The sequence below is a fragment of the Pseudoalteromonas sp. AWH4_217 genome, assembly GCF_056161105.1.
On sequence record NZ_JBSWYM010000009.1, the window covers coordinates 57672 to 115342 of the forward strand.

Genomic DNA, 57671 nt, shown 5'->3' on the forward strand with positions numbered 1-57671 from the left:
CCAATGCCATGATTGCACAAGGTAACACACTTCAGGATCCTATCTGGCAGTTGCCGTTGTTTGATCAGTATAAAGCACTGTTTAAGAGCGATGTGGCCGATATGGCGAACTGTGGATCAACCCCGTTTGGTGGCTCTATTACCGCAGCTCTGTATCTGAAAGAGTTTGTTGAACCAGAGCAGACTCCCTGGGTACATTTTGATGTGATGGCGTGGAATTTACGCTCGCTTCCGGGCAGACCTGTTGGCGGAGAAGGACTTGGTTTAAGAGCCACTTTTGCCTACCTTGAACAACGTTATGCATCATAATTAGCCTGTCTGAACGACAACATCAAAAAAGGGCCAAAGTGGCCCTTTTTTAATGTTTCTAAATAAGGAAAACCTGGGAGGTCAGGTTGCTAAAATTTTTAAAAGTTTTAGAGTATCACAGGCTTGACCCTTATTTTGAGTTTCATTTTGTCTATATTTACGCCTCATCAATCTGAACTGGCACCGCTTGAACCTGAGTCCTCTGCGTTACCGCATTTGTCTAAGCAGTTCTGGAGCTTGCAAATCGCGGGTTGGTTGGGCTACGCGGCCGTTGTGTTTCTGGCAATCATTCAGCCTCAGTTTGACTCACCCGGTTTTAATTTGCCCGGACAGGTGCTCAACCTGGGGGTCGAAAGCCTCAGTGGTTTTTTGCTGTCTTATCTTCAGTGGCTGTTTATTCGTAAAATCATCCATCAGCCGCTGCAGCGCACACTCTTTATCAGTTTTCTGTCTGCGGCTTTACTGGGCCTGATTTATAACATTATCAAGCTCGCCAGCTACAAGGTCATAGTACATGACCAGCGCTGGGATCAGGCCTGGACCATGCTGGAATTCGGCGGCTGGTTGTTGTTTTCACTAACCACTATGTTTGTCTGGACATCGATATTTTTTATCATGTTATATAACAGCAGATTGCAAAAAGAGCATGAACGTTTGCTCAGAGCGCAGACCCAGGCAAAAGATGCTCAGCTACAAATGCTGCGTTATCAGCTCAATCCGCATTTTATGTTTAATACCATGAACGCCATTTCAACTTTGATCCTCAAAGAGGATAACGACGCGGCATCAGAAATGCTCGATAAGCTCTGTGATTTCTTTCGTCACTCACTTGAGGCTAAACAGGGTAGTAGGATCACTTTGCAAGAAGAAGTTCAGCTCATCGAACTGTATCTGGCGATAGAAAAAGTGCGCTTTGGTGCGCGCTTGTCAGTCCGCTATGCGATTGAACCCAATGCGCTGAAGGCACTGGTGCCGAATATGCTATGTCAGCCTGTGGTAGAAAATGCCATCAAGTATGCCATTGAGCCAAGCAAGCAAGGAGGGGAAGTGAGCATATCGGCGATACGGCGGGCGGAGCAACTCGTGATCGAAATTTCAGACAGCGGAACAGGTGATAACACCATGACCGAAAAAGGGTTTGGAATAGGACTTAACAACGCCAAATCGAGATTGGATGTGATGTATAGCGGTAATTTCACCGTCTCTTTGAATAAGAATGAAGCCGGGGGTAATACTGTAACCTTAGTGCTGCCATATGAGGTTGACTGACCATGACAAAACCACTCACAGCTCTTATCGTAGACGATGAGCCTCTGGCGCTGGAAGGGCTGAGTCTGAGATTGGCGAAGATCCCTGAAATTGAGGTGATAGGCCAGGCTGAAAACGGGGATGATGCAATCCGTTTATGCCAAGAGTTGTGTCCCGATGTGTTATTTTTGGACTTGCAGTTGCCCGGTCTCAATGGCATCGAAGTAGTACAGGCAATACAGGCGGATGTATTACCTATGGTGGTTTTTGTCAGTGCATATAGCGATTATGCGTTGGAAGCCTTTGAGCTTAACGCGATTGACTATGTACTGAAACCAGCTAACCTTGGACGTTTACAAAAAACGGTGAACCGGATCCTGGAGCGTCGACAGCCACGTCAGGCCGAGCAGGAGAAGTACCGCTTGCTACAGGCACTCACTGAAACCTCGGGGTTGGCAGTGACAGAGTTAGAGTCCTGGCTGGAAACCGATCATCCGTTACCTACCGCTCAGGACAAAGAATTAGTTATTAAAAATAGTGACAATGAGCAAGTATTTGTGCCCATGGATACGATCCGCTGGATTGACGCAGCCGGAGATTACATGTGCGTACATACGGATTCAGACACTCACGTCCTGCGTATTACCATGAAAAAGCTGCAGACTTTACTGGATGAAACCCGGTTTGCCCGGATCCATAAATCTACCATAGTCAATTTAAGCCATGTGACCGCCATTAAACCTTTGCGAAATAACGAGAGCCTGGTCACACTCAAAGAGCAGGTAGAGCTGAAAGTCAGCCGCAATTATAGCCAGGCATTACAGCAATTTGTTGCTAAAAAGAAAACACTCAGTTAGTTGGCGAGTGGTAAAGCGACTCGTGAATACTAATCACAAGCTGTGTATTTTACCTTTCTTGGTGCAACAAGAGCACGATATAGTGCAGCCTGTTTTTACTCCACATGACTTAAAGTCTAGCCAAAACAAATAGCTAACCTTTCATCTTATTTTTGTATCGCTTTGTCGTGCACTATTGTGGCCCATGAGCATGTGTCGCACCAGTTGCTCATGATGGCGCGTTTCCATTGTAACATTCTGGTTAATTGAACAGGATAGCCTCAGGAGCAGACTGAGTTGGCTATCTGATTCACTGCTTATTCTTTGTAGTACGACCTGTGTACAGGCCTTTGTATAAGTGGCCTGTTGCAAATAACAACCACAGCGGGCCTGTGCCAGACTGTAAAAAGAATATGTTCGTACTGCACAACAATCGGCTCGATTAGTTGGAACACACATTATGATAAAAGTTGCAAAATCCCTCTCCAGTCTTGGCGTCTTGCTTGCGTTAGCGGGTGTAACCGGCTGTGGTGGCGACGCTAAAACACACACTGATCTAAGTAAAACTGACCCACAGGCACCGGTTTCTGATTGGCAGCTGGTCTGGCAAGACGAGTTTGATGACAGCCAAATCAATGCTCAGAACTGGACGCACGAAGTGGACTGCCTCGGCGGTGGAAACGAAGAGCGTCAGTGCTATACCGATGATAAGGCCAATTCTTATGTCAGCGATGGGACATTAAAAATTGTCGCACTGGGTGCGGCCGATAATGCAGAAAAACCCTATACATCTGCACGCCTAATCACCAGGCACAAAGCTGATTTTAAATATGGCCGATTTGAAATACGCGCAAAGTTACCCAGCGGCCAGGGCAGCTGGCCGGCATTTTGGATGTTGCCAACGGATGAAGTCTATGGCGGCTGGCCCAACTCCGGCGAAATAGACATAGTCGAAGCGGTCAATCTGAAAGCACAAGGTGCCGATGGCGCACCTGAGGCTCAGGTATACGGCACTTTACACTATGGTAAGGATTGGCCGGACAATGTACATTCTGGGAAAGCGTACACTCTGCCAGGTGGTGCTAACCCTGCCGATGACTTTCATACCTATGCAGTAGAATGGCAGGAGGGAGAGATACGCTGGTATGTTGATGACTACTTATACGCCACGCAGCGACAGTCGGAGCCTTTGTATGATAGTAACGGCGATGTTTTTAGTTTGAAACACCGGGGCTGGTTTGCCGAGTATCATGAGCAGGGCAGCGGCGAGCTGACCACACACTGGGATAGCGCGCCGTTTGACCAAAATTTTTATCTTATCTTAAACCTGGCCGTTGGCGGTAATTGGCCAGAAGCTGTCAATGAAACAGGTGTGAATGCCGACGCGTTTGCAAATGGACAAATCTTTGAAGTGGATTACGTCCGAGTCTATCAGTGCCAGCAAAACCCGACAACGGGTAAAGGATGCGAAACGATTCGTGCCGGATGGGACTCGCCCCAGGACGCATTGGTTGAGGGCAAGGCGCCTACTCCACCTCCCCCGGCAACAGCAGGTGATAGCCTGCAAATTTTTGACGGTGAGCTTAACAAAGACTGGCCTGCCTGGGATTGCTGTGGTGGCAGTGTGCCAGCCTTGGTGGACGACGACACTGCGGGAACGGTCATCGAGTTTAGCGTGGGTAGCGAACCGACGGTGAATGGTTTTATTTCTCGCGACCCGATGGCGTCTGATGCGGGCGGCACACCCAGCCCATTCGATGCGTCTTCCCTGATAGACTCTGGCACGGTGCGTTTCGATTTGAAAGTGACCTCAGCGCCTGTGGATGCACAAACGCCCTGGATGCTAAAAGCAGAAAGTGCGAACGGCGATAAGGTGATTGAAATTCCTTTGTCTGAGAGCACTGAGGGCCTACAACCAGTGGCCGGGCAGTGGCAAACCTTTACTTTTCCTTTACAGATGCTCGCTGAGCGAGGCCTGGATATCAGCAGCATTGACGCAGTCCTGATATTCCCGGCATGGGGCAGTGGCGAAGGCGCCGTCTATCGTGTTGCTGAAGTGGCCATTGCCGCACCACAAAGTGCATCAGCGTTGGTGGTGTTCGAAGACAGTGAAAACCCTGCCTGGCCAATGTGGGATTGCTGCGGCGGGTCAGTACCTACGGTTGAGTTAGACGACGATGCACACGGCAATGTCGCGGAATTTAAAATCGGTGACACAGCGACGGTGATGGGCTTTATTTCCCGCCAAGACTTTATCACAGCTGAAGGGGTCAGCGCGGCGCCGTTTGACGCTTCTTCTATTCTGTCTAATGGTGTTGTTGAGTTCGATATGAAAGTGGTGAGCGCGCCACAAGATACGGCCGCGACCTGGTCTTTTAAGGCTGAATCGGTCAATGCTGAAAGTGTCGCCGAAGTTGCTTTAGATAGTAGTGTTCAGCAAGCAGCGCCTGAAGTTGGCCAGTGGCAAACGTATACATTCAAATTAACTGATTTGGTTGCTAAAGGTTTAGACATCAGCGCGATTGACGTCTTAATGGTTTTCCCTACCTGGGGCCAGGGTTCAGGTACGGTATATCGCATAGACAACGTCAAGATTTACGACCCGAATCAGGCCGATGACTTTGTGGGTGAAATTTTGTTTGCCGATGATGTTAAAGACAAATGGTCGCTGTGGGACTGCTGCGGCGGTTCCACCCCTACGCTCGAAAATGATGATATGACTCAGGGTATGGTTGCTGAATTTAAAGTTGGTGCTGAGCCAACTGTGATGGGGTTGTTTGCAGAAGATGGCCATTTCATTGATGCGTCAGCTTACCTGAAGTCTGGGTCAGTTCAGTTTGATCTCAAAGTAGTGACTGCGCCGAGCGATAGCAGCGCTCCCTGGAAGTTTAAGATCGAAGCGCTGGATGCTGATTCCGTCTTAGAGCTAAATCTAACGGAGAGTCTGGAGGCCACGGCCCCTCAGGTTGGCCAGTGGCAAACCTATACTTTCCCTCTTCAGGTACTGAGTGATGGTGGGGTCAATATCAGTGGTATTGACATTATCATGGTCTACCCGGCCTGGGGGCAGGGTGAAGGAGCTGTATACCGGCTCGACAATGTGATGATCACAGCCAAATAAACCTAAACCGATGGCGTGGCATAGCCACGCCCAGACAGCGAAAATTATTCAAGCAGGTCATTATGAATACAGTAAATTATAAACTCTCACATGTCGCGATTCTGATCGGTGCGGTACTTGGCACTTCTATGGCACAGGCAGAGCAAGTCGCAGCGCAGGCCGGCGAAGAAACCCCGGAAGTGATTGAAGTGCGCGGTATTAAGGGCAGTTTGATCCGCTCCATGAACGTTAAACGAGACATGTCGGGCGTAGTGGACGCGATTTCCGCAGAAGAAATGGGTAAGTTTCCCGACACCAACCTGGCGGAATCTTTACAACGAATTACCGGCGTGGCTGTTAGCCGCAGCAACGGAGAAGGGAGCCAGATCACGGTGCGAGGCTTTGGCCCGGACTTTAACCTGGTAACGCTCAATGGCAGGCAAATGCCGGGCACCGGGAATAGTCGCTCCTATAACTTTGAGAATCTGTCGTCCGACGGAGTTTCAGCATTGGAGGTGTACAAGACGGCTCGTGCGGATAATCCAACCGGTGGATTGGGCGCGACGGTGAATATTGTCACTGCACGCCCGCTCGACAGTGGTGCGGAAAAAATGTCTTTTTCAGCTAAAGCGATTCATGACTCTTCTAATGTGGCAGGCGACGACATTACGCCAGAGGTCTCAGCCCTTTACTCGAATGCGTTCTTTGATGAAACGGTCGGGTTTGGCTTTACCGTCAATCATCATCGGCGCGACTTTCAACAGCAAAGCGCCAATATTCAGGGCTGGCAGGCGAATGTAGACTTGCCTACCAATCTGGACGCTGACAGTGTTGTTGATAATCGTCCGCTGAATAAGGACGGGGTGCCAGCAGGAGACTACTTCTTCCCCCGGGATATGAACTATCAGATAAGCGACTTGCAGCGTGAGCGAACCAATGGTCAGCTTGTTTTTCAGTATGCGCCTAATGACGACATTGTGATGACACTCGATTACACCGGCACGAAATCCATAACCGGCAAGAACGCGATTTCATGGGGCATGTGGAATGACTATGGTGGCAACATCAACGGTTACGAGCTGGATGAAAATGGCACAGTTGTGTATGCCGACATCAGCGGCAACGACGGCTCATTCAGCGCCTCGCGCTCAACGACTGAGGTGAAAGAGCGCTCGGTTGGTTTTAATGTCCAATGGCAGGCGAGTGATGCACTGAGCCTCACTTTGGATTATCACGATTCCCAAAGCGAAACCGACAATGGCGCAGACTCAGGCCTTGGTAGTGAGGGCACATTGGTATTGGGTTCAGATCAGCTAACGACCAAGCGCTACGATTTTCGCAGCGGTGAGATCCCACATGCAGAAATCCTGTGGCGAAATGGTACCAATGAGCTGGCAGCCAGCGAAATCGACTCTCACTTTAGTCAGTTTGTACACTCCCCAGGCAAAGCCACGGTTGAGCAATTACAGCTTGATGGCGTCTGGGAAAACCTTAGCGATCGCTGGGGATTAGTGAATGTCAAATTTGGTGTGGCGCGTACTGAACAGGAGATGAGTGGCTCGAATGCCTGGAGTGGCTTAATTGGAGGCTTTTTATTTAACCCTGCCTGGCCGGAACTATTCCCCGATGGCATGTTTACCCAGCATGACACGAGTGACTTCCTAAATGCATTTGACGGTGGCGGCAGTGGGTTACAGCCTCACTATTACTACACCTTTGACTTCGATGAAGTTGCTGCTCGCTCTGAAGCCTTTTTGACCAATGACTTACTCGGTGGCAGTGACTATTTCGCGACGACGGCATATCACGATATGGGAACTGTATCGCGTGAAAGCGTGACAGAAGAAACCAACAGTATCTACCTGTCCAGCTTCTGGGAGTTTGAAGTTGCCAGCTATCCGGTACAGATAAACGCAGGTGTACGCTATGAGCAAACCGATGTGACCAGCAGCACTTTCCAGCCAACGCCAACGGCCGTGTGGTGGAAAGGCGGCAGTGAATGGCATACCCAGTTTTTACCTGATGGCGATGCCTTCTTTACCCTTGAAGGTGAGCACGATGTGGTTCTGCCTATGGTGGACTTGCGAGTGGATGTGACGGATGAACTGGTTGCCCGACTGTCCTGGGGTAAAACCATTTCCCGTGCGCCGCTTGGCGACCTGGTCGGTGGCCGAAGTCTAACCAACAGCCCTAAAATCGGTTCGCGCAATGCCAGTGAAGGCAATACCAACTTGCAACCATTTGAGTCTACTAACTTTGACCTCAGTTTGGAGTATTACTACAACGAAGGCAGTTACGCGGCCATTGGGTATTTCGATAAGTCAGTGAAAAACTTTATTGGTAGCCAGGTTAACTCGACGACTGTAGAGGGGTTTCACGATATTTATCAGGGTCCCAGATGGTTGCAAGCCGTTGCAGACATCGAAAGTCGTGGCGAGCAGGCCACCAATGACGCCATTTTTGCTCAGATGCAGGCCAATGGCGCAACGCTGAATGAGCAGGGCTACATCACCCCCAACGCTGATGACCCGTTGATCGTGTGGGATTTTACACGACCATTTAATGCGCCCGATACTAAGTCAGTTGACGGTTTTGAAGTGGCAGTACAACACCTGTTCGGCGAAACCGGTTTTGGCGTCGGGGTTAATGCGACATTTGTTAATGGCGATGTGGAGTTCGATGTTGCCAGTCTTAAGCAGCAAACCCCGCTTACAGGACTTAGCGACTCTGCCAACTTTCAGGTGTTTTATGAGCTCGACGGCCTGTCGGTGAAACTGACTTACGCCTGGCGAGACGAGTATTTGATAGGGGTTGGGCAGGATCAGGGGTCTTCCGACAACCCGCCGCAATTTGCCAAGGCCTTTGGTCAATGGGATATGAGTGTTAATTACGACATGACGGAGCAGTTGACTGTATTCTTCGAGGGCGTGAACCTCAATGATGAAACCGAGCAGGGCTTCGGCCGATATGAACGTCAATTTTTGTTCGCCCGCCAATACGGTCCCAGATATGCGCTGGGCTTCCGATATAAGTTCAATTAATTCCGGGTACGCTCTGGCGGTTGCTTAACGCGGTGCCAGAGCACGCTTTCTTTATTTTTTTGGAAATTCATTATGGCTAGTTCATCTGTGATGCTGGATACCCAGCATGAGGCACAGCCGGGTAACGGGCATAGATTTGCCTTATTCACGCTGACCACGTTGTTTTTTATGTGGGGTTTTATTACCTGCTTAAATGACATCTTAATCCCCTATCTGAAAGGGGCATTTTCCTTAACTTATACCCAGGCCATGCTGGTGCAGTTTTGCTTCTTTGGCGCCTATTTTATCGTCTCCATCCCGGCTGGCATATTGGTGGGCAGGATTGGATTTAAAAAGGGCATTATCACAGGTCTGAGTATTGCGAGCATTGGGTGTTTATTGTTCTACCCGGCAGCCGAGCTGGGAGTCTATGGGGTGTTTTTGGGGGCGCTGTTTGTATTGGCTTCTGGTATTACTGTATTACAGGTCTCTGCAAACCCTTTTGTGAGTGCCCTGGGGCCTGCTAAAACGGCTTCGTCACGTCTGACGATGACCCAGGCATTTAACTCACTGGGTACAACGGTTGCGCCCTTTTTTGGAGCCTGGCTTATTTTTTCTGGCAGCAGCGAGGCGGCACATGCAGACGCTTCCGCGGTGCAATTTCCTTATCTGATGATTGCAGGCGCACTGGCCGTGTTGGCCATCGTCTTTGCCTTTATCAGGCTGCCGTCATTGGGGGCAGAGCCGCAGGGTGCGCCTTCGTTGAAAAAAGCCCTGCAATACAGACACCTCAAACTGGGTGCTGTGGCTATTTTCCTATACGTCGGTGCTGAGGTTGCCATTGGTAGCTTCCTGGTGAACTTTTTACATGATCCACGCATTGCCGGGTTGAACGAAGCGCAAGCGGCTCAGCTAATCGCTTATTACTGGGGCGGGGCGATGATCGGGCGTTTCATCGGTGCGCTGGTGATGCAAAAAATTGCGGCGGGAAAAGTGCTGGCATTTAACGCGCTTATGGTCATTGTACTGCTGTGCATTGCTGTTATGACTGAAGGCAGTGTGGCGATGTGGTCCGTGCTGGCGGTCGGTCTGTTCAATTCCATTATGTTTCCAACCATTTTTAGCCTTGCGATTGAGAAGCTGGGCGACAGCGCCAGCCATGGTGCTGGTGTATTGTGCCTGGCCATTGTGGGTGGCGCCATAGTGCCGCTGCTTCAGGGGATGGTGGCGGATATCTCTGGTGTGCAACTGTCTTTCCTGCTTCCAGCAGTGTGTTACGTGTTTATCGGTTACTTTGGCCTCAAGGGACACCGACCTGTTTTTCTATCCACGGAGAAGTAAAGTGAAGAAAACAACCATCAAGATTTCACTCAGTGTGCTGGCTGCTAGTATCCTAACGGCGTGCGGCTCAGCGCAGCCATCGGCAGAAGTTAAGAAAGGGCTTGATATCTGGCCCAAAATACACTCAGAGGTGGGCAAAGATCCCGAAATAGAGCGCCAGGTTGCGGCACTACTGAGTAAGATGACGTTAGAGCAGAAAGTGGCTCAGATGATCCAGCCTGAGATCCGTGACATCACAGTCGAAGACATGCGGCGCTACGGTTTTGGTTCTTACCTCAACGGCGGCGGCGCATTTCCCGGCAACAACAAACATGCCAGTGTCAAAGACTGGGTCGACCTCGCCGAAGCCATGTATCAGGCGTCTGTGGATGACTCGCTGGATGGCATTAATATTCCCACCATGTGGGGGACTGATGCGGTGCATGGCCACAACAATGTGATTGGCGCGACGTTATTTCCTCATAACATCGGCCTCGGGGCTGCAAATAACCCCGAGCTGATTGAAAGAATTGCTCAGGCAACAGCGAAAGAAGTCATGGCAACAGGCATAGATTGGGTATTTGCACCCACAGTTGCAACTGTGCGTGATGACCGCTGGGGTCGCACCTATGAAGGTTATTCTGAAGACCCCGAGATAGTTAAAGCCTATGCGGCAGCCATAGTACATGGCTTGCAAGGCCATGCGGATGGAGACTTTTTGGGTGATGATCGGGTGATCAGTACCGTGAAGCACTTTCTGGGCGATGGCGGCACGGTCAAAGGAGACGACCAGGGCAATAATATCGACTCTGAACAAGTACTGTTTGATATTCATGCTCAGGGGTACGTGGGTGGTCTGACTGCGGGTGCACAATCTGTGATGGCGTCATTTAACAGCTGGCAGGGCGAGAAAATCCATGGTCATCACTATCTGCTGACCGAGGTACTGAAGAACAAGATGGGGTTTGATGGCTTTGTGGTGGGTGACTGGAATGGTCATGGTCAGATCCCTGGCTGTCGCAATGACGATTGTCCACAGGCTGTCAATGCCGGTCTGGATGTGTATATGGTGCCGACCGATGCATGGAAGCCTTTGCTTGAAAATACCATTGCACAAGTCAAAGCGGGCTTTATTCCACAGTCTCGTATCGATGATGCCGTAACGCGTATTTTACGGGTGAAATTCCGTGCGGGATTGTTTGATAAACCCAGCCCGGCAAAGCGACCGCATGCAAACAATATGCAATTGATTGGCCACGAAGCGCACCGCGAAATCGCACGCCAGGCCGTTCGAGAATCTCTGGTGTTGCTCAAAAACAATCATCAGTTGTTGCCGCTGGCACCCAATCAACGGATTTTGGTAGCTGGTGATGCGGCTGATAACATAGGTAAGCAATCGGGTGGCTGGACCATAACCTGGCAGGGTACCAATAATCAGAATAGCGATTTTCCGGGCGGCCAGTCTATTTATGATGGCATTGCACACCAGGTTCAGCTGGCAGGGGGGGAAGTTGAACTGAGTGAGAATGGCCAGTTTAAAACCAAACCTGACGTAGCCATTGTTGTATTCGGTGAAGAGCCATATGCCGAAGGGCACGGTGATCGGGAAACGCTGATTTATCAGCATGGCAATAAACGCGACCTGGCGTTACTTAAATCGCTCAAGGCACAGGGCATTCCTGTGGTCTCTGTTTTTATCAGTGGCAGAGCGATGTGGGTCAACCCGGAGCTCAATGCCAGTGATGCCTTTGTGGCGGCCTGGTTGCCTGGTTCTCAGGGCGAAGCTGTTGCAGATGTTTTGCTGAGAAACGCCAGGGGTGAGATACAACATGACTTCAGTGGTCGCCTGTCATTTTCCTGGCCTGCACACCCCAGCAAACCGGTCAATCGCTACGATAAAGATTATGCACCTTTATTGCCTTACGGGTTTGGCCTGAGTTACGGAGACCCCTCAGTGCTGACTAACACTTTATCAGAAAAGGCAGAGACCGCACTTAGCTCATCAGATGTGTATCCGCTATTCAATGGTAAAACATCCCAGCCATGGCAGATGAGATTGTTCTCAGGGGAACAAAATCTGGCTGTAACCGCGAGCAGTATGGCCCTGGAGGGGCTGAGCTACCGAACGATAGACAAGGACATTCAGGAAGATGCGTTCAGGGTCGACTGGCAAGGCCCCAAAGCGGGTGTTCAGTTTGTCAGTGGTAATGGCTTCAGAGAAGATTTAGCTCGATATCAGGCTGCCGGTGGTGTGCTTAGCATGACAGTCAAACGCGGTGATGCGGTTGCAAACAATGCGTTCATTGGCATGCATTGCGAAAGTGAAGGCGATGCGCCGGGAAGTTGTCGGGCTCAGGTTGATATTAGTGCTGAGTTACAGGGGTTGCCAGCAAAGCAATGGCAGATGCTGAGTATTGATTTACAGTGTTTTGCCAGCCAGGGAGTAAAATTTGGGCAAATGGTGATGCCATTTGAATTACTCGCAACCGGCAGCATGAGCCTGTCGTTTAGTGACATCAGTATAATGCCTTCGGGGGATAAGCGAGCCACGGTTCACTGTCAGGATTAACATCAGAGGTAATATAAATCAGGCACCTTTCGGTGCCTGATTTACTCACTAAGCGGGATTAGTCACGCTCAGGAATATTTTGCAGTAATGCCTGCATTTGTTGCCAATACAGGCCAACTGATTCAATGTGCACTTTCTCGTCAGGAGAGTGCGGGAATTTGATCGTCGGACCGAATGAGATCATATCCATATTCGGGTAAGGTTCTTTAAACAGACCACACTCCAGCCCTGCGTGGATCACCATGATATCTGGCTTGTTACCATAGATACCTTCATACATATCACGGAAAATATGCACCAAATCAGAGTTAGGGTCTGGTTTCCAGCCAGGGTAAGCACCTGAAAACTCGATGTTAGCACCAGCCAACGTTGCAAGTGAACTCAGTGTGCCTTCGACATCTGTACGGCCTGAGTCGATCAAAGAGCGGATCAGGCAAAGCACTTCTACTTTATCTGCATCAGTGGTGATCACGCCCAGGTTCAATGACGTTTCTACGACACCCTGAATATCATCGCTCATACGGACAACGCCATTCGGACAGGCATTGAGCAGAGCCAACAAAGTGTCCCGAGAGTTCGCAGACATTGCATCAAGGGTGGTGCCTGTGTCGCTCACTGCAAAGGCCAGATTCGTCTCAATGGCACCAAGCTCGTTACTCAGCACAGTTTGGAATTCGCTCAGGCGTTGCTCCAGTATGCTGCGCTGCGCTGGTGCAATGGCTATCGTTGCATAGGCTTCACGCGGGATGGCGTTACGCAGTGAACCACCTTTAAAAGCGATCAGGTTGTAGTCCACATCATTCAGATGATGCTTTAGTACTCTTGCCAGCAATTTATTTGCGTTGCCGCGACCGGTATGAATATCGACGCCTGAGTGTCCGCCTTTAAGCCCTTTTAAACTGACTTCTACAAGCTGATGTCCGGCTGCAATGGGTTGGCGCTCAATATCGACTGTCATGCTGGCATCTACACCGCCAGCACAGCCCATATAGATTTCACCTTCTTGCTCCGAATCCGTATTCAGTAGGATGTCGCCTTCCAGCCAACCTGCTTCAAGACCAAACGCGCCAGACATTCCTGCTTCTTCATCTACGGTCAGCAAAACTTCCAGAGGGCCGTGTGGAATATCTGATGAAGCCAGTACTGCAAGGCAAGACGCCATACCCATACCATTATCAGCGCCCAGAGTTGTACCTTCAGCCGTAACCCACTCACCATCGATATAAGGGCGAATAGGGTCTTTGGTAAAGTCATGATCTGTGTCGTCATTCTTCTGCGGCACCATGTCGATATGTGCCTGAAGAACGACGGGTTTACGATTTTCCATGCCAGGTGTCGCAGGCTTTTTAATGAATACGTTGCCGGTATCATCACGGCGCACGGCCAGGCCCTGAGATGTCGCCCAGTCGACAATGAAGGTGGCTAACGCTTCTTCATGTTTTGACGGGTGTGGAATTGCACAGATCTGGTCAAAGAATTGCCATACAATCTGAGGTGCCAAATTGGCGATGTCGGAATGAGGTTTAAACACCGGGTTCCCCTTATTTGAGCTATTGTCTTCCAGTCTGGACGCTTATTAGTACGTTTCAGACCGGTAAGTGGGTAAATTGTTGGGGGAGTTTACCACCGGCGGGTGTTTAGGGTCGAGTAGATACGGCCAGTTGGGCACGAACGCTTAACTGGCCCTGTAAAGGTGGCTGACCTTTAATGTTGACATGCCTTGACGGCATCGGCGATGAGTTCCATGCCGGAGTGCTCGCAAGTCGGCAAGGTTTCATCACAGTGCGCCAGTGGTGTTACGCGCTCGCCCCACTTAATGTAGCTCGCTGCCCAGGTAAGACCCGCGCCAAAGGCAGCTGACATAATGTTTGCATGAGGTTGAATTAGCCCTTGTTCAACGGCTTCACATAACGCGATGGCAATGGTCGCGGCTGAGGTATTACCATACTTATCGATATTCACCATGACTTTATCGTCTGCAATATCGAGCTTTTTCTGGATTGCCTGAATGATCCGCAGGTTAGCCTGATGCGGAACCAGCACGTCGATATCATCGAGCGACAAGTTTGCCTGAGCGAGTACATCGTCACATGCGACACTCATACCCGTTACGGCACGTTTAAAAATTTCACGTCCTTCGAACGCCAAGTCTGACGGGCCTGGCGGGTCATAGCGGCTCAGATCAGTCCCATAGTTGGCAATGTGCAAAATCCCTCGGTCTTCACTGTCACACCCGGTTTTCGTGCCAAGCAGGCCGCAAGGTTCATCGCTGGCCTCCAGGATGACTGCACCAGCGCCGTCACCAAATAACACTGCGCTGTCGCGTTTTGCCCAATTGACGTACCAGGTCATACGCTCGGCTGCAACGACAACCGCACGTTTGATCATGCCTGCCTGGATCTGTGCCGTGGCATTTTGCAATGCGTATAAAAAGCCAGAACAGGCTGCATTGGTATCACAGGCGGCCGCGCCGACTGCACCAATATTTTTCTGTACCAATGAGGCAGTATTAGCCACCATGGTTGAGGGAGTGCAAGTTGCAAGCAACACCAAGTCTATATCTGAGCCTTTTAAACCGGCGCAGGCCAAAGCCTGTTTACTGGCATAAGTAGCCAACTCTGCGGTGCTGACATGACTCACCCGGCGAGACTTAATGCCTGTGCGGGTGCTGATCCATTCGTCGTTAGTATCGACAATGTTACTTAATTCGTCATTACTGATAGAAGCGGGTGGGATTGCTTTTCCCCATCCTGTTATTTTTGCGTACTTCATTTTATCTCTTATTCAAATCCGACCAGTAGGCTAAAGCACAGTATATCGCAAACCACATTGTGTTACACACAATTATCCCTTGTCGAAATCAATGAATTGACTAGACTGATAAGAGGTGGCGTTAATTGTTTGGTTTATAATGCAAAAAATTAAATTTGATACGCTGGATATGCTTATTGGCCTGGAGCGGGAATTGCTGGATCCTGCCGTGCGAGAGAATCCTCAGCGACTAGCGACTTTGTTAGATGAGGATTTCTACGAAATTTCTGCCAATGGGTTGATGTTTAATAAGTCGCATGTGCTGGCGAGACTACCGCGTGAGAAAGTCCCGCAGTTTTATAATCAGGACTTTCAGGGACAAATGCTGGCCGAACATCTTGCACAGATCACTTATCATGCTGCCTATCGCAGAAATGCCTATTCTAATTTAAATTATTCAGTCAGAATGTCCATCTGGCGCAACAGGGCGTCTGGCTGGCAGCTGCTGTTCCATCAGGGAACACCATGCCCTGAGTTTAAGCTCAAATATGAATAACCCCGGCCAAAGCCGGAGCACAATAGAGGTGTGTATTGATTTACGTTGATAAACTGGTTGCAGTGTTGAATTATCCATTGTTTACTTTTGCTGAACGCTCATTTACGGCGGGTAAGTTGCTGTTGGTACCGGTCCTGCTGTTTATTGGGATATGGCTGACCCGATATTTCGTCAACAAGCTTACCAACCGACTCCGCACCGCAAATACCGATCCGAATATGGTGCACTTGGTGCAAAGGCTTTGTTACGTTCTTGCTATTGCTATCACAGTCATCACCATTTTGGATGTGATTAATGTGCCCATCACCGCGTTCGCATTTTTATCCGGCGCCATTGCCATCGGGTTTGGATTTGGAGCCCAAAACATCATCAATAACTTCATCAGTGGTTGGATCCTGATGTGGGAAAAGCCCATCCGTATTGGAGACTTCCTGGAGGTGGAAGGGACGAAAGGGATAGTAGAAAAAATCAATACCCGCTCAACCCGACTGCGCCGGGTGGATGGGGTGCATATGCTGATCCCAAACAGTAAGTTACTGGAAAATACCGTTACCAACTGGACGCTGGTCGACAAACTGATGAGAACGTCGGTACGGGTTGGCGTAGCTTATGGATCATCCGCAAAACAGGTTGCTGCTCTAATTGAGCAGGCGACGGAAGAGCAGCCAGAGGTGCTTGCGGACCCCAAACCTCAGGTGACGTTTGAAGACTTTGGAGATAATGCACTCATATTTGAAGTCAATTTCTGGCTTAACTCGACGGTTGAAGGTGGCCTTAGGCAAGCAAGAAGCAAAATACGATTTCGACTCGATGAGCTGTTTGCAGAGCATGATGTTGTTGTGGCGTTCCCGCAGCGCGATGTGCACATTGATGGACAGATAGCCATTGTCAGGCAGCAAAAGCGAGCGGGTTGACGTGACTTTGCGACATCGACGCTTTGAATGTGCCGGTACCTTTTTTTAATCTACAAGCCTGAGCTTTCATGTTAATTAACTTTTCACCTAATTCTGCGCTTGGCCAGTTGCTGTTATTGCGCTCTATTGCCATTGTACTGCAGTTGGTTCTGGTGCTGATTTCATTGTGGTTTCTGGACAAAAACCTGCCAGAGCAGCCTATTTTTACCGTCATCGCACTGGAGTCAGTTTTTCAGCTGGCCAGTATCTACGCTTACCGTAAAGCCAGTGAGGTTTCGCCCGGAGCGATGGTGATGCAGCTGGTGGCTGATATTTTATTTCTGACAGTATTGTTGTCCTTTCTCGGTGGAGCAAGCAACGCCTTTGTTTCCTTGCTACTCTTACCTTGCATTATTGCCGCGGTGACCGTGCCGCCGCGTTTTGTGGTGTTCATCTCCGCAGCCGCATTGATGGCGTATGGATACTTATATACGGTCGTGCCTATGCATCATCATGGCATGCATATGGGTCAGCACTTGCTTGGTATGCTGGTGAACTTTGTCTTTATGGTGATCGTGATAGTCACCGTAGTGACATTTCTTGCAAGTCGTATCCAGCAACGTGAGCTGGCGCTGGCCAAGAGCCGCGAGAAGCAACTCCAGCAGGAGCAGGTGTTAGCACTGGGGAGCGCCGCTGCGCAGGTGACTCATCAACTGGCTACACCCATTGCACATTTGAATTTATTGTTTGAAGAGCTAAGTGAAGATTATCCGCAGCACCCGGCTGTGCAGGAAATGCTTGCACCGCTTGCGCAGTGCAAAACACAGTTAGAGGGTTTCAGGGCTCAGACCGAGCTGCTAAAGCCCCATGCCCAGATTCACAGCCAGGGGTTTGAAGCGTTGTGGCAACAGCTTCATGAGCTGTTGACTTTACAGTTTCCTGAACAACGTATTTCCTGCCAGTTACCGCCTAAGCCATTTTCAGTCAATGGTGACCCTATGCTGATCCCGGCTTTGTTCAATTTGTTTGTAAATGCAGCAAAAGCAAATGAAAAGTGCTCGGCATCTAACCTTGAGGTGAGTGTTACCGTATCAGAGGATACAACAAGTACTACTCGTCTGTTCTGGTCTTTGTCGATCCGAGACTTTGGCCCAGGCATCGAAATGGATAAGCTAGCGCTTATTGGTAAGTCGGTGGTCGACAGTTCCTCAGGTTTGGGCATGGCGCTGTTGCTGTCGCATGCTACAATCGAGCGCCTTGGAGGAACCTTGCGTTTGTCTAACCATCAAACTCAGGGTGCCATATCTGTGGTGACCTTACCTGTTGTATAAATTATGAAGTTACTGATTATTGAGGACGATGTCCCTTTCGCTGCCACTTTATCACGTAGAATGACCAAGCTCGGGTTTGACTGTCAATGTGTACATGACGAGGTAAATATTGCTCGTCAGTGTCAGGCATTTTTACCAGACTATGTATTGTTGGATATGAAGTTAACCGCCAGCTCGGGGCTACAGCATATTGCGTTGATCCGGGAAATTGTCCCAAAAGCTAAAATTGTTCTATTGACTGGTTTTGCTAGTATTGCAACTGCAGTTGAGGCGATTAAACTGGGGGCTGATGAATATCTGACTAAGCCCGCAGACACCCAGTTAATTGCCAAAACTTTGTTGGGAACGCAAGTGCCATTCAGTGATTCGGTTGATACCACCATGTCACCTGAGCGACTTGAATGGGAACATATACAACAGACATTGAAGGCCAATGAAGGCAATATCTCAGAAACCGCCAGGCAACTAAACATGCACCGACGTACCTTGCAAAGAAAACTTCAGAAACGCCCGGTACTTAAATAATCCATGCATAGCCCAGTTTGCTCTTCTAATGGTTATTAACTAAATTGAAATTAGTGAAATAATCGAGGTAAGTGCTGTGACTGTGTTTGATGTAGATGTGGTTGCCGTAGTCATTGCGGCAATCTCCTCTTTTGCGTTGGGAGGAATATGGTACTCACCGCTGTTGTTTCATAAGTCCTGGTTAGAAGGGGCAGGGCTGACGGAGTTAGACATACAAAATGCGGATCACAAACTGATATTCAGTGGCGCGATGTTTTTGTCCATTCTGGCTGCATTCCTAATGGCGGCACTGTTGGGTAAGAGTCCTGCGATTCTGGATGGTGTACTACTTGGTTTAGCGGTGGGGGTGTGCTTTGTTGCCAGTACACTTGGCACCAGTTACCTGTTCGAACAACGCCCCCTAAAACTGTTTCTGATTAACGCGGGGTATCACACCGCTCAGTTTTGTCTGATCGGTTTTGTGCTTGGTATTTTGAGTTAACGGTCTGCATTACTTGAATGTCCGGCTTGATGCATCTTCACCGGATATGACCAAGCAATTACACACCTTATTGGCTTACCTTAAAACGCGGACATTTATCCTGTGTTCTGTAAGGCATGCACCCTATCATAGTAAGGTTTGTGCTGTTTCAAAGACTGAAAATCACCCTACCCATGGATCCGGGCCAGCGTGTTTGGGTGAGCCTATTTTATATGGACAAAAACATGATAGATATATTGTTTGATATCATTGGTATGACGGGCACTTTCCTGGTGGTTGGTGCGTTCTTTTTGCTGCAGTTGGACAAAGTGCGTCCCGATGGCATAAAGTACAACATGATGAACCTAAGTGGTGCCATTTTGCTGCTTATCAGTCTTTGCTATAACTTCAACTTAGCAAGTTTTGTGATCGAATTATTCTGGATCGCTGCGTCTTTAATCGGTCTGTACAAGTACTTTAAAAAACGCAGGCTTGCGGTCGCCTAAAGTCAGGTTAGGGGCAGTGCATTTGGATATGTGCTGCTTCTTACCCTCCGTGAAAATAAGCTACTCTAATATTTGTTAAGTATGCAATAAAATTTCATATTTAACTATCCTTCCTCGCGCTTTTTTACTAACCTTATTTCAATAACCCTCTAAAAAATCACAAAAAACTTGCGAACTGTCCCTGTCTGCGTAATATTAAAATTGAGATACAAAGTCACTGTTTGATTTTTGTGTTACGTGGCAACTGTTTATGTGTGAATGCGTCGTTGAGCGAATGAGTATGAAAAAGAACCTGTTACCTTTGAGTATAGCTTTGCTCAGTTTTTCACTTTGTGCTCACGAGGAAGCTCTATTTGAGCTGACGTTTGAGGAGTTGATGGATGTAACCGTTGAGCTAGCCAGTAAAACCTCCGAAACGGCACAGTCAGTGCCTTCCAGTGTCACGTTATTTTCCCGGCAGCAAATTTCCTTGCTCGGCATTCGCAACGTTTATGAATTAATGAACTTCGTCCCGGGTTTCCAGTCCACCCGGGGTGACTGGGTTGGGAGTGTGCCGAAAGAGCACGCCAGGGGCGTGTTTCTGGACAACGGCAACATCCTGATCATGTTAAACGGCCAACGTCTGAATGATGCCTCCTTTGGTAAAGCATCAGTGTACGCGCCATTTATACCTGTAGAAGTCGTTGAAAAAGTCGAGTTTATTCGCGGCCCCGGCTCGGCACTTTATGGCAGCAATGCTTTTTTAGGTGTCATGAATATTGTGACACGTCAGTCAGACCGTCAGGTCCAGTTTGGTATTGGTTTGCACCAGAGCAAACAAGCGTCGCTCAGTTACAGTGATGGCCAAGGCACTGAAAACGCGTTTTATGCCAATGTAAGTGCTTATGAAACGGCCGGCGAAACCTATGATATTCAACAGGCACGCGACCCTCAGTCAAATGTTTTTTTAGAGCTTGGCGGAAAGTGGGGAGCGTTCAGTGCTTCACTTCATCTGAACAGAACAAGGTTGGATGAGTTTATGAATCTGGCAAGTTACAGTCAGGAAAATTTTCATACAAGTCGTAATATAGGCGCAAAACTTACCCATCAGACCTCGTTGTCAGATTCCTTAGAAAGTGACCTGACACTGAGCTTTATTCAACATGATATTGATAGTGCAGGTCTTATTGCCACAGCTGAAGAGTTAGGCTTGCAACAGGATTTCTTTAATGGGCCTAAATGGCAGTCTGAAGACCTAACTCTAAACTGGGATTTGGCCTACCAACATAATAAAGATTTGATGGTACATTGGGGGCTTGAATATTCATTGGAAGAGCAATCTGAGGCCGGTACCTACACGTCACATTATGACCCTGACAGCGGGCAAATTATTCTGGAGGATGACTACTATCTAGGTGGCATTCGGCCTTTGAATGAGTTTGCTGCATTTGACAGCCTGAAGCAGGACTTTGATTCTTATGCTGCCTATCTGCAACTGAGATACCAAGTGAATGAGCGGCTCACTGTATTCACTGGTTTACGGTTTGATGAGTTTATAGACATAGACAATAAGCTATCGCCACGCATCGCTACCATTTACCAGGTTAATCCGCATCATGTATTAAAACTCCAATATGGAGAGTCTTTTCGTATACCGGTTAGCAATGAATTGAACTCAAACGATGACATTACCCGAGGGAACCCGCAACTCAAGTCTGAAAACATCGAGACCACGGAACTGGTCTGGCATATGGATTATGCACGTTGGCAAGTGGACTTGGTCTTGTTTGAGAACCAACTGGATGACTTTATCAGCCTTGAACCAGTAGATGCGGTGCAAAGTCGTTTTACTTTTAGTAACTCTTACTCTACGACGATGCAGGGGCTAGAAGCCAGTGCATCTTTTGAACTCAGTGAGTCTAGCTGGTTCAAGCTTAACTATACCCAGCATTTCGACGACCCATTTAGCGCCAGCTATAAACGTTTTGGTTCGTGGCAACTGAATCACCAGTTTGGCCGCTTTCAGGTGGGTCTCAATGGTATCTGGCGAGCCCAGGTTAAAGTCTTCCCAGTCTTAGTTCCTGATGATCCGGACTTTCAGCATTATGAGCAAAAAGCACACTGGTTGATTGGAGGTACGCTTACCTGGCATATTGCATCGAATAAACAGCTCAGGCTGAAAGCGCAAAATCTCTTTGATGAGAAGACCAATGCATTCGACCCTCGAGTATTTGATGGGCGTGTACCTCAGCGGGGTCAGCAGCTGTTGTTGCAATATGCTCACTCATTTTAAGCCGTCACCGCCAGTTCCACTCATACACATCTAGCTTAATACCCGGGCGATTGAGTGGATTTAAGAAAAGCATCTATCAGCCATCACTAAATATTAATTTTTAAAAGAAAATCTTTATTGGTCTATGCAGCATTCAGGACCGTTCTTATAATAAAGACACTCAATTCTCTCTTGTTACAGTTAAAAATGAAACCACTTATCTTTGTGATGTTAGTACTTCTGAGTGCTTGCTCATCTGCCCCTCAGATGCCTACCATAATCAGCGAGTTGCCAAAGGTAACCTACAAGGGCAGAGGCGCAGCTGCCGGACCTATGCTGGTTGGCGCTATGGGACCTGTTGGTATAGCCGTTGGGGTCGCAATCGACGAGGGCATAGCAAAAGAGATTGGTTCAGCGCTGAAAGAATCGCAGGCGCAAGGGGGAATGGAAGTGGCTGATGTCATTGCTGAGCAAATCCCTGAAACTGAATCGGTACAAGTACTTTCTCTGGATTTCAAAGCGCAGCGAGGCAATGATGATTTTGCTTTGGCAACGGTTGACTTGCTCCTTCGTTCAAAAGAGGAAAAATGGCAATTATGTTTGCAAACTAACCCGGGGGATTTGTCGGCACTAAAGGAAACGTCACTTAGCTGGTCTCTTATCGCAGAGTCAATCTTAGCTAATCGCTTATGTGAGCCAAGTCAGGACTAATGTCAATTGTCACCGAAAATGTTGTGTTGTTATAATGTATCAATGGTGATTGTTCAAATTTGAAACCAAGATTATAGAATTTAATATTACAACAATTGTAACACTATCCTTACATGTTCCGTTTGGGTTAGGGCGCTGTATGGTTGAAAATTATGTATAAGCAAATGTAAATAAAGCTAATGTTTGTAGAACGTCGACTGTAAACATAAAAACAACCAAAAGTTAATAAAAGTTTATTTTTATAGCTTTCTAACTAGTCTTCATGTTGCGCACTCGTTAATTGGGTGCTTGGTGTGTGGTTGTAAAACAGCCACCCGCTTAACAAAACAACAAGTAATCATGGAGCAAATTAAGTGAAACTATCAAAAATAGCTTTAGCAACCGTAGCTGGTCTGGTGCTGACTTCGGGCGCAGCAAATGCTGCTCAGAAGCGCTTCCTCAACACACATAATACCATTTCTTCAATGCTTGAATCTGCCGGGCCGGCGGTTTTGTCTGCACAGCCGGAACAGCTGGTTGGCCTGAGTGCCGACAACACGCTGGTTGAGTTGAAATCATATCCCCATGCCAGTGGCGCAGTGACCAAACGCTATCAGCAAATGTACAAAGGCCTGCCAGTGATAGGCGATACGGTCAGCCTGACTTATGACAGCGCAGGTGCACTTAAACGTGCACATGGCGCGGCTGTGTATGAGATTGCAGCTGATCTGAGCTCAGTCACACCAAAAATGTCAATGCAGATGATGAAAAGTCAGCTAGAGAAGCAATTTGCGGTGCAACAAAGTAACAACGAAGTGGCACTGGCTAAGTACAATGAAACCAACCGTCTAGGGATCTGGCTTGATGAACAATCAACCGCCAGGCTGGTATATGAAGTGACCTATGTGACTTATGGTAAGTCGCCTTCACGCCCATACAAAATTATTGATGCCAATAGCGGTGAGCTGCTGATGGAGTTTGATAATATTCAGCATGCCAATGCGACAGGCCCGGGTGGCAACCAAAAAACGGGTCGTTATCAGTACGGCACAGATTATGGCCATCTCGATGTCTCTCAGTCAGGTAATACCTGCACAATGAACAACGCCAACGTAAAGACCATTAACCTCAATCATGGTAGCAGTGGTTCAACGGCACACAGCTTCACTTGCCCTGAGAACACAGTTAAAGAAATTAATGGTGCCTATTCTCCTTTGAATGATGCACATTACTTTGGCAATGTTGTTTTCAATATGTATAACGACTGGCTGGGTACTGCGCCATTAACCTTCCAGCTTAAAATGCGTGTTCATTACGGTAATAACTATGAAAATGCGTTCTGGGATGGCAGTGCAATGACATTTGGTGATGGACTGAATCGCTTCTACCCTTTGGTCAGTCTGGATGTGTCTGCGCACGAAGTCAGCCATGGTTTCACCGAGCAAAATTCAGGACTGGTTTATCGCTATAAATCAGGTGGCCTGAATGAGGCTTTTTCTGACATGGCAGGTGAAGCCGCTGAGTTTTATATGAAAGGCAGCAATGACTGGATGGTTGGAGAGGAGATCTTTAAATCTACCGGTGCGCTGCGCTATATGGACGATCCGACTAAAGACGGTAACTCTATAGGCCACCAGTCAGACTATACCTCCAGTATGGACGTACACCACAGCTCGGGTGTGTTTAATAAGGCGTTTTATACGCTGGCAAACAAAGCTGGCTGGGACACCAAAAAAGCATTCATTGTTATGGCAAAAGCAAATCAGCTCTACTGGACTGCGAGTACTGATTGGGACACTGCCGGTAATGGTGTAATGGATGCGGCCTGCGATCTTGGCTACAACCATGATGACGTCAAAGATGCGTTAGCGATTGTGGGTGTCACTTCACAGCTGAGCCCTGGCAGCTCTTGCGGTACAACTGAGCCACCACAGGATGAGCTATTGACCAATGGGGTTGCCCGTACCGGGATCAGTGGCGCATCTAAAGCTCAAAGCTTCTTCCGTCTGGAAGTGCCTGCTGATGCCACCAATCTTTCCTTTGTTACCACTGGTGGTTCAGGCGATGCAGATCTGTACGTTAAATTCGGTAGTCGGCCTTCATTGCAAACATTCGATTGTAAGAGCACGTCATCAAGCAGCAACGAAACCTGTAATATCAGTGCGGTTCAGGCTGGTACTTATTACGTGATGGTCGAAGCCTGGAATGCAATCTCGGGTGTTTCACTCACAGGCTCCTACACTAGTGGCGGGTCTGGTACGCCGCCGATTGACCGTACCGAGACGAATGTCAACGTAGGTTCAGGACAGTGGACGAGATTCACTCAAGAACTGGCCGCTGGCTACTCTAACCTTACTGTCACGATCAACGGGGGCAGTGGTGATGCAGATTTATATGTGAGATACGGCAGTGAATCGACCTTGTCTACCTATGATTGTCGGCCGTACCGCAATGGCAACACCGAAAGCTGTACCTTTGACAACCCTCAAGCTGGCACCTGGCACATTGATTTGCGTGGCTACTCAGCTGCGAGTGATGTCACGGTGAATATTAAAGCTAACTAGTCGCAGAAGAGGGGAGCATATTGCTCCCTTTTTTAATGTTCATTAATCTATTTCACAAAGAGGTGTTGCGATGACAACTCAACGATCCGTTCGTATCCTGAGCCTGGTTTTGGCTGCGAACTTTACACTCTTATCTCAGGGCGCTGCGTTTGCAAATATGCCGTCTGACGCAGAGAACCCCTGGATAACCATAGACACAATGGCAGGCCAGCATTATCAATTACAAAACCTGCTGACAGGCAGGCACATCGAAGCAGAAGCCAGTACCGTACCTGGTATTAGTATCGCTCAGATCAATGATATTGAGCACGGCGAGCTGAGTCATTTTATGCATGAAAACTATCACCGTTGTGGCGGATTTGTCGCACATGCTTCCAAATATGAAGCCCAGCAGTATCTTGCCGACCTGCAAGGCGCGCTCAATAGCCAGCCATTGCAGGCCTACACGATTGATAATCCGGCGATGGTAAATGCCATGATAGCTGAGGTGAGCACGTCGAGTTTGGACAGCACAGTCACCAATCTGACCTCGTTTCACAATCGCTATTACACCCAGCAAACGGGCGTCGACGCTGCGCAATGGATAAAGCAGAACTGGCAGACGATTGCGCAGTCACGCAGCGATATTAGTGTTGATTATTATACGCACAGCTGGTCACAGTCATCTGTTGTGGCAACGATTAGTGGTGCTGAAAATGCAAACGAAATTGTGATTATTGGTGGTCACCTGGACTCAATCAATCAGTCCAGCCCTTCGGCAGGTCGAGCACCGGGCGCCGACGATAATGCATCTGGTATTGCAGTGTTAACTGAAGCACTTAAAGCGCTTGTCGCTTCTGGCTATAAGCCCCAAAGGACTATTCAAATCATGGGCTTTGCCGCGGAAGAAGTAGGCTTAAGGGGCTCCAAAGCGATTGCACAGGACTATAAGTCTCAGGGAAAAAATGTGGTTGGCATGGTGCAGTTTGATATGACCGGAAATAATGGTAGCAGCCAGGACATTGTCATGATGACGGACTATACCAACAGCGGCCAGAATCAGTTTTTGGCGCAGCTGCTTGACGCTTATTTACCAACCTTAAGCTACGGCTACGATCAGTGTGGATATGGATGTTCAGATCATGCCTCCTGGTTTGCGCAAGGGTTTGCAGCGTCAATGCCATTTGAGTCACGTATGTCAGAGCTAAACCGCAAGATACACACAATCAATGATACGGCTTTTGACGCCACCCATGCGAGCAAGTTTGCCAAACTGGCCGTGGCCTATTTGGCTGAAATGGGTAAGAATGCTGGTGATTTACCCCCTCCGGATCCAGGTAAACTACAAAATGGTGTGCCAAAAACGGGGATCAGTGGCGCCGCTAAGTCTCAGCACGACTTTTCACTTGAGGTGCCAGCTGGCAGCAGTAACCTGGTGTTTAAAACTTCAGGTGGTTCCGGCGACGCCGACCTCTACGTGAAATATGGTTCAAAGCCGACACTGCAAAGCTTTGACTGCAAGAGCACAACCTCCAGCAGCAATGAAACTTGCAGCATGAGTTCGGCTAACGAAGGCACCTATTATGTGATGGTGGAAGCCTGGAACGAAATACAAAATGTCACGCTTGTTGGTGAATATCAGCAAGGGGGCAGTACGCCGACACCTATTAATCGTACAGAGCGTAATTTGTCCGTTGGGCAAGGCCAGTGGATCAACTATACGCAGCAATTGGGCAGTGGATATCAATCTCTGACTGTGACCTTGTCCGGCGGGGTGGGGGATGGCGATTTGTATGTCAAATTTGGCTCGCAGGTGGGTGACAATAGTTATGATTGTCGACCCTACAAAAACGGCAATTCAGAAACCTGTACGTTTAATACGCCAAATACAGGTACCTGGTACATTGGGGTTAGGGGTTATCAAAGTGCCAGCGGCATGACGTTGTCGATATCGGCACAATAAAGCGATTTTCCATACTCTGTACTTATTTTACTGGCATAATAGACACCGAGTGTTAAATCCAGGTAAAAAATATAAAGAATGGATAATTTAAAAAAATCAAAACTCTGGACCGATCGGCTGTGTCTGCTGCTCGGTCCCGCTTTTATGTTGCTGACCTGTTTTACAGCCCCGCCTGAGGGGATGAGTGTCGAAGCATGGCGTACAGCCGGACTGGCTGTTTGGCTGGGAATATGGTGGGTGAGTGAAGTGGTACCAATTCCTGCTACTTCTCTGGTACCGCTGATCGTAGTGCCGTTGGCGGGTATTAATGACATTAAGTCTGCTTCTGGTTTGTATGCACACCCCCTTATATTCTTGTTTCTGGGTGGATTTTTGATTTCGATTGCCATGGAAAGGTGGCAGTTACATAAACGAATCGCACTGCATACTATGTTGCGAAGCGGTAATAACCCCAAAATGCAAATTCTGGCGATGATGTTGGTGAGTGGCTTTTTATCTATGTGGATCAATAACACAGCCACTACACTTATGATGTTGCCCATTGCACTGTCTGTTATACATGTTTTAAAGGATAATCAGTCTCAGGACAATAATTATGGTATTGCACTGTTACTGGCCATTGCCTATAGCGCGAGTCTGGGTGGCGTGGGTACTATAATAGGCACGGCACCCAATGCATTGATGGTTGCTTACCTGTGGGAAAACTATCAGATTAAGATTGGCTTCGCGCAGTGGATGGTTATGGCGGTACCTTTCACATTTGGAATGATCTTGCTTTGCTGGTTGTGGTTGACCCGTTTTGCATTCAAAGTTCAAAATAGCAACAAGGACACCGATTTGACTCAGATATTCACCAAACAACTCGGTGAACTGGGACGTATGAGTCTGGCAGAGAAAAACGTGCTATTGGTATTTATCTTTGCGGCCGTGAGCTGGATCACCCGACCTTATCTGGCCAGTTTGACGGGCCTGGATATCACGGATACCGGTATTGCTATGGCTGCTGCGTTACTGCTATTTGTATTACCGGCAAAAGGCGGCAGCGACACGCGTCTGATGGACTGGCAGGCGGCGCAACAGGTTCCCTGGGGAATATTATTGCTATTTGGGGGCGGGTTAACGCTGGCGTCTCAAATCAAAGGCTCCGGGTTGGCGGAATATATTGCCAATATGTTGGCGGGCGCGAGTGCCATTCCTCTAATCCTTGGGGTGCTGGCGGTGGCTGCTCTGATTACCTTTTTAACCGAACTGACCAGCAATACGGCGACGGCGGCAGGCTTTTTACCTCTGCTTGGTCCTGTTGCTGAACAAGTTGCTGGTACCCCGCTAATTTGGGTGATTCCTGCTGCGATGGCAGCAAGCTGCGCGTTTATGATGCCAGTGGCAACTCCGCCTAATGCCATTGTGTTTGGCTCAGGGGAAATCAAGATTCGCGATATGATCAAGGCTGGATTTGTTATGAACCTGTTCGCGATTGTGGTCATCACAACGCTTACTATGGTGGTAGGCAGCAGAGTATTCGGCTACTAAGGAATCCCAAAGAACAGAGAGCTTAAAAGACAAGCCGCTATGGCGGCTTGTTTTTGGGCTTGATTAGATGACGCGCGATTAATCTTCAGTGATCTGCGACCCTGCGATATAAGTTCCAGCCTGAATTTTATGATAAATACTGTCGGCGATTTCCTGGGCATCTTCTCGTTGTGAGCGAGACATGCTCTTTTCATCAAGTCTGCGACTTGTCGCCGCCGGGCGGTAACCGTTATATTCTGCCAGTGTGTTCCAAATGTATGAACGTTGTATGTTTTTCTCGCCACCAAGGCCCTGATAGTAAAGCAGGGCAAGATTAAACATCGCCAGGGTATAGTTGTTCGCGGCAGCCCGTTCATACCAGAATTTTGCCTCGTTGTAGTCCTGTGTGACACCATCCCCATTGGCATGCATGACGCCAAGATTAAACTGTGCCGCGGGCATATTCTTTCTGGCCGCGGCATTAAACAGATCAACCGCTTTTTGTTTATCAAGTTTAACGCCCTGGCCCTGGTCGTACATTACAGCCAGTGAAAACATGGCATCGGCACTGCCAAGTTTTACAGCTTGTTGCATAAGTTCAGCGGCTTTTCGTGGGTTTCTGGGCACCCCGTATCCGCCTTCATACATTTTAGCTAACTCGTATATGCCAGGCGCAAACCCCATATCAGCCAGGTATCTGAACTCTTTGAGTGCAACATCAAATTGCCCGGCATTTGCCGCCGCTATGCCTTCCTCCAGCCCTGCCTTCGCAGCTGGGGCGGCCGCAAGCAAACCCGTAAGGGCCAGTGCGTAAGTAAGTTTATGCCACATGTGCGTTCTCCTTAATAACCTATGTTTTAAGTCACCAAACATAATACCAAATTAGCGCAAATAGATAGCCTGCTGACCTAACTAAATCAGACACTATTTGCCGCTATGGACATCCCAACATTGAACAATGCCTCACAATCGGTTCGATAGCTTTGTGCAACCTGACTACAACCGCTACATTTCATAATAACGATTTAGCAAATCGCCTGGCAGCAAATGCTGAGTATAGCAGTCTGGAGCTGAAACTGTTTTAGCGAGTGGTGGTACAAAGGAGCTAGTATAAGCGATTGAGGCATAATAAAAAAAGCCCTTTCGGGCTTTTCTGATACATATCAACCGTCACTGATATGAGCAATGTAGCAAGTAAATGAGTACGTTTACCAATGCTTCCTGTGAAAAAGGCATTGGCAGATCAACGTTTAATGAAGCCCTGAACGGAGAGTAAAGGTGTCTCGAGGTTCATTGAGAATGATTATCACTAATCTTTTTCAATAAGTCAATTGCAAATGATAACTAATTGCAATAGGTGCTTTTTATAACTTTTCGCGTCTGGGTGTCATCAAAGTATCTTTTCTTTTTCGTTTTATAGTCAGTATATTGAGATGAATGAAATTTGTTCAGGGAGCATGTTATGCAACAGCAATATACAGAATTGAAACGAAATGTCAGTCTTCTTGGTGAGTTACTGGGTACCACTATCGCTCACTCACAGGGGGCTGAGGTACTTGAAAAAGTTGAATTGATCCGACACCTGGCAAAGTCATCTCGCAGCGGTGATGTGCAGGCTAGAGAGACGCTGATAGAGACACTGCAATCTTTGCCTGATGAAGAACTATTACCCGTATGTCGCGCGTTTAGTCACTTCCTGAATCTTGCCAATGTTGCCGAACAGCAGCATACGATTTCAGACGCCGGTTGTCCTCAAGGGCCTTTTGATACATTGCAAACAACCTTGTCTGAGGTGACTGCGAAAGTAGCCAAAGGAGATACCGATCTTCAGACCGTGACCAGTGTTATAGAGAACTTGTCTATTGAATTGGTTTTAACTGCACACCCGACCGAAGTGACACGCCGTACTTTGATCAGTAAGCACGTTGAGCTCAGTGAGTGTTTATCAGAGCTGGCTGACTGTCAGGATAGCAGCTTATGTCGTAATGAAGTGATTTCTCGAATTGAACAACTGATCTGCCAGGCCTGGCACACTAATGAAATCAGAAACAAACGTCCGACCCCGCTTGAAGAAGCAAAATGGGGTTTTGCGGTCATTGAGAACAGCTTATGGGACGCCGTACCCAAGTTTACGCGGACCTTAACTCACCTGGCCGAAGGGCAACTCGGTATGAGTTTGCCTGAGGATTATGCCCCTGTAAGCTTGGCTTCGTGGATGGGAGGAGACAGAGATGGCAACCCCAACGTCACCGCAGAAGTCACTCAAAGTGTCCTCGACCACGGCCGTTGGATGGCGTTGGACTTGTACTACCTAGATCTGGATGTACTGAGTTCAGAATTATCAATGGCACCTGCAAATGAGGAGTTAAGAAAACTGACGGCAGACCATGCAGAGCCATATCGGGCGTTACTGAAGCAGTTGAAAGCTGATGTGAACGAAACAATATTGGCGCTGGAACATAAGATTAAATCGCTGCCCAGCTCACATCAGGACAAAATCCGTTCGACGGAGCAGCTTATGGCGCCGCTCGCAGTTTGTTATCGTTCTTTGACAGAGTGCGGTATGGAAGTGGTCGCAAATGGTATGTTGCTGGACGTGATGCACAGGCTCAGGTGCTTTGGGGTTCAGCTATGTAAACTGGATATTCGTCAGGATTCAGGAAGGCATTGTGACGTATTGTCTGAGGTGACGCGTTATCTGGGGATAGGAGATTATGCACAATGGTCGGAGCAGGACAAGCAGGCCTTTCTGCTTTCAGAGCTTTCTTCTCGACGTCCCTTGTTGCCTAAACACTGGCAGCCCAGTGAGGAGGTTCAGGAAGTGCTGGACACCTTCGCGGTGATAGCTAAGCAGGATAGAGCAGCGCTGGGTATTTACATTATTTCGATGGCCAGAGAAGCGTCAGATGTGTTGGCTGTGGAATTATTGCTTCAAGAAAGTGGCTGCCCGTTCAAACTGCCTGTGGCACCACTTTTCGAGACTCTGGATGACCTCAATCATGCACAGGAAGTGATGCAGCAACTGTTCGACTCGAGCTGGTACAAAGGGCATGTAGGACAGCAGCAGTACGTAATGATCGGCTATTCTGACTCTGCTAAAGATGCTGGCATGATGGCGGCGGGCTGGGCACAGTATCTGGCTATGGAGCAGCTTATTGATGTGGGAGAGAAATACCAGGTTGAGATGCATTTGTTTCACGGTCGGGGTGGCACAATAGGGCGTGGCGGCGCACCTGCTGCGCAGGCGTTACGTTCTCAGCCGCCGGGATCACTGAGTCATGGTTTGAGAGTGACAGAGCAAGGTGAAATGATCCGCTTTAAGTTTGGTCTTACTCCGGTCGCAATCCAAAGTCTGTCACTCTATGCCAGCGCCATTATTGAGAACAATTTGTATCCACCTCCGCAGCCCAAGTCGGATTGGCGCGATGCGATGGCGCTGCTGAGTGAACAGTCTTGCAACCAGTATCGCGACTTTGTCCGTGGTAATGCAGATTTTGTGTCTTATTTCAGAGCCGCAACACCCGAAATAGAGCTGGCAAAGTTGCCCTTGGGCTCGCGCCCTGCAAAACGTAAACCGCAGGGGGGCATAGAGAGCCTGCGCGCCATCCCCTGGATATTCGCCTGGAGTCAAAATCGTCTTATGCTGCCTGCTTGGCTTGGTGCCCTGGCTGGGATACAAAGTGTAGTGAAGGAGCATGGAGAGTCACTACTGGGTGAGATGAGTGAGCAATGGCCGTTTTTCAGAACGCGATTGGAGATGCTGGAAATGGTATTTTGTAAAACCGACTTATGGTTAAGCGAATATTATGATGCCCGACTAGTGCCCGCACCGCTTCAGCCTTTAGGTAAGTTACTTCGCAGTGAATTGAAAGAAGCCACGCAGTTTATCGAAAAGTATGCGCCCAAGGGCTCGTTACTATCAGCGCAGCCCTGGATCCGTGAGTCCATAGCGCTTCGTAACCCCTACACGGATCCGCTTAATGTATTACAGGTGGAGTTACTTAAACGTACCAGAGATAAGGCTAACCCAGAACTGGACAGCGCACTGATGATCACTATGATGGGCATTGCAGCAGGGATAAGAAATACGGGTTAATTTTTATTGATGCAATAATGATTACATTCTGCAATAACAAAAACCAATCCTATAGGGTTGGTTTTTTAATTTTATCTAGTTTTTTATGGTTGTTTTGTTGACATCAATTCGTATTTAACTAGAATGCCCTGCTACCTTGTAAACGTACTTAACGCTAGTTTAAGCAATAGTCAGAGGCTGCAATGTCAACGCTTTCAACCAGTATTACCTATGATGAAACGACAACCTTAATCATGATGACCCTGAGAGGCAAAGCTGGGGTGGATGATGTTGTTAATGCTTACAAAGCGGCAAATAGTTATGCCTCAAAGCACCAAAGCAGTAAACTATTGGTGGATGTTTCTGAGCTTGAGCACAGGTTCGCTGCAATCGATGTTGTCAACGTCATGCCTAAGGTGGCGCATCATGTTAAAAACATGAAAATCGCCAGAGTGGTCGGTATTGAGGGATTTATGCACGATTTGTTCTTACAGAAAGTGCAGCGTTTTGGTATTAATGCAGAAAATTTTGAGTGCTTCAAAAGTGCGAAGGAATGGTTGAGTAAAAGCTAATTCGAGCGTAAACTGGTCTGCCATGAAACAAGCGCAAATAAGCGCTGCTCAGGCATTAGTCTGAGCGAATAATAATGATATATGGTAGACACTGACAACAAGTTAAATCCTTCCGTACTGGAAGTGTGCAAATCCGCCAATGGAGTACTAACTCCCGATATTCAAAACCACATCAAGTCCCTTCTCGGATGCGATAACACGCAATTAGGGCAAGCCCTGTTACCTTACGCTGCGAGCTTTGCTCAGGCGCCTATTTCATCTTTTCTTGTTGGCGCCGTTGCTTATGACAAATACACTGAGTGCTATTTCTTGGGGGCCAACCTTGAGTTTTCACACCAAGCGCTCTCTTTGGTTGTTCACGCTGAACAGGCCGCGATTAATAATGCCTGGCTAAATGGTGCTAAGGAAATCACTCGAATAGACATTACGGCTGCGCCATGCGGGTATTGTCGCCAGTTTATGAATGAGCTGAAAAATGCAAAACAGCTTAAAATCACCTTACCAACAGGAGAAACGACGTTGTCACAATTGCTTCCCGGTGATTTTGGCCCTACGGATCTGGGTAATCAGGAAGCGCTGTTTGGCAGTACATCAATCGATATACAGAACCATGATGGTCTGTCCGGTGAGTTAATCAGACATTTAAGTCAAGTCTATGCGCCTTATACAAAAAATGTGGCAGCGGCTGAGTTGGTGACGACGAACGGTAAGCGATTTTATGGGCGTTATATAGAAAATGCAGCGTACAGTCCAAGTTTATCGCCAATGCAGAGTGCACTTAGTCAGTTGGCAATGAGTGGTGAAATACTGGCAGAGGCAAAGCTGGAGCGAGCCACTTTGGTAGAAACCAAAGGAAGAGAAAACCAAAGGGCAGTAACAGAGGCCGTGATAAGCAGTTTTAACGACGCGCTAGAACTGCAGTATCATGTAATCGAAATAAAGTAGGCAGATGCCTACTTTGTTTTTTCTAGTACGATTTCGGCTGCTTTGATAACAACAGCAACCGCGTTTTTCTCTACCAGTTTATGGTCAACATTTGGGATCTCCTGGCGTGTACGATTTACCAGTACGCCGGCTACACAGGCTGCTTTTAGTCCCAAAGCGGCACACATGGTAAAGAGCGTCGCTGACTCCATTTCATAGTTCATTACATTGAGCTTTTGCCACTCTTCACACGAGCCCTGGAACGCCTTTGGAACGTATCCGGAGAAGGTATCATAGCGTTCCTGACCCGGATAGAATGTATCACTCGAAGCAGTGATACCAGTATGATAGGTCACACCCAGCTGTTCACAGGCTTCAACCATGGCTGACGTGCTGTGGAAATCAGACACTGCAGGGTAGGCAAGTGGTGCAAAATGTTGACTGGCACCATCAAGGCGTACAGAGGCGGTGCTAACCAGAATATCACCTTCATTGATATGCGGCTGAATAGCGCCAGTGGTACCTATGCGTAAAAAGGTATTGATGCCAAGTTGGGCGAGTTCTTCAACCGCAATTGACGTTGATGGTCCACCGATACCAGTCGAGCAAATCACAATAGATTGGCCGTTAATATCGCCAAGATATACGTGAAATTCGCGTGTCTGAGCCAAACATTTGGGATTGTCCAGTTGTTCCGCGATCCGCTCTGAACGTTTTGGGTCGCCAGGAACGATAGCCAGTGTTGCACCGTTTAGATCTGCTTTCGAAAGACCCAGGTGAAATACCTTTTCCATAAATAAACCTTGTGTAGTTCTAAAGCCCAATGGTCAATTTTACCTGCAATTAAGTACAGGACGAATGTCCTTATCCTGGCCTTTGAGCGTTACAATTGTGTCGTTTAGTGACATCACCCTATGAGCCCGGGGTTATACATATATTTCACGTTTAACCTTAGATGAAACAAAGAGTTGTTTATCCTGCTTTGACATAGGGCATCTGCATTCCTGTGCCAACCTGTAAACAAAGCGCTAATTGAAATTAACCGAATGCTTGCAACATTGTCGACTGTCTTCTAAACCTTAATAAGGAGAAAGCAAATGGGGAATACCTACTATGCCTGCAACACAATCGATAGACAAGCACAACGAGTTTGCCCGCTGTTTTGAAAGCAACAAGCTAAGCCCATTTGTGGCGTTTCATTGGCTCGCACTTGCCTTTAAAGACATTGCCCGAGCACCTTTGCTCAGTTTAATTTACGGACTGGTTTTTACAACAATTCCTGCCGCTATTATGTGGCTTGCGTTTGAAGTAGAAACACACCTTGTGATTTTGCCTGCGGCTGTTGCATTTGCGTTGATAGGTCCTGCATTTGCCGCCGGGCTGTATGATGTCGCCTGGGAGCTTGAAAAAGGCCATAAGCCAACTCTGAGTCATAGCCTTAAAAGTATGTTCAGAAACCCGGCCGGAGAATGGGGCTTTGCGATTCTACTTATGGTCATTATGATCGTCTGGATGCGTCTTGCTGCATTGATCCACGCATTATACCCAAATGTGCCAAACCCCAACTTTGAGCAGCTTTCGGCCTTTCTGGGACTGGGGACTCTGGTAGGTGGTATTCTCGTGGTGACGGTGTTTGCGATTTCGGCGTTTACACCGCAAATAATGATGGAACGACGTGTAGATATAATGACGGCGGTAGTGTCATCCATTCATGCTGTGAGGTCTAATGCCGCGGCGATGATAGTGTGGGGCGCAACTATAGGTGTATTGGTGATAGTGGGCTTCCTGACTGGTACGGCTGGCTTTATCGTCATTATGCCGCTGCTGGCCTATGCAAGTTGGCACGGATACATTGCGACAATCAAAACCAAAAAACCAAGAAAATACGAATAAGCAAACACTTAGCCTGCATATTCAACCGCTCTGGCTGCTATCAACGATGTCAGAGCGGTTGACTTATCTCTCAGCCATGTTATACCGACTCCAGTACAATTTATATAATCGTTTTAAAGTCCACTTGATATCCGTAACTAATTGAAAAATAAAGGATGGCCTGGTTCTTTTGTGAAAGGTTCTTGACGCCTTTCACTAACCGAGCATACAGACTCTGTTAATTTGACAATTATTCTTTGAGTAACGGTGTGGCATGTTTATGCAGTTGACTGAGGAGGTCTCAATGAGTGATAGCAAGATAAAATTTCATCAGAAAATAGAAAACTGTTTATGTCCGCCAGGCGACGGGGTGTTTACTGTCAACACAGCGAAAGAAAGAAAAGCGGCGTTACGCGAGAAACTGTATGGACAGACAGAAAACATTGAGCCCCTTTGGAAAGCGTCACTGAATACATTGTCTGATAGTGAGTTCAAGGCTGCTATTTTGGGGATCAGCTCAGATTGTGGCGGTGGTATCTTAAGAGGCGCCAACTGGGGACCCTTATTTCTTCGTTCCACACTGCTGGCACAGCAACCTCAAGTTAGCGCGTTTGATTTGGGTGATGTACGGGTTATACCTCACTTGTTACATGATAAATACCTTAATGAGGGGACCATTAGTAACTGTCAGAAAGCCTTATATCAGGACGAAAACAGTGAGTACCATGTGTCTCCGCTTTCTATCACTGAAGATGTGTGCGATGGCTTCTATGCACATTATCCTGAAAAAGGGATTTTCGGTATCGGTGGTGATCATTCCATCAGTTACCCGCTTACCAAGGCGTATCTTAAGGCTAAACGAGAGCAGGGTAAGCGCACGGCTATCATTCACTTTGACGCTCATACTGATTTGCTGGTTGAGCGATTAGGTATTGACCTGTGCTTTGGTTCCTGGTGTACACATATTCTGGAATTTCTTCCTGCACCGCACCACCTTATTCAGTTTGGGATCCGTTCAAGTGGTAAGAGTAAAGCGCACTGGGAGTCTACATTTGGCGTCAAGCAACATTGGGCCCATGAGATCCGTGAGCAAGGCGCAAGTGCAATCGTAGAGCAGGTGATCAAGCAGCTTAAAGAAGATAAAGTCGATGAGCTGTATGTCAGCTTTGATATTGATGCGCTTGACGAAGAGTTTGCTGCGGCAACCGGTACGCCTGAATCTGGCGGCATGACACCCGATGAGGCAATGATCATTCTGACGGCCCTAAGTAAAGAGTTTCCGATCACGGGTGCTGATATGATGGAGATAGCACCATTTACAGATAGCTCTCTTGCTGGCTCGTCGAGTTCAGAAACCACGCTTCGTGAAGGGGCAAAATTGTCCGCTTTTCTGATTGATGCCATCAATAAAAGCTAATTAAACAGTGAAAGAGGGCTTTGGCCTTCTTTCATCTTGCCATCATCAGCGCTAACCATTCAAATTAAAATTTAACCGCTAACTCTATTCACAGTATCCGAATATTTTCCTATATTAAAATTTGTAGGTTAAAAAAACCAAAGGAGCGATACTTGGTACGCTGGCTAATTTACCCGTGGTTAATACTAGGGAGTATTGGAACACACGCTTATACACTGACTCTGGTTACTGAAAACTTCGCGCATTTTCAGTATATAAATGGAGAGGGTGAGTTAGTTGGTCATGCTGCGGATAAAGTTGTTAAAGTGTTAAATGAGGCAAATGTTGATTATCAACTCTCAGTGGACAACTGGAGCATCTCTTATAATAGTGCAAAGCGGGACCCAAACACTTGTATTTTCTCTATTGCCAAAAGCAAGCACAGGGACGCGTTATTTTCATGGGTGTTCCCCATTGGCGGATTTACAACCTCATTTTACGCCCTAAAGACGGCAAACATTCGTATCGAAGACTTGGAGCAAGCTAGACAGTATAAAATAGCTGTCATCCGAGATAACTTCAGTCATCAATACCTCAAGAGCCACGGCTTTTCAGAAGGTCAGCAGCTATTGCTAATTCAATCATTTGATAAGATATTTCAGTTACTTGCTACACGTCGAGATATTGTCGATTTAGTGATTTTGAGTGACGCTCAGTTTGAACACAAGAGCAAGAGCGAGCCTATGAGCAGTGAACTTGAACGTGTAATGACGCTCAATCAGATGAATACCGGACTCTATTTCGCCTGCAATAAGAAAGTACCCCAAAGTGTTATTAAACGCATTAAGGCTGCCTATGATCGCTTGTACTAGGGCTTCTTAATCTCCGGCCAACTAAAGCCATGAAAAGTATCTATATAGAGCGCCTCTACTTTCTCTCTTGCCCATGGCGTCTTACGGAGAAACTTCAGGCTCGATTTCACCGACGGGTCCTTTTTGAAGCAATTGATATTTACTGCTTCAGACATTGCTTCCCAGCCGAGTTGTTCAACCAGCCGTTCAACAATATCCTGAAGCTTGACGCCATGTAATGGGTTATTGGGTTGTGATTCGCTCATACTGCATTATTCGTTGTTTCAAAGCGCCTAGTGTACCCTGATTTTACCTTTCATTTCTACTCTGATGGGTTCTCCGTTCTCATCAAGTTTGAGCCACATTAGCGGACTTTGTGGTTGGTTTGTATAGCGGTGGCTGCAGACATAGAGTTGATCAACCTGTTTGATGATTGCGCCCTGTGTATATCTGAGATCCTGATACCAACACACAGGCTGTAGTTGTTCTAAATACAGGTTTGTCTCGTCACCAACGGCAAGCCCTTTGAGTGGAATCAAAGAAAATGTAAATAAAAAGAAAACTGACCGATTTTTCATGGCATAACTCCCAGTTCAAGCTAAATTTAAGTTGGTAAGCTAATGTACTATATACCTTAGCTATTGGTAACGTGCCGGCAAGCAACTTGTTGCTGTCAGGCCAAGATAATATATGCAGAAGTTGGGCCTATAATTAGGTCTCAGGAGGGATTATGGCATTTGATGAAAAACTAATGGCTGAGCTGGAACTACTGGTGAAGTTTCCACGTAGTAGTTTGCACCAGGGGATAAAAATACACAAAAATGCAGATCAAGGTATTCTGGCTGCTGCCGAACGCTTGTATGCGAAAGGGGTTATCGATCAGCCCGACGGAGGTTACCTGACCGACCTGGGACATGATTTGTTAACGCATTTGGATCAGGTACACAGCGCCCTTAAGTAGGGTGTGCGAAAAGGAGCGCGATATGCTAGCGCTCCTGTTCGCTGAGTTACTGAGGTGCGTCAGGTTGATTTTCTGGTGCAGCCTGTATGAATGCAGAGAGCGTATTACAGTGTTCGTAGATACGGGCAATTTTCGGGAAATCACTCATATCAACGTTGAAGCGCAGCGCATTGTAAACCTGTGGTACTAAACAAACGTCAGCCAGTGTCGGCGTATCACCAAAGCAAAATGCGTCATCGCCTAGCATAACCTCCAGCTTTTTAAAGCCTTCAATTACCCAGTGCTGATACCAGGTATTTTTTTGTTCATCTGAAACCGATAACTCATTGCTCAGATACTTTAACACTCTCAGGTTATCAATTGGGTGAATATCGCAAGCAATAGCATAGCAAAAGTTACGCACCTGAGCTTTTTGCCAGGCGTCATCAGGTAATAATGGCGCCGCATCAAAAGCGTCCTCAAGCCATTCAAGTATGGCCAAAGACTGTGCCAGCATACCTTGTTCAGTTTCAAGTGCAGGTAACAAACCTTGTGCATTTTTGCTCAGGTAATCAGCGCCTTGTTGCTCTGATTTCAGCAAGTTCACTGGAACAAGTTCATGATCCAATTGCTTCAGATTTAATGCGATACGAACACGATAGGCAGCGGAAGAACGAAAATAAGTATACAGTTTCATGTTTGATCCTTTAATTCACGACGATTACTCTGGTCCTAATAAGGAAACCAGAAGAGTATTTGGCTCAAATAAGAAACGCTGAGCAGGGGGATTCCGCTCAGCGTACTCAATTTTATACACAAAGGGTGATTAGGCACCTTGGTAATATTTCTTGATACCTTTCCAACAATCAAGGTAATTCGGTTGGCGTTCTTTCCCTTCTAATGCGTATTTAGTCGGTGAAATCACATAGCGTGACTCAAACATGAAGGCCAGTGTGTTTTCATAACGCTGTGGCTCAAGCTCTGCATTCGATGCTTTTTCAAAAACATCAGCTTCAGGGCCATGGGGAGACATGCAGTTGTGCAAGCTCATACCACCGGGAACAAAACCATGCTCTTTGGCATCGTATACGCCTTCAATCAGACCCATAAACTCACTCATGATGTTGCGGTGGTAGTATGGAGGACGGAAGGTATTTTCTGCCACCATCCAGCGAGGTGGGAAGATCACAAAGTCGACGTTTGCAACACCTGGTGTGCCCGATGGTGACGTCAGAACAGTAAAAATTGACGGATCTGGGTGGTCAAAACTCACTGTATTCATGACATTGAAGCGGGCAAGATCATACTTATATGGAGCACTGTTACCTGTCCAGGCGACAACATCAAGTGGCGAATGTCCGATATCACAACGGAACAGGTTACCATTGAATTTAGCAACGAGTTCAAAATCACCTTCCAGATCTTCGAACGCTGCTACCGGGTAAAGGAAGTCGCGCTCATTGGTATAGCCATTTGCACCAACAGGGCCACGTTCAGGCAAGATGTAAGGATTACCATAGTTTTCGCAGATATAACCCCTGACCTGTTCGCTTAGTAGCTCTACACGGAACTTAATACCGCGTGGGATCACTGCAATTTCGCCAGGCTTAATTGCCAGCTTGCCACATTCTGTGTGTAGTACCAGTTCACCCAGCTGAGGAACAAAAAGTAATTCGCCATCGGCGTTATAGAAATAACGGCCTTCCATAGAAGCGTTGGCAACGTATACATGGATACCGATGCCAGCCTGACCGTTGGCACTGCCGTTCGCAGCCATAGTGATTAAGCCATCGACAAAGTCAGTTTTCTCGGTCGGTACTTCGACCGGATTCCAGCGCAACATGGTTGGTGGAGTCGGTACTTCAGTGATTGGGGCTGTGCGCAGCAGACCGTTATCCATGGCCTGATAATCACCCTGAACAACTGACGGGCGAATACGGTAGAACCAGTTTCTGCGATTTTCAGCACGGGGGGCTGTGAAAGCTGTCGTGTTGTATTGCTCTGCGTAAAGGTCGTATTTTACTTTTTGCGGTGAAAACTGACCCACAGGCAGGGCGCCGGGTAGGGCTTCGGTTTCAAATTCATTACCAAAACCGCTCATATACTCGAATTCTGCACTCATTTTGCATAGACTCCGTTGATGTTTTTTGTAAAGATACTCTCATGTGAGAGTATTTTCAATCCTTGGCAGTTTTTAATGTGTAAACCTATGTATACGAAAATTCGCCAGATGTACCTGGAGCTTGATAATGGCGTTTGATATCAATGAATTTCTGCCGTACCGCATGGTTAGGCTGGCCAATGCTATGAGTGAAGCATTTTCTGAAGTGTATGAACAAGCCGGGCTGACTATACCCCAGTGGAGGGTGTTGGTGCATCTGGCTCAGCATCCGGGGGCAACAGCAAAGCAGTTGTGCGACCTGGCAAGTATGGACAAATCAACGGTGTCGAGAGCCATTAAGCAGTTGCAGCAACAGGGTATGCTGGTTGCCCAGCAAAGTGAGACGGATAAACGCGCCACCGAAATGACGTTAACAGAGCAGGGCACGGTATTGTATGAAACGCTGACACCTGAAGCGCTGGTTTGGGAAAGTAAACTCTTAAGCGAGTTAAACCCGGATGAAAAACAAGCTTTATTGGTGACAATGAAAAAGCTAGAAGGGCATTTTCTTTGATAATGTAGCAAGTAGCCAGATTAAGTAGCTCAACCTTATCGTCTGATTAATCATAACAAAAAAAGGTCAACCGAAGTTGACCTTTAGAGATTATCTAATTACGTGTTATAGATATTAGAAATCGTATTTAACACCTACACGGATTTCCCAAAGTGAAGGACGAACTTCAAAATCAGTACCGCTTGGGTCATTAAATTTAACGAACTCGTAGCGACCAGCCTCTGTAATACGTGCAGTAACTGCATTTTGCATCTCACTACCTGTTTCCATTACGCCCCAGTCGTCGTTCAACAAGTTACCCAGGTTCTTGATTGTGAAGAACGCAGAACCTTTATGACCATCTGCAAAGCCTGCAAATTCCTGCTCAACTTTCAGGTCAAAAGTAACCCACCATTCACCGTCTTGAGAGTTACGGTCAAGGACTTGACCGCGAGCAAGACCTTCACGCTCAACCCAAGCATCAAATGCCGCTTTATCGAAGTCAGCACCGTATTGAACAGCATTGTCTTCAATGTTTGGTACGTACAATAGGTCACGTTCAGTATCAGCGAATCCAAACATACCAGTGTTGTCGAACGTGTAAGAGTAAGGGTTAGTTACGCTTGCCTGACCAAATAGGTTGAACTTAGTCTCGTAGCCGTCGATGAACTCATGCTTGTATGACAGTGACAGAGTTGCACGGTGTGGAACTTCATAGTTAGAAGTCGACAGGTTAGGTGCCTCTGGGTTTGCCGTTGCAAAGAAGTGGTAGTTCGAGAACGCCACTGAGCTTGTCATTGGGTGCACGTCTTTAGAGACAGTGTAAGCATATGACATTGCCAGATCGATGCCGTTGTCAAATGACTTGTTCATACCGAACGACAGGATGTGTGAATATGCGTCTTCACCTTTTACATTAGTAAGTAAGAAATCTGAATTTCTTGGGTGCAGATCGTCTGAGTAGATTGGACGACCATCTGGTGCAGTACCAGCGCGAACTAAGGCTAAGTTTCTGACGATAGCCGAGTTTTGCTTGTGAGTGTATAGGTAATCAACGGTGAAAACGTAGTCTTCTTCTGTAACATACGTTGCACCTAGTGAGTATTTCCACTCTGATGGGATTTCAAAATCAGCATCTGTTACGTTGGTGCTTGCATCAGCAGTACCACTGCCTACAGCATCATACAGGTCTTTAGGGATAGCATAACCTGCTTTGCCATTATCTACGAATGTAACCGCATCCGGACCAAGTAACTGCATGTTCTTTTGGTTGATCTGGATGTTACGGATACCATCGTTAGAGTAGCTGTTTGAGATCCAAACGTTCGGGTTACCACCTGAGTACAAGCCAATACCACCACGCAGCTCAAGCTGGTCGTTGTAGACCCAGTTGAAGCCTAAACGTGGTTGCAGTAGTGATACGCCGTCAAGGTTTTGCTGGTTAGAGTGAAGACCTTGGAAACGTCCTGCTGGCTCTGTTCCACCTGCTACGTAATCTGGGTTGTAGAAGTTCTTATTCAGAGTAGGAACATCGCTACTGGTGTACCAGTCATAACGAAGACCTGCTGTGATTGAGATTTCGTAATCTTCCAGATCAAATTTATCTTGTACATATAGGGTGTTAAGCGCGTACTTGAACTCACCTGCAGCATCGATTGGGTTATGGCTACTTGCGTTACCATAGTAAACGCGAGCTACACCATTACGGAAATCTTCAATACCACCGAAGAAACGATGCTCACCTTCGTTGTGCTGTACGAACATGTTGAAGACATCCAGCTCTTCCATTTCGTAGCCGAAGCTAATCTCATGTGCGTCAAGGTAGTATGTACCAGCCAGTTTAAGAGACAGGTTGTCATACTTTAGCTTGTTAGCCTGACGAGAGTCGTCCGGACCAATGTAAACAGTTACGTCGTCAGTATAGATTTGCATTTCACCGAAGCCAGATGCAGCGTCCAGAGAGTTCTGACGGTTATCAAGCTTAGAGTAGCCAACACGTACTTCAGTTGAGAAATCGTCGGTCCAGTCAGAGTATACAGTTGCAACGTAAGAATTTAGTTCTGCGCCACGCTCGTAGAAGTGGTTTGACAGAGACATACGGTCTGAGCTTGAGTCAGACTGGCTCAGAGAGAAACCGTCGTTGTAGTTGTATACGAACGAAGCACGGTGCATTTCGTTGATGTTCCAATCCAGCTTAATCAGGATTTTCTCATCTTCTACAGGCATGCTTGGGATCATTGAACCCGGATCATATTCATACAAAGATTTAGAGATACCGATGATTTCGTTGATTTCGTCTAACGTGATTTTCCCATTGGCAAATGGTGTATATTCAAAAACCTGAGAGCCTTCCAGCTTTTCGTAGCTGGTGAAAAGGAAAAGCGTATCTTCAATCAATGGCATACCGACGTTGAAGCCATAACGCTTCTCATCATAGTCGCCCAGATCTTGCTTAGCACCTTCGATTTTATCACCAGAAAGTGAATCGCTGGTGTAGTCAAAGAAAACGCCGCCATGGATTTCGTTGGTACCAGACTTGGTTACGGCATTGATGTTACACGAAGTAAAGCCGCCGTACTGTACGTCAAACGGTGCTAACTCAACTGCTACTTGTGCAATAGTATCGAAAGAGAAAGGCATGCGTTCAGTTGGGTAACCGTTGCTGTTCAGACCAAAGTTGTCGTTCATACGAACGCCATCTACGGTCAGGCTGTTGAATCTTGGGTTACCACCAGCACACTGGATAGCGCCTGAGTTAGACTCGTCAACAAAAATACGAGGGTCTGTACGTACAATGTCTTTCAGGTCGCGGTTGATTGCTGGCTTTTCTTGCAAATCAGCTAAAGAGAAGTTAGTTGCCGGACCTGTACCACCAGAGTTCATGGTAATTGGACGACCAGTTACAACGATTTGCTCCATTTGGCTTTTAGACTGTAGCTGAACCGTAACAGGGTAAGTTTTACCCAGACTCAGGTATACATCTTCTACCATAGTGTCTTCGAAACTATCAGAGTCAACGATAATCTGGTAAGGACCACCAACGCGCAGGCCTTTCGCTGAGAATGAACCGTTTTCACCAACTGTTGTTGTTTTCACAGAGCCAGAAGGCGTGTGAATAATGGTGATTTTGGTGCCAACTGCCGGGTTTCCATTTGGACCGGTGATTTGACCTTTTACCGCAGAAGCAGTGTCATTCGCATAAGCAGCGCCACTTGCACCGACACATGCAGCGATTGCAAGTGAGAGAGCCGTTTTGCGTAGTTGCGTTTTCATTATGTTGTTTCCCGTGTTATAGGTTTATTAAATAATAATCGTCAAGGTTCACTTGGCTGCTTTTAACGCAGTTTCAAGCGGTCTTGAATTTTTGTCAAAAATTTGGTTTAGCAATCCTGCCAGTCTAATCCCTCCTTGAAGAAGGCGAGACTTTACAACCGGGGTGTACCTATGAATATACGCCCAGCTGATGTCAGTTTCATTGCTATTATAAATATTTTCAGCTATTTGATTCGATTCTACCAGCCAGTCGGCGGGGCGACTGTTGAGCATTTGCGCTATTTTCTTTTTATCGCGTGTTGCAATAAAGTCGCTCAATTCCCGGTAAGAAAGCGCTTGATGTTCAATCAGTTTAGTATCAAAAACGGAGTGTAGGTTTGTTTCCTCACTAAAAAAGGTCACTTTAATGAGGTTACCACCGCGATCTTCACTACGGCCGGCATGGAATGGCTGATGTGCGTCCCCGACTAAATGAACCAGGAACTTTAGCGCGAATTGCTTGTCTTCTAAAGAGGACTTTGTGTTTTCAAGTGTAGCAACAGAGTAGTTGATGCCGTCTAATATGTGTTTCACGTCGTGTTTATGTTCTACCGACGGATCGTCATATTGCGTCATACGGCTTGGATCTTTAATATTTATATAGTGCCACTTACCAGACTGCTTTTTCCAAAAAGTTTCTGAGCTCGAGCGCATTTCATCCGCCCAGGTAGAAACCTCAGCAAGTGAATCTTCTGCTAGCAGGGCTTTTACTGCTTTTTCGGTCGCTGGGGTAAGGTGTTGCTGAGCTAATTCACCCACGACTCTATGACCATTCATACCCCAAGACAAAGCACTGGTGCTGAAAATTACAGTAGATAACACCAGAGACTGTATAGAAGCTCGTAACATCAAAAATTCTCGTTACCCAAAACGGGTATTGTTTACACCTTTGGAATGCGGCCAATTGTCCGGATTTTTTCGCAAAAGAAAAGGACTCAATGGGATTCATAATTTCTTGTTAATAAAGCAGCTAAAACAAGTGTTTATGTCTTTTTGGTAAGTTTACCTATTGCAATAAGTAATAAAAATTGATCTAATATAGGGGCGCGCAACTTAAGAAATACGAAGTTTTGAAAAATAATCACTCTCTAAGCAATAAAACAACTATTGTTACAGTTTTGTTTCTCTCAGTCTGGTGCTGTTGGTTACTTGCCAGTAATCTCACGGGCAAGCCGGTAGGTGAGTTACCAAAACTGGTCGAAAGCAGTGTCTCCTGTGAGACCCGTTCAACGAGTAATAAAGCCGTTTTTAGGGTGCATGTTCCGGTGGAGCCTCTGGCCCGAAAGTTAGCCCCCGCTTTGTGCCAGGACGAAGTGATAGCAAAGCAATATGGTCGGGTAAAGGTTCGCTACAGTGGTGAACTGGCAGAACAAATTGACTACATTGCCAAGGGGCTTGCTGATCTGACTTTATCAAAAGATAACGTGATGGCGGCACTAAAAGCGCAGTCTACTTATAATTATATGCCAGTCGTTGGCTATCCTACCTATACTGCATTTTTTATTTCAAACCGAGAAAAGCCAAGGTTAGAGAAAGCGTACTTTCTGGATAAGAAAATTGGTTTGCTGGATTATCCAACCAGTCGCTCTGGTCATATCATTCCAAAACAAATGTTTAAACGACTCGATTTAGATATGCGCGTTTTGGATATCCAGTATGTAAGTTCTCACCAAGTGTTAAGAGAAAAGCTCTCAGCCGGTGAGCTAGACATTATAGCAACCTATTGGCAGGAAAGTGACGAGAGCAAGTTCTCTGCAAATTACATTACCCCTATCGGTGAAAATATCAGTGGTAGCCGCTGGTATGTAAAAATGGATGTTGATAATACTGACTTGGCATGCGCTTTACAGCGCCTGTTGCAGGACGTAGCTAAAAATAACGGTTCAAGCTATTTTGATAAACTGGATCTGTATTGGCAATGTAATGATCTACCTGTTTATTTTCTTGGAGAAATAGATGAGTCGTAAAACAGGTTTGCTGGCATTCTCGATTTATAGTGTCATTTTTTCGCTGGTATTTGTGTTTGCTCATGAGCGAGCAATCAGACACATAATTGAGCAAGACTTGGCGAGTATCAAGCTTCGTGTTGCTTTGGATAAAAATCGCCTTCCAATTGCAAACCCACAGCTTAATTATGCCGGTGATGCAGCCCGTGTTAAGGGATATATAGACACCCTGAATAAAAGGCTACAAAAAGAAATGAGCCGGGTTCGGGTCCTGAGCATCTCTGCAAAAGATGACCAGGCGAGCGATGAATTGATTCTGTTATCAGGCGCGGATGGTAATACCGCTATCCGCTATAAGGCAAACACGAACCACAACCGCTGGCTATATATACTACCTTTGGTAGTTGCCTTGTTAAACCTTTCTTTTTATAGGTCAGTTTCTCAAAAAAGGGAGCAGGCAAAGCGGCAATCGGCTACCACTATGGCTGCCAAACCTAAACCACAGCACCTGGTTATCGATTTGTATTCAAAGACACTATGCCTCAGTGGTGACAAGACTCGACAGGTTCAACTGGCCAATAAGCCACTGTGTTTTTACCTCGCACTTCTGGAGTTTTGTTTACACAACCCTGATGTATCACTCAATCAGAATAAAGAAGTGCCAGATGAATTACTGGACATCGCAGATAAATACTTCCATCGTCTGGTTGCATTGGGTCACACAATAAGAAAACGGCCTAATTTTTCAAACAGTCTTGAGAAAACTCTGAGTGAGATCCGTGCGGCACTGGATGAGCTGTTAACACACCAACCTGAGCTAAAAGCAAAGCTTTACCCGCCTAAAGCGCACGGGGAGGGGTCACGCTCAAAATTACACAGCTATGGATTGAAAGCGCAAAAGGCAGAGGATATTGAAGTGATTGGAAAGTAATAGAAGACGGGCGGAGGAAGATGCCGCCCGTGTGTGCTTTAAGCTAGTCTGATAATGTTGATAGCTTAATGGGGGAGTGGCGTTCAATAAAATCTCTCAAAACTTGTGCATCGGTACTATCGGTCGCTGTATATCCTGGTAAGTCAGTTAATACAGGGTAACCATCTCCACCAGCTGCGTTGTAGCTGTTAATGCTCATTCGATAAGTTTTATTTGGATCAACGAGCTCTCCTTGTATCTTCACATTTGTCAGCTTGCCATCGTGTATATCGAACTCGATACCATGATATTGCAAATAAGCACCTGAGTCTGGCGGAAACACGCTAACAACTGACATATAGTCGATGAGCTCCTGACCAGTCCAGTCTATGTAGGTGATCCGGTTTCGAAACGGGTGCACTGTCAAAATATCTTTGTAGCTGACTTCCCCGGCTTTTATACTGGCTCTTATCCCTCCGCCGCTGATGAGTCCGAAATCTGCACCTACGGCTGCCATTTGTGCTTTAATGACCAAATCGCCAAGGGGGCTTTGTCTGAAACGAACTGTGTCTCTGCGGCCATCTAAGAACGCATCGACTTCCCCAACGGCGCCCGCAATTTTGCTTTCTCCGGCCTTTTGATAAGGGGCTAAAAATGCTTTTAACTCCGGGTCATGTTCTATGTAATCATGTGCCCACTGACCCTGTTCATCTTTTAGGTTCACAGGGATCAATTCATAGCTTTCAAGCGTTTTCTCACTTCCAGATATTCTGAAAACCGCTTTGCCTACGTATTTGCCCCATTCATGAGCCTGCATAATCCAGATGCCGTTTTGCTGATCCGGCTTACATGCTTTGCCAGGAGCAAAGTCAGGATCTTCTTCGCCATTTTCATCTATGCAGATAGGCTCCTGAGAGTGACCTCCTATGATCATGTCCAGAGTACCGGCAGGCAAATTACGAGCCAGCGTGACATCTCCCGGTGCATTGATGCCATAGGCAGCGTCATGATAGTGACCCATATGCGTTACTGCGATTGTTACGTCTGGGTTATATTGTTGCCTGATACGTTGTAATAGTTGAGTAGTAACGGGAGCTGGCTCTACAAAGTCGAGGTCGCCAACGAATTCAGGGTTGGCGATTTTCACAGTATCTATCGTCGTTAAACCTATAACCGCGATTTTCAGGCCCTGCTTTTCTATTATCGTATACGGTTGATAAGCGTGCTCACCGCTGTGTTTATGTAATATGTTGGCAGATAAAAGCGGAAAGTTAGACCAAGCAATCTGCTTGTCCAGGACATCAAGTGGGTTATCAAATTCGTGATTACCTATGGCCATTGCATCATAACCAAGTAAGCTCATTCCCTTGAAGTCGGGCTCTGCGTGCTGAAGATCTGACTCTGGTACTCCTGTGTTTATGTCACCGCCAGACAACAGCACTAGGCTGTGGCCTTGTGCGTTGGCCTCTGCTCTTAATTTGTCTATCAGGGTTTTTCGTGCTGCCATGCCATATTCACCGTCTTCATTATGCCAAAAGCGGCCATGGTGGTCATTGGTGTGAAGCACAGTAAGATAATGAACAGGGTTGAGTGTTAGATCAGATTCGGTTTGTTGTGTTGTGTAACAAGCTGAAAGCGATAGTGCCAACAGCGATGGAATGATAAAGCGCATAAGTCTACTTCAGTGGGGTCTTTCTATGCGCCTTAGTTTAAACTAAAAGCTCTAAGCAAATATAGCCGATTATTGAATTTTTGACTTCATTCTGGAGTCACACACAGCATTGTGTCTTCGAGTCAGCTCTTCTTTAGCCAGAGCCTGTTTGGCATGCCCGGTGGCAACCATCCAATTGAGAAAGCTGGCAGGCAGCTTGCTGTAAGGTTCGCCGCTATGAAGTCCAAAGTCGCATATAGATTGATTTATTTCCATTATGTGTGCCCCTGATGATCTAACGTTTGCACTATTATTCGCAGCTAATGTTATCAAATAGAAAAAACTGTGTGATAAATAATTCTTTTAGGTTTTCTTGTTGTTATTACTAATCGCTATAAGGGAAAAAGGGTATTTGAGACCTTACTACCTTATTTTAATGCCCAATAACCATTGAATTACACAGAGATAAGATGGTAGCGTTTGGGTACTACGGTCGCCTTAAGGGATGGCCTCAAGACCAGAATAATTATATTGAGATGGATAGTTAATGAAAAAAACTATGGTAGTCGCCAGCATTGCACTGGCTTTGTTATCAGGGTGTGTGTCTACTTATCACGGAGCCGCGGAACCTGCAGCTGTGCCCCTAGCAAAATCGCTCGTTATTAGCCCCAATGATCAAAGGCAGTATCAGACACTTACTTTGTCTAATGGTATTGAGGTAATCCTGGTCTCAGACCCTGAAGTGGAGAAGTCTGCTGCAGCACTGAGTGTGGGCGTTGGCTTACTACATGATCCTATGTCCCAGCAAGGGATGGCACATTATCTCGAACATATGCTTTTTTTAGGAACCGAACGCTATCCTGATACACAAGGCTACAAAGATTTTATGAGTCGCAACGGTGGGACACATAACGCCTACACCTGGTTAGACATTACTAACTATATGTTCAAGGTAAATAACCAGGCTTATGATGAAGCGCTTGATCGTTTTTCAGATTTCTTCAAATCGCCTAAGCTCTACCCAGAGTACACAGACAAAGAGAAAAATGCGGTCAATGCAGAGTGGTCTATGCGCCGTGAGATGGACTTTTTTGGTCAATATAAATTATCGCGTAGCATGATGGGCAACCACCCCGCAAATCGATTCTTAATTGGTAACAATGAAACACTGGGCGATAAACCAGATAGTAACCTGCATGAAGAAACGGTCGCTTTTTATAACAAATATTATTCGTCGAATATCATGAAATTGGTGATGATTTCCAATTTACCTTTGCCCGAGATGGCAGAAAAAGCACGCAGACACTTTGCAACGATTAAAAACAAGCAAATTAAGGCGCCAAGTGTAACGGCACAACTAGATTTTGCAGAAATAGGGCAAAAGCGCATTCATTACGTCCCGAATGAAGATGTGAAAACATTGAAGCTGGATTTTACAATTGCCAATAACATGGATGAGTTTGCGTTTAAACCTAACTACTTTGTAACCTATTTACTGAGTAACGAAATGCAGGGTAGCCCGGCACAGGTGCTAAAAAACAAAGGCTGGATCTCAGAGCTGACAGCCAATGCGGTACCTGACTTATATGGTAACTATGGTTCTTTGTCTGTTGATATCCAACTCACGGACCTGGGTATGAGCCATCGGGAGCAGGCCGTTGCAATAGTCATGCAGTATATCCAGCTTATCAAAGAGCAAGGCGTAGACCGAAAGTATTTTAAAGAAATAAAAACGTCACTGGCTAACCAGTTCAGATTTTTAGAGCGAGGGGATGAGTTTGATTATGTTTCTGGCCTTGCAGATAGCATGCAAAAGTTTCCTGTAAACCATGCGATAAATGCCCCTTACTTCTTTGCCGATTTCAACGAACAGGCCGTCACGGAAGTACTGGAACAGCTAAATGCTCAGCGGCTTCGCGTTTGGTACATCAGTAAAAGCGAACCACAAGACCAGCAACTACACTTTTATGATGGTCGCTATAAGGTTGTCGATATTCCTGAACATGAGCTTGTCTCCTGGCAGACAAGTATAAATCCAGAGCTCGCGTTACCAAGCATAAACCGTTTGCTTCCCGAGCAATTTGATATAGTAACGCAATCAGAACAAGAAGACAGCGTTAATAAGGTTTATCAGGACAGTACCGTTGCGGTTTGGCAGAAAACCAGTGAAAAATATAGCTTACAGCCAAAAGGGCGCTTACAGATACACATTAATTCTCCAAAGACGTTAGACAGTGCACAGGTTCAGGTAGCTGCCGCTTTGTGGGCAGATTTATATTCGATTGAAAAAGCAAAGTTACTAACCGAAGCATCCGTTGCTGGCATGGGGCTAAGGCTTGGTGTAAATAGCGGATTAATACTGACTATATCTGGGTTTACCGATAAACAAGGTGCTTTACTATCGCAGGCACTGGATGGTTTTAAGGTGCAACCGAGCCAAAAGCAGCTGCAGCAGGCTGCCGACAGGTTTATCAGAAATATTCAAAATCAAAGTCAACAATTCCCATTTTACCAGGCGTTTGGTCGCTATCAAACTCTGGTGCGCTCAGGCAACTTTGATGAAGATGTACTGATTGATATTGCAGGTAAGATGACCCCAGACGCTTTCGTCAAGGCACAAAATGAACTGCTGAATCAGCATACTGTACGTATATTTGGTTATGGGAACTACAATAAAGCGTTTCTGGCAAACGTTGTCGAGGTAGTTAAGAGTACCCTTAACAAGCCTGCACAGCACAATGATTATGTTAGAGCTAAATTCTTGCAACCACAGACCGGCAAAGCTCTGGTCTGGCAGCAGGATACGGATACGGCAGATGTTGCTATTGTCGATATGTTTGTGCATCCCACGCCAGGGTATGCGCAAAAAGCCGCAGCACTGGTGCTGAAATCGCACCTGAATAGCCACCTTTTCAATGCGCTACGAACGGAAGAGCAGCTTGCTTATGCTGTAGGGGCGATAGCACAGGGGATCGATGAATACTCCGTACTGGGCTTTTACATTCAAACCCCGGTGATGGATGTAAAAGCTATGCAGGCTCGATTCGATGCATACAGACAAGAATATGCAAAGGTACTCAATGAGCTTGATGAAGGCACCTTTAATCAACTCAAAGGTGCGGCGTTACTCTCTCTGTCAGAAGTGCCTAAGAACCTTGCCGAGGAATCGCAGCCAATTCTCATAGATTGGTATCGGAACAACCTGGCTTTTGATTCGAGAGCCAAACTAATCGAAGCTACTAAGCAGGTAACTTTGGCAGATCTTAAATCTTACTTTGCGCAGAGTATGCTTAATGAAGACGCTGCGAGGCTGAACATTCAGATCCGTGGTAAAAAGTTTGCCGACAAACCTTTCGCAACCCTGCCTAATGAAGTAAAGGTTAACTCTATGGATGAGCTTTATAAAAAAGCACAGTTCGAATAAGTTGTTATCAACCTGGCGGGGCAATTGCCCCGCTTTGTATATTAAGGGAATTTTTTATGGCGGATATCATAACTCAAACTGAGCGTCTGCTCCTGCGTCGCGCCAGGACCTCCGATGCTGAGTTAATTTATGAGCTTCTCAACCAGCAGAGTTTTATCGACAATGTTGCGGATAAACAAATAAGAACACTGGAAGATGCAAAAAACTATATAGAAAGTGCATTTTTTACACCTTACGATTTGGCGGCACCGAGTCCCTATATTGTTACATTGCACGACGGAACCGCAATTGGAATTTGCGGGCTCTACCAGCGGCCTTATCTTGCCTTTCCTGATCTGGGTTATGCATTTTTAGATAGACAGTGTGGCAAAGGTTACGCGTTTGAAGCGGCACAAGCTTTACTAACGTTTGTTCGCGACTGTGGTAAATATAATGCGTTAGGTGCGATTACTACACCAGAGAATAATGCGAGTAATAAATTGTTAAGAAAGCTGAACTTTTTATTGGTTGGCACGTTTCAACTGGTACCAGACATGGAACAGACCAACTTATATATAAATCAGCTCAATAAATAGTTTCTTCAACGTACAACGGAGGCAATTTCTGATTGCAAGTGTTTCATTAATTGCTGCCAGTTGTTCTGGTGGGCGGTGATCAGTGCGTCAAATCCATCCTCATCAAGGGGAGCGCTATAGTTAAACGGATGTACACCTAACAGAGTGGTGCCTTCGGCTGAAGTGTGGTAGAGGTGCCAGCTACCTCGCAGTATTGCGCCCTGCTGGTAATGGCCTGCCAAGTCTGACACTTCAATCAATACCCTGTATTCACCTTGTTTGAACTCACTTGCATTGACCGTTAAGACAGGGGTAAATCCGGTTTCATTCAGATAGCGCAGCGTTTCCTTAGTAAGCAACAATTTTGGGTGTTCAGCCCAGTAATGGTAATTGGCGATGTGGACAGTGTGCTCGCCTGTATACTGAACAAGGGCTTGCTGGTCTGCGACTCCGATGATATTGATCTGATCTAAATAGATTCTGGGCTGTTCAGTGCCGTGATCCCCTGTTTCGGTATGAGAGGCATTAAACCTATAGTAGTTATACTGTGCAGGCGCTGAGCCTGTGCAGCCCATCATGAATAGCGCAATTAACGCGATTACGCCTTTCATTACTGTTGCTTCCGCGGTTCTGGGTCTGCCAGAGTATCTTTATCGAACAGCAACATATTGGGCTGTTCGTTAAGGCCTTTTGAGACTGGCTTAAGCGAATTACTTAAGCTTTCCAGTTCTTGCAGGGTGTCTGTTAACTGTTCGACCATACCAGACCCTTTCTGATAATTGTTCAGCGTTTTCTCAAATTGTTTCAGGCTGGCTGTAAGCTGTGTCAGCGTTCCCTGTAATTGTGTTAAGTTCTTTTCCACTTTCTCTGATACTTTCGTTGTGTTGAAACCATTCACCAGTGCCTGCGTTTCTTCAGCCAATGCTGTAAATGCCTGCATTGTTTTTTGTGCCTCGTTGAGCGAGTTGTCCAGAGGTAATTTATTCAGCTTGTTCAACAAAGCCATCACTTGCTCTGACAAGGCCGTAAATCCACTTGGTACACTCGGTAATACCGGGTACGCGTAATCCATTCCTAAACTGGTCGGATGGGTGGAATTGTAAAAATCTAGCTCTATATATACCGCACCTGTTAAAATATTACCACTTTTTAGTGATGCTCTTAAGCCGTTTTTAACCCATTGTTCTATATTTTCTTGCCAATATAGCTTAGCTTTTGCATCGACTTCATAGATGCGACCATATTCAATTTTAATTAAAACGGGAATGGATGTGTTGCCTTGCTGGAAGTAAAGTGGCAGTCCATCACGTTCGAGCCTTGCAGGCACCTGTTCCACTGTACCGACTCGCATACCGCGATACTCCACTGGGGCACCCGGTTTTAAACCGCGAATCGACTGCTCAAACTCAACCAGGTAGTGATCAAATAAATCAAAACGTCGCTCCAACGCAACCGCAAAATTCTGGTGCAATTTAAATGCTCGGCCTTCGGTGGCAATTTCCCCGCCCCCTTGCTCAGGTGGATAGTCGATGGAGATGCCCCCTTTGATCATTTTAGCCAAAGAGCCGGTGTTGAGATTAATCCCTTCGCTGGTCAAAGAGATCTCAACCCCTGAGTTTATCCAAAAAATGGCATTATGGGTAACGAGTTTGTCATAAGGAGAGTCGATAAAAATACCGTATTCCATTTGCAGTGTGTCAGTATTAAATATGGCGCTTTCAATCTGTCCGATCGGATAGTTACGAAAAAAAATGCCGGTTCCCACATCTAGCACCTCACCGCTGGAAGAGCTGAGTTGATACCGTAAACCTTCCACATCGGTGGATATAAGTGCGGGTTGGTCTTGCAGTGTATACAGGCTGGTGCGTTGTTTGCTTTCGCCAGGTAATAATTCGATGTAAACACCGGAGAGCAGGGTGTTGAGCCCACTGATCCCGGATTGGTCAATACGAGGTTTTACTATCCAAAACTTTGCATCTTCCGTTAGCAAGCTATCGTAGTGTTTGTCTATTCGAACGGTAGCTACAACGGCTTTTTGCTCCACTTGCAGGCGCAAAGACTCTACCACACCAACCTTAACACTCCTGACCCTAATCTCAGTCTTTCCTGCAATAACACCATCTGCATTTTTCATCTTGATGTATATTTGATGGCCTTTATTTTGTTGGTGCTGATAGAGCATCCATCCGGTAATAAATACGGCCAACAGGGGCACAATCCAGATGACTGAAAGCCTGGGTTTGGGCTCGATATGCGCTTCTTTATTCATGTCTGTTCAGAGAGTCCCAAAGTAGTCGAGGGTCAAAATTGTTCACTGCGAAGATCTGGCAAATAACCATGGCAGTAAAAAATACAATGCCAGGCTGCGGCTCAACGCTCAGTACAGTACCAAGCTGAACGAGAGAAACCAAGAGAATCACGACGAAAACGTCTATCATCGACCATTTTCCAACCGCTTCCAGTGCACGATAAAACTTAGCGGTTACCTTCGGGTTGACTGGGCGTCTGACTCGATACAGTAAATAAAACAAGGTACCTGCTTTGAGTAAAGGAATGCAGATACTGGCAATGAAAATCACAATGGCGATAGGATATGAGCCATTTCGCCACAATACTTCAACACCACCATATATTGTAGCTGGCGTATGCAAACCCAAGTTGATGGTGTCCATGATCGGAAAAGATAAGGCGGGGACCATAAATACCAAAGAGGTGAACATCCAGGCCGCGCTGCGTGCAATCGAGTTATTTTTTCGATAGGTTAATTTTGCCAGGCAACGTGGGCAGTGTTCACTGCGGCTGATTTGCTGACAGACATGGCATTGCTTTAATTGTTGGGAGCTTGCCCGTTTAGCGCAGTGTTCTATCGTTGGCGTGAAATGCGCCTGTTGCAATTGCCACAACTGATGTTGGCTCAACAAAGACAGGGTCTCAATAAAGCATAGGACAAACAGAATATAGGCCCAAAAGCCAAGGCCGACTTCTATTTCTGCAAATGCAGTGAGCTTAAACGCGCTAATTAATACCGCGACCAAAAAAATATCGGCGAGGTTGAGCGGCCTCAGGGTCATAATGAATTTCGCAACAACACGGGCATTATGCGGGTTGAGCTTTTGCCAAATTGGGGTGTGAACCATCAGTATCAGAGTGCTGGCAATGAGCGGTAAGATAACAATGCTTACACTAAGCAACGCGGCTAAAAATACGCTGTAATTCTCGGCCAGCTGCATAATGGCAGCCATCAGGCTGATGGTTTGTTTGAGGCCATGCTGGGCATAAGATATAAAGTGTGGTTGTAAGCTTAACAGCAGAAAAATAATAGAGGATAGGCTAAACGCGGCTATCCACTGAGCATAGTTGCGCTGAGTTGTGGCGAGCACATTACCGCAGTGTGGACAAACAGCTCTTTGCTGCTCGCCCAAATCTCTAATAGATACTAAATAATCACAATGCTGGCAGGCGACTATCACTGTTCAACCAATACTTTACTAACTCCTGCACATAGTGTGAGTGACTTAATTGTTTTTATCAACCGTCAAATACCGCTACGGTTTGCCTACTCAATGCCAGTAACTTGCCATCTTGTGAAAATAGTTTTGCATCTTCTATTGCGTAGCCATGCTCTGCCTGGTGTGTGACGGCCTCCATAGCAAACCATTGTGAGCCGGGTAACTCAATGTCACTGAGAAACTCAATATACCATGACATACTGCTTGCAGGTGTTGGGCCTTTACACAATTGTAGCAAAGTGGGCGGCCAGGCATCAGCGAGTGCCAGCAAGTGCAATACTGACAGGTGAGGCTGTGCAGGGGATTTGAACTTCATCCAGCCACCGATATGACTTGAGTCGGCGCCACTGAATGGTAATGCACCTTGCTGAAGGTTGAGGTCGATATGCTGGATAAAGGCGGGCATTACGCCGTCGGTATATGGCAGCGTTTGTTTTGGGTTAACCTTTTGCAACGTAAAGACATCATCTGCAGGTACCGAGACCGATGAGGTACGGGGTTTCCCAAAGCTGGCTAGGGCGACAAGGCAAACCTGGTTATTTTGCGTGATGGTCGTTTGCATCTGGCTTGCGCTCTTTCCCGAACGTAATAATAAGGTGTTGAGCTCGAATGGTTGTTCGCTTAAAAGCGGACCTACAAAATTGCAGCTAAAAGAAAGTAGACGCCTGTTTTGGTCACCCAGCTGATGCAGCATGCTTTGCA

46 protein-coding genes (2 of these 46 cut by a window edge) are annotated in these 57671 nt (G+C 46.7%); 30 read left to right on the forward strand and 16 right to left on the reverse strand.

Annotated elements, in window-relative coordinates; genetic code table 11:
* From ACXAH1_RS12675 to ACXAH1_RS12705, 7 genes are all read left to right on the forward strand, one after another.
* Window positions 1–308, forward strand: partial view of a leucyl aminopeptidase family protein gene (locus tag ACXAH1_RS12675; RefSeq protein WP_475197170.1) — the 3' end only. Its footprint begins 1060 nt before the window's first position; only the last 308 of its 1368 coding nucleotides appear in the window; the start codon falls outside the window, past its left edge; its stop codon occupies window positions 306–308.
* Window positions 309–455: 147 nt separating this feature from the next.
* On the forward strand, window positions 456–1577 hold the full coding sequence (locus tag ACXAH1_RS12680) for a sensor histidine kinase (RefSeq protein ID WP_475197173.1): 1122 nt from the start codon (window positions 456–458) through the stop codon (window positions 1575–1577).
* A gap of 2 nt (window positions 1578–1579) precedes the next feature.
* Entirely contained in the window at window positions 1580–2413 is an 834-nt protein-coding gene (locus ACXAH1_RS12685; RefSeq protein ID WP_253049844.1) for a LytR/AlgR family response regulator transcription factor, read from the forward strand.
* Between the two features lie 439 nt (window positions 2414–2852).
* Window positions 2853–5513, forward strand: a complete 2661-nt coding sequence (locus tag ACXAH1_RS12690; protein ID WP_475197175.1) for a family 16 glycosylhydrolase — start codon at window positions 2853–2855, stop codon at window positions 5511–5513.
* 62 nt (window positions 5514–5575) lie between these two features.
* Complete coding sequence (locus tag ACXAH1_RS12695; protein WP_475197177.1) at window positions 5576–8533, forward strand: TonB-dependent receptor; 2958 nt, start codon at window positions 5576–5578, stop codon at window positions 8531–8533.
* Between the two features lie 72 nt (window positions 8534–8605).
* Window positions 8606–9853, forward strand: coding sequence for a sugar MFS transporter (locus ACXAH1_RS12700; RefSeq protein WP_475197178.1), 1248 nt, complete (start codon window positions 8606–8608; stop codon window positions 9851–9853).
* A 1-nt stretch (window position 9854) separates the two neighbouring features.
* A complete protein-coding gene (locus tag ACXAH1_RS12705) occupies window positions 9855–12401 on the forward strand; it encodes a glycoside hydrolase family 3 protein (protein WP_475197180.1) in 2547 nt (848 codons plus the stop codon).
* 58 nt (window positions 12402–12459) lie between these two features.
* Here the strand turns inward: ACXAH1_RS12705 and ACXAH1_RS12710 are convergent, their stop codons facing one another.
* Window positions 12460–13932 (reverse strand): aminoacyl-histidine dipeptidase, encoded by a 1473-nt coding sequence (locus ACXAH1_RS12710; protein ID WP_475197181.1) that lies wholly within the window; start codon window positions 13930–13932, stop codon window positions 12460–12462.
* A 173-nt stretch (window positions 13933–14105) separates the two neighbouring features.
* Window positions 14106–15173, reverse strand: coding sequence for a beta-ketoacyl-ACP synthase 3 (locus ACXAH1_RS12715; protein ID WP_475197183.1), 1068 nt, complete (start codon window positions 15171–15173; stop codon window positions 14106–14108).
* Between the two features lie 139 nt (window positions 15174–15312).
* Between ACXAH1_RS12715 and ACXAH1_RS12720 the strand changes: the two genes are divergently transcribed.
* The 11 genes from ACXAH1_RS12720 (at window position 15313) to ACXAH1_RS12770 (ending at window position 28400) form a co-directional block, all read left to right on the forward strand.
* Window positions 15313–15708, forward strand: a complete 396-nt coding sequence (locus ACXAH1_RS12720; protein ID WP_475197185.1) for a nuclear transport factor 2 family protein — start codon at window positions 15313–15315, stop codon at window positions 15706–15708.
* Window positions 15709–15743: 35 nt separating this feature from the next.
* Window positions 15744–16622, forward strand: coding sequence for a mechanosensitive ion channel family protein (locus ACXAH1_RS12725; protein ID WP_475197187.1), 879 nt, complete (start codon window positions 15744–15746; stop codon window positions 16620–16622).
* 68 nt (window positions 16623–16690) lie between these two features.
* Window positions 16691–17932, forward strand: a complete 1242-nt coding sequence (locus ACXAH1_RS12730; RefSeq protein WP_475197188.1) for a sensor histidine kinase — start codon at window positions 16691–16693, stop codon at window positions 17930–17932.
* 3 nt (window positions 17933–17935) lie between these two features.
* On the forward strand, window positions 17936–18457 hold the full coding sequence (locus ACXAH1_RS12735) for a response regulator transcription factor (protein ID WP_475197189.1): 522 nt from the start codon (window positions 17936–17938) through the stop codon (window positions 18455–18457).
* A 76-nt stretch (window positions 18458–18533) separates the two neighbouring features.
* Window positions 18534–18938, forward strand: coding sequence for a DUF1761 domain-containing protein (locus ACXAH1_RS12740; protein WP_253049862.1), 405 nt, complete (start codon window positions 18534–18536; stop codon window positions 18936–18938).
* Between the two features lie 224 nt (window positions 18939–19162).
* Window positions 19163–19423: a CBU_0592 family membrane protein gene (locus ACXAH1_RS12745; RefSeq protein ID WP_054016744.1), complete on the forward strand. Its 261-nt coding sequence runs from the start codon at window positions 19163–19165 to the stop codon at window positions 19421–19423.
* Window positions 19424–19703: 280 nt separating this feature from the next.
* Window positions 19704–21695 carry a TonB-dependent receptor plug domain-containing protein gene (locus ACXAH1_RS12750; RefSeq protein ID WP_475197191.1) on the forward strand — a complete coding sequence of 664 codons (1992 nt, stop codon included), beginning with the start codon at window positions 19704–19706 and terminating at the stop codon, window positions 21693–21695.
* A gap of 186 nt (window positions 21696–21881) precedes the next feature.
* Window positions 21882–22385 carry a hypothetical protein gene (locus tag ACXAH1_RS12755; protein ID WP_475197192.1) on the forward strand — a complete coding sequence of 168 codons (504 nt, stop codon included), beginning with the start codon at window positions 21882–21884 and terminating at the stop codon, window positions 22383–22385.
* Window positions 22386–22738: 353 nt separating this feature from the next.
* Entirely contained in the window at window positions 22739–24928 is a 2190-nt protein-coding gene (locus ACXAH1_RS12760; protein WP_475197193.1) for a M4 family metallopeptidase, read from the forward strand.
* A 70-nt stretch (window positions 24929–24998) separates the two neighbouring features.
* Window positions 24999–26870 (forward strand): M28 family metallopeptidase, encoded by a 1872-nt coding sequence (locus ACXAH1_RS12765; protein WP_475197194.1) that lies wholly within the window; start codon window positions 24999–25001, stop codon window positions 26868–26870.
* Between the two features lie 78 nt (window positions 26871–26948).
* Complete coding sequence (locus ACXAH1_RS12770) at window positions 26949–28400, forward strand: SLC13 family permease (RefSeq protein ID WP_475197196.1); 1452 nt, start codon at window positions 26949–26951, stop codon at window positions 28398–28400.
* 78 nt (window positions 28401–28478) lie between these two features.
* On the opposite strand, the gene ACXAH1_RS12775 is transcribed toward ACXAH1_RS12770, so the two are convergent.
* Window positions 28479–29210: a tetratricopeptide repeat protein gene (locus tag ACXAH1_RS12775; protein WP_253049872.1), complete on the reverse strand. Its 732-nt coding sequence runs from the start codon at window positions 29208–29210 to the stop codon at window positions 28479–28481.
* Window positions 29211–29841: 631 nt separating this feature from the next.
* Here ACXAH1_RS12775 and ppc point away from each other — a divergent pair.
* The 3 genes from ppc (at window position 29842) to cdd (ending at window position 33971) form a co-directional block, all read left to right on the forward strand.
* The gene (gene ppc / locus ACXAH1_RS12780; RefSeq protein ID WP_475197197.1) at window positions 29842–32475 is read left to right on the forward strand and encodes a phosphoenolpyruvate carboxylase; all 2634 of its coding nucleotides are present in this window, start codon (window positions 29842–29844) and stop codon (window positions 32473–32475) included.
* A 182-nt stretch (window positions 32476–32657) separates the two neighbouring features.
* Window positions 32658–33026 carry a hypothetical protein gene (locus ACXAH1_RS12785; RefSeq protein ID WP_138551973.1) on the forward strand — a complete coding sequence of 123 codons (369 nt, stop codon included), beginning with the start codon at window positions 32658–32660 and terminating at the stop codon, window positions 33024–33026.
* Between the two features lie 81 nt (window positions 33027–33107).
* Entirely contained in the window at window positions 33108–33971 is an 864-nt protein-coding gene (cdd, locus tag ACXAH1_RS12790) for a cytidine deaminase (RefSeq protein WP_253049876.1), read from the forward strand.
* An 8-nt stretch (window positions 33972–33979) separates the two neighbouring features.
* On the opposite strand, the gene udp is transcribed toward cdd, so the two are convergent.
* Window positions 33980–34744, reverse strand: coding sequence for a uridine phosphorylase (gene udp, locus ACXAH1_RS12795; protein ID WP_253049878.1), 765 nt, complete (start codon window positions 34742–34744; stop codon window positions 33980–33982).
* A 319-nt stretch (window positions 34745–35063) separates the two neighbouring features.
* On the opposite strand from udp, the gene ACXAH1_RS12800 reads away from it, so the two are divergent.
* The 3 genes from ACXAH1_RS12800 (at window position 35064) to ACXAH1_RS12810 (ending at window position 38090) form a co-directional block, all read left to right on the forward strand.
* Window positions 35064–35843 carry a DUF2189 domain-containing protein gene (locus ACXAH1_RS12800; protein WP_054016715.1) on the forward strand — a complete coding sequence of 260 codons (780 nt, stop codon included), beginning with the start codon at window positions 35064–35066 and terminating at the stop codon, window positions 35841–35843.
* Between the two features lie 283 nt (window positions 35844–36126).
* The gene (locus ACXAH1_RS12805) at window positions 36127–37239 is read left to right on the forward strand and encodes an arginase family protein (RefSeq protein WP_475197199.1); all 1113 of its coding nucleotides are present in this window, start codon (window positions 36127–36129) and stop codon (window positions 37237–37239) included.
* Between the two features lie 152 nt (window positions 37240–37391).
* Entirely contained in the window at window positions 37392–38090 is a 699-nt protein-coding gene (locus tag ACXAH1_RS12810) for a substrate-binding periplasmic protein (RefSeq protein ID WP_475197200.1), read from the forward strand.
* On the opposite strand, the gene ACXAH1_RS12815 is transcribed toward ACXAH1_RS12810, so the two are convergent.
* Window positions 38087–38335, reverse strand: coding sequence for a VF530 family protein (locus ACXAH1_RS12815; protein ID WP_253049884.1), 249 nt, complete (start codon window positions 38333–38335; stop codon window positions 38087–38089). The genes ACXAH1_RS12810 and ACXAH1_RS12815 overlap by 4 nt on opposite strands.
* Before the next feature lie 27 nt (window positions 38336–38362).
* Complete coding sequence (locus ACXAH1_RS12820) at window positions 38363–38647, reverse strand: DUF1496 domain-containing protein (protein WP_475197201.1); 285 nt, start codon at window positions 38645–38647, stop codon at window positions 38363–38365.
* Between the two features lie 152 nt (window positions 38648–38799).
* On the opposite strand from ACXAH1_RS12820, the gene ACXAH1_RS12825 reads away from it, so the two are divergent.
* Window positions 38800–39030 (forward strand): TIGR02647 family protein, encoded by a 231-nt coding sequence (locus tag ACXAH1_RS12825; RefSeq protein WP_054016710.1) that lies wholly within the window; start codon window positions 38800–38802, stop codon window positions 39028–39030.
* Window positions 39031–39076: 46 nt separating this feature from the next.
* Here the strand turns inward: ACXAH1_RS12825 and maiA are convergent, their stop codons facing one another.
* Both maiA and hmgA read right to left on the reverse strand, forming a co-directional pair.
* Window positions 39077–39706 (reverse strand): maleylacetoacetate isomerase, encoded by a 630-nt coding sequence (gene maiA, locus ACXAH1_RS12830; RefSeq protein ID WP_475197202.1) that lies wholly within the window; start codon window positions 39704–39706, stop codon window positions 39077–39079.
* A 129-nt stretch (window positions 39707–39835) separates the two neighbouring features.
* Window positions 39836–41131, reverse strand: a complete 1296-nt coding sequence (gene hmgA, locus ACXAH1_RS12835) for a homogentisate 1,2-dioxygenase (protein WP_475197203.1) — start codon at window positions 41129–41131, stop codon at window positions 39836–39838.
* Between the two features lie 127 nt (window positions 41132–41258).
* Between hmgA and ACXAH1_RS12840 the strand changes: the two genes are divergently transcribed.
* On the forward strand, window positions 41259–41684 hold the full coding sequence (locus ACXAH1_RS12840; protein ID WP_475197205.1) for a MarR family winged helix-turn-helix transcriptional regulator: 426 nt from the start codon (window positions 41259–41261) through the stop codon (window positions 41682–41684).
* A gap of 114 nt (window positions 41685–41798) precedes the next feature.
* Here ACXAH1_RS12840 and ACXAH1_RS12845 read toward each other — a convergent pair whose 3' ends face one another.
* Entirely contained in the window at window positions 41799–44936 is a 3138-nt protein-coding gene (locus ACXAH1_RS12845; protein ID WP_475197206.1) for a TonB-dependent receptor, read from the reverse strand.
* A 48-nt stretch (window positions 44937–44984) separates the two neighbouring features.
* The gene (locus ACXAH1_RS12850; protein ID WP_475197208.1) at window positions 44985–45824 is read right to left on the reverse strand and encodes a S1/P1 nuclease; all 840 of its coding nucleotides are present in this window, start codon (window positions 45822–45824) and stop codon (window positions 44985–44987) included.
* Window positions 45825–46093: 269 nt separating this feature from the next.
* On the opposite strand from ACXAH1_RS12850, the gene ACXAH1_RS12855 reads away from it, so the two are divergent.
* The gene (locus ACXAH1_RS12855; RefSeq protein WP_475197210.1) at window positions 46094–46942 is read left to right on the forward strand and encodes a PhnD/SsuA/transferrin family substrate-binding protein; all 849 of its coding nucleotides are present in this window, start codon (window positions 46094–46096) and stop codon (window positions 46940–46942) included.
* Window positions 46932–47852, forward strand: coding sequence for a hypothetical protein (locus tag ACXAH1_RS12860; protein ID WP_475197212.1), 921 nt, complete (start codon window positions 46932–46934; stop codon window positions 47850–47852). The genes ACXAH1_RS12855 and ACXAH1_RS12860 overlap by 11 nt, the downstream gene beginning before the upstream one ends.
* A gap of 43 nt (window positions 47853–47895) precedes the next feature.
* Here the strand turns inward: ACXAH1_RS12860 and ushA are convergent, their stop codons facing one another.
* Together ushA and ACXAH1_RS12870 are read right to left on the reverse strand one after the other, a co-directional pair.
* On the reverse strand, window positions 47896–49503 hold the full coding sequence (ushA, locus tag ACXAH1_RS12865; RefSeq protein ID WP_475197214.1) for a bifunctional UDP-sugar hydrolase/5'-nucleotidase UshA: 1608 nt from the start codon (window positions 49501–49503) through the stop codon (window positions 47896–47898).
* Between the two features lie 69 nt (window positions 49504–49572).
* On the reverse strand, window positions 49573–49758 hold the full coding sequence (locus ACXAH1_RS12870) for a hypothetical protein (RefSeq protein WP_054016702.1): 186 nt from the start codon (window positions 49756–49758) through the stop codon (window positions 49573–49575).
* A 271-nt stretch (window positions 49759–50029) separates the two neighbouring features.
* Between ACXAH1_RS12870 and ACXAH1_RS12875 the strand changes: the two genes are divergently transcribed.
* Together ACXAH1_RS12875 and ACXAH1_RS12880 are read left to right on the forward strand one after the other, a co-directional pair.
* Window positions 50030–52906, forward strand: coding sequence for an insulinase family protein (locus ACXAH1_RS12875; RefSeq protein WP_475197215.1), 2877 nt, complete (start codon window positions 50030–50032; stop codon window positions 52904–52906).
* 56 nt (window positions 52907–52962) lie between these two features.
* Window positions 52963–53481, forward strand: a complete 519-nt coding sequence (locus ACXAH1_RS12880) for a GNAT family N-acetyltransferase (RefSeq protein WP_475197216.1) — start codon at window positions 52963–52965, stop codon at window positions 53479–53481.
* 5 nt (window positions 53482–53486) lie between these two features.
* Here ACXAH1_RS12880 and ACXAH1_RS12885 read toward each other — a convergent pair whose 3' ends face one another.
* The 4 genes in view from ACXAH1_RS12885 to ACXAH1_RS12900 are tightly spaced (at most 58 nt apart) and all read right to left on the reverse strand, a layout consistent with a single transcriptional unit that may run on beyond the window.
* Window positions 53487–54071, reverse strand: a complete 585-nt coding sequence (locus ACXAH1_RS12885; protein WP_475197217.1) for a PqiC family protein — start codon at window positions 54069–54071, stop codon at window positions 53487–53489.
* Window positions 54071–55729: an intermembrane transport protein PqiB gene (gene pqiB, locus ACXAH1_RS12890; RefSeq protein ID WP_475197218.1), complete on the reverse strand. Its 1659-nt coding sequence runs from the start codon at window positions 55727–55729 to the stop codon at window positions 54071–54073. Before pqiB ends, ACXAH1_RS12885 begins: the two co-directional genes overlap by 1 nt.
* Window positions 55722–56930, reverse strand: coding sequence for a PqiA/YebS family transporter subunit (locus ACXAH1_RS12895; protein ID WP_475197219.1), 1209 nt, complete (start codon window positions 56928–56930; stop codon window positions 55722–55724). The genes pqiB and ACXAH1_RS12895 overlap by 8 nt, the downstream gene beginning before the upstream one ends.
* A gap of 58 nt (window positions 56931–56988) precedes the next feature.
* On the reverse strand, window positions 56989–57671 hold the 3' portion of the coding sequence (locus ACXAH1_RS12900) for an acyl-CoA thioesterase (protein ID WP_475197222.1). 121 nt of this gene lie beyond the right edge of the window; the window shows 683 of its 804 coding nt (coding positions 122–804); the start codon falls outside the window, past its right edge; it ends in the stop codon at window positions 56989–56991.

Coding starts and splice junctions, on each gene's coding strand:
- ACXAH1_RS12685 (WP_253049844.1), top strand. CDS start 1,580: ATGACAAAACCACTCACAGCTCTTATCGTAGACGATGAGCCTCTGGCG.
- ACXAH1_RS12690 (WP_475197175.1), top strand. CDS start 2,853: ATGATAAAAGTTGCAAAATCCCTCTCCAGTCTTGGCGTCTTGCTTGCG.
- ACXAH1_RS12695 (WP_475197177.1), top strand. CDS start 5,576: ATGAATACAGTAAATTATAAACTCTCACATGTCGCGATTCTGATCGGT.
- ACXAH1_RS12700 (WP_475197178.1), top strand. CDS start 8,606: ATGGCTAGTTCATCTGTGATGCTGGATACCCAGCATGAGGCACAGCCG.
- ACXAH1_RS12715 (WP_475197183.1), bottom strand. CDS start 15,173: ATGAAGTACGCAAAAATAACAGGATGGGGAAAAGCAATCCCACCCGCT.
- ACXAH1_RS12720 (WP_475197185.1), top strand. CDS start 15,313: ATGCAAAAAATTAAATTTGATACGCTGGATATGCTTATTGGCCTGGAG.
- ACXAH1_RS12730 (WP_475197188.1), top strand. CDS start 16,691: ATGTTAATTAACTTTTCACCTAATTCTGCGCTTGGCCAGTTGCTGTTA.
- ACXAH1_RS12735 (WP_475197189.1), top strand. CDS start 17,936: ATGAAGTTACTGATTATTGAGGACGATGTCCCTTTCGCTGCCACTTTA.
- ACXAH1_RS12745 (WP_054016744.1), top strand. CDS start 19,163: ATGATAGATATATTGTTTGATATCATTGGTATGACGGGCACTTTCCTG.
- ACXAH1_RS12750 (WP_475197191.1), top strand. CDS start 19,704: ATGAAAAAGAACCTGTTACCTTTGAGTATAGCTTTGCTCAGTTTTTCA.
- ACXAH1_RS12755 (WP_475197192.1), top strand. CDS start 21,882: ATGAAACCACTTATCTTTGTGATGTTAGTACTTCTGAGTGCTTGCTCA.
- ACXAH1_RS12765 (WP_475197194.1), top strand. CDS start 24,999: ATGACAACTCAACGATCCGTTCGTATCCTGAGCCTGGTTTTGGCTGCG.
- ACXAH1_RS12770 (WP_475197196.1), top strand. CDS start 26,949: ATGGATAATTTAAAAAAATCAAAACTCTGGACCGATCGGCTGTGTCTG.
- ACXAH1_RS12775 (WP_253049872.1), bottom strand. CDS start 29,210: ATGTGGCATAAACTTACTTACGCACTGGCCCTTACGGGTTTGCTTGCG.
- ppc (WP_475197197.1), top strand. CDS start 29,842: ATGCAACAGCAATATACAGAATTGAAACGAAATGTCAGTCTTCTTGGT.
- ACXAH1_RS12785 (WP_138551973.1), top strand. CDS start 32,658: ATGTCAACGCTTTCAACCAGTATTACCTATGATGAAACGACAACCTTA.
- cdd (WP_253049876.1), top strand. CDS start 33,108: ATGGTAGACACTGACAACAAGTTAAATCCTTCCGTACTGGAAGTGTGC.
- udp (WP_253049878.1), bottom strand. CDS start 34,744: ATGGAAAAGGTATTTCACCTGGGTCTTTCGAAAGCAGATCTAAACGGT.
- ACXAH1_RS12800 (WP_054016715.1), top strand. CDS start 35,064: ATGCCTGCAACACAATCGATAGACAAGCACAACGAGTTTGCCCGCTGT.
- ACXAH1_RS12805 (WP_475197199.1), top strand. CDS start 36,127: ATGAGTGATAGCAAGATAAAATTTCATCAGAAAATAGAAAACTGTTTA.
- ACXAH1_RS12815 (WP_253049884.1), bottom strand. CDS start 38,335: ATGAGCGAATCACAACCCAATAACCCATTACATGGCGTCAAGCTTCAG.
- ACXAH1_RS12820 (WP_475197201.1), bottom strand. CDS start 38,647: ATGAAAAATCGGTCAGTTTTCTTTTTATTTACATTTTCTTTGATTCCA.
- ACXAH1_RS12825 (WP_054016710.1), top strand. CDS start 38,800: ATGGCATTTGATGAAAAACTAATGGCTGAGCTGGAACTACTGGTGAAG.
- maiA (WP_475197202.1), bottom strand. CDS start 39,706: ATGAAACTGTATACTTATTTTCGTTCTTCCGCTGCCTATCGTGTTCGT.
- hmgA (WP_475197203.1), bottom strand. CDS start 41,131: ATGAGTGCAGAATTCGAGTATATGAGCGGTTTTGGTAATGAATTTGAA.
- ACXAH1_RS12840 (WP_475197205.1), top strand. CDS start 41,259: ATGGCGTTTGATATCAATGAATTTCTGCCGTACCGCATGGTTAGGCTG.
- ACXAH1_RS12845 (WP_475197206.1), bottom strand. CDS start 44,936: ATGAAAACGCAACTACGCAAAACGGCTCTCTCACTTGCAATCGCTGCA.
- ACXAH1_RS12850 (WP_475197208.1), bottom strand. CDS start 45,824: ATGTTACGAGCTTCTATACAGTCTCTGGTGTTATCTACTGTAATTTTC.
- ACXAH1_RS12860 (WP_475197212.1), top strand. CDS start 46,932: ATGAGTCGTAAAACAGGTTTGCTGGCATTCTCGATTTATAGTGTCATT.
- ushA (WP_475197214.1), bottom strand. CDS start 49,503: ATGCGCTTTATCATTCCATCGCTGTTGGCACTATCGCTTTCAGCTTGT.
- ACXAH1_RS12870 (WP_054016702.1), bottom strand. CDS start 49,758: ATGGAAATAAATCAATCTATATGCGACTTTGGACTTCATAGCGGCGAA.
- ACXAH1_RS12875 (WP_475197215.1), top strand. CDS start 50,030: ATGAAAAAAACTATGGTAGTCGCCAGCATTGCACTGGCTTTGTTATCA.
- ACXAH1_RS12880 (WP_475197216.1), top strand. CDS start 52,963: ATGGCGGATATCATAACTCAAACTGAGCGTCTGCTCCTGCGTCGCGCC.
- ACXAH1_RS12885 (WP_475197217.1), bottom strand. CDS start 54,071: ATGAAAGGCGTAATCGCGTTAATTGCGCTATTCATGATGGGCTGCACA.
- pqiB (WP_475197218.1), bottom strand. CDS start 55,729: ATGAATAAAGAAGCGCATATCGAGCCCAAACCCAGGCTTTCAGTCATC.